Origin of the sequence: Thermoactinomyces sp. DSM 45892 (assembly GCF_900107305.1) — a bacterium.
GTDB lineage: Bacteria > Bacillota > Bacilli > Thermoactinomycetales > Thermoactinomycetaceae > Baia.
Genome location: NZ_FNPL01000016.1, coordinates 1 through 57671, shown reverse-complemented (window position 1 = coordinate 57671; position 57671 = coordinate 1). Strand labels below are relative to the sequence as shown.

Below are 57671 nucleotides of genomic sequence, written 5' to 3'. Positions count from 1 at the left end.
CTGAGATTTTAGTTAACTTCGGTGTGATTATCTTTGCCCTTTATCTGGCTTTATACGTCTGGTTACTGTGGAGACTGTGGAAACTGATCAGTTTAAAAAGATCTCCTCATCTCTCGATATATTTACGTTTCGGAGCAGTAGCTAGTTTAGCGGCGATGATTGGATATTTCTTCGGTGGTATGGCGATGAGTACTGCTATCCACTTTACTCCGATGTGGATTAGCTATGGTCTGGCTCTTGCTGTATTAGTATTAGGAGAACATGAAAATAAACAATTCAACCAAAGTTGATATCTGGATGGAAATGAGCGGAGGGAGCCCAGTTTGGTGATTCCTCCCTTTCTATATAGAGTAAGTTGCCAGAAGGAGCTGAACCTGTGAATGAAAAAAGTGATGATATTTAGTTCAGTTCATCCTTGTGATGACTCCCGAATTTTTCATAAACAAGCCGTTTCTTTATCAAAATCGGGATATGAAGTAGAGCTACATGCGATTTCGGATGTGGAAGAGAAAAGGGTGCAAGGTGTGCGGATTGTAGGAGTGAAACGAGCCCCGAATCGCTTTCGCAGGCTACTAAAGGGATATGAATTATATAAACGTGCACGAAAAAGTGGTGCAGATGTATTTCATTTTCATGATCCGGAACTGCTTCCGTGGGGAGTGCTCTTACGGCTGCGGACCGGGAAACCTGTGATCTATGACGTACATGAAGACTTACCTAAACAAATCTATACCAAAGTGTGGATTAACCCTAAGATTCGCCGGCCTCTATCTACCTGGGCCCACCGAATTGAAAAGGGATTAGCACGAAAGCTAACAGCAGTCATCGCAGCAACGGAGCCCATTGCCAGCCAATTTACCGGAGTGAAGCATCGAGAAGTCATAAAAAACTATCCACTCCCGATGCCGATGATGGAACGACAAGATGTTGGGAAAAATCAAATCCTATACGTGGGCGGAGTTTCTCGTCTGCGTGGGTATGATGAAATGATTCAAATGATGGATCACATTCCAGAGGAGTTACAAGCGGAATTACATATTATCGGTCCGCTTCAACATATCCAAGTGAGTGTGGAGGAAGCAGAGCGATTTAGTGAAAGACGGATCTACCTTCATGGAAGAATTCCTTTTACAGAGGTTCAGCAGAAATTAGCATCTGGAAAAGTTGGATTGGTTTGCTTGCATCCGATTGAAAACTATCGTGAGTCTTTACCCATTAAGATGTTTGAGTACATGTCAGCTGGTATTCCTGTACTTGCAACTGATTTCCCGTTATGGAAAGAGATTGTGGAGGGAAGCGACTGTGGTTTTACTGTAAATGCTCTAGACCCGAAGGAAATGGCAGAGAGGGCAACACAGATTTTGACTGATGCAGAACTAGCTAAATCGATGAGTGTTAATGGACGGAAAGCATACGAGGAAAACTACAATTGGCATATTGAAGAACAAAAATTACTGCGCTTGTACCAAGAAATTGGATCATGAGATGTCTATGTAGGAAAACAGAGGGGGTATCAGCATGAAAGTTCTTGTGACAGGAGGAGCTGGCTTCATCGGTTCCCATATCGTGGATCAACTGATTAACGAAGGGCATGAAGTGGTTGTCCTAGATAACCTGATAACAGGGCACGAAGAACAGATTCATCCAAAAGCGGCCTTTTATCGGATCGATGTGACGCATCCGGAAGTACATCAGATCTTTGAACAGGTGCGACCGGATACAGTGATTCATCAGGCGGCACAAACGCATGTCCCTACCTCGATTGAAAAACCTCTCTATGATGCAAATGTAAATATCATGGGAGTGATTAATTTATTAGAAGCAGCAAAAGATACAGGAGTAAGAAAATTCGTGTATGCTTCTTCTGCCGCTGTATATGGAGAACCTAAGTATTTGCCAATCGACGAATGCCACCCAACGCATCCGATCTCCCCTTACGGTATCTCGAAATACACAGTTGAACATTATCTAGATGTGTATTCCCGTTTGTTTGGGCTCCAGTACACAGCACTCCGCTATGCAAATGTATACGGCATTCGTCAGGACCCAAGGGGCGAAGGTGGCGTGGTATCCATCTTCACCGACAAAGTACTAAGTAAACAAACGCTAACGGTGTTTGGTGACGGGGAACATACACGAGACTATGTGTATGTAGAAGATGTAGCCAGAGCAAATGTACAAGCATTGTCAAAAGGCGCAGGGGAAATGTTCAATATCGGTACGGGTGTTCAGACTTCATTAAATGAATTAATCGAAGCGTTTCGGGTAGCCTCTGGAAAAGAAGTAGTTGTTACGTATGGACCAGAGCGTGCTGGAGATATTAAAGATAGTTATTTTAATGCGAAGAAAGCCGCGGACACCTTAGAGTGGGAAGCGAAAATCCCATTACTAGATGGCTTGAAGCAAACGTATCAATACTATTTAGAGAAGTACTAGCATACTCTTTTACATAGCAAACGTTGGACCAAGCAGAGCTTGTTATGTACCCAGATATAAATCGCTTAAGCTGTAACAAAACGTCTATTGTTATTTAAGCTCTCCTGAAGTATACTGTGTCATTATAGGCTTGAAACATTACTGTAATGTTACTGTTACTTTTGTAATCTAACTATGAGTATAAACTGTTGACAAACATAGATGATTTATGCGATCAGGAGTGAATAACAGATGCGTTTGAAGACGTTGGGTGAAAACGATGCAAGTGTTTTGACAGGAGAATTAGGAGCTGCTTCTATGATCTACTCAATCGTAAAACGGGCGTTTGAGATCGTCTTCTCGTTAGCCCTTCTCATCTTTACCTTACCTGTCCTTGTTCTATCAGCTATTGCGATTAAAATGGAGTCCTCTGGACCTGTTTTCTATAAGCAAGAGCGGGTGGGACTACAAGGGAAGAAATTCTGGATTTATAAGCTACGTTCCATGCGAACGGATGCGGAGAAAAACGGACCGCAATGGGCGGCTAAAAATGATCCCCGTGTTACGCAGGTAGGTAAATTCATTCGTAAAACAAGGATTGACGAACTTCCTCAGATCCTCAACGTATTAAATGGAGATATGAGCTTAATTGGGCCTCGGCCAGAGCGTGATTGTTTTACGGAGCAATTTGAAAAAGAGATTCCTGGGTTTAAGAAACGCTTGTTAGTGAAACCAGGTCTTACTGGATGGGCACAGGTAACAGGCGGTTATGAAGTGACCCCACGTGAAAAATGGGAACAAGATATGTACTACATTCAAAATCAATCGATTGCGATGGATGTACGTATTCTGCTACGTACGGTTTGGGTGGTCTTGTCCGGAAGCGGTGCAAGATAAAAAGAAAACACGGACACCATCTCATCATGATGATCCGTGCTTTCTTTTTATATGACTGTGACTCACATTAGAATATCAGACGAAGTCCTGCATACATCAGCAACCAAAACGGTACACTGATACCAGCGGCATTCATGACACCAATCCAAAATGATTTACCAACGACTGGATATTCCATGTGAGTCACCTCCGTTTTCGCTTTGTAAACTTATTATACGCCACGATATACTCCTTTAGTTACATTTGTCGAACTTGTTAACAAAATGTAATCTGCAAGTAACATAAGCTTGATAATGAAAAGAGTGAGGGGCTTGGTGGATACATTGTTGCTTCGAAAACATGATCGATTAGAAAAAATTTTCTACTACATGATTGCATTTGCATTGATCGGTCCGACCCTCGGAATAGGTACTGGGGAATTTCGGCTTACCTTTTTTCGGATCGCTTTTTTTGTTTTAGCTGTAGGGATTTTGATACGGTTTATCTGGAATAAAGAATACATAAACGGTAAGCAAAATAGGGAGTTTACAACTATTTATCAAGTTCGTTGGTTTGGAGCTTTCTTCTGTTTTTGGCTGCTTTATGCACTCATTTCACTCACTTGGGCTGTTAGTTTGAAAGACGGTATTCGGTATTTGATTTTCCTTGTTATGATGCTTGTACTCACTTTCTCTTTCCCGTTCTTTATCCGTACATATGAAAGTCTTTGGAAAACATCAAAAATACTGGTAATGGTATATGCAATAATCATTGGTTATGCTGTATTTGAATCGATGACCTTTATCCATTTACCCGTTTCTAGAGGCTATAATTCTGAACTTGTAAGTGTGGTTACTTCGGTTTTTACCAATCAAAATGACTTGGCTACTTTTATTACGTTGGCGCTGCCATTTTTGATTACGGCGATCTTTATGTTGCCATTACATAAAAAATATAAATGGTTCCTTTACATTGGATGTATTTTTAGTCTCTACACCCTTTTCGCAACGGGTTCGCGTAGTAATGTTATGTTTGCTCTACCTCTTGCGTGTGTGGTCCTCCTGTTAGGTGTTTTTTTCGTAGTGAAGCGTGAGAAATGGACGAAGCAAAACGTAGCCAAATCGATCATAGCTGTCTTAGCTGCGATTATCTTAGCAAATGCAGTAGGCTTTGTTCTTTTAACCGATAAGGCAAGGGCCGCCAATAATGCGAAATTAGCTTCCATCTTCGGTTTTCTAGGGGATTTCCAAAAAGGTGGCTGGGATGCAGAGGGAGAAGGTGTCATCGAAGGAGAAACGGGACGAAGTGCTACGGTTCGTAAGTTTCTCATTATCAACGGACTTCACTTTTTACATAATTCACATTACTTGGGAGTAGGACCGGGCAATGTAGAGCCGTTAATGGAAGGTGCACCTCATGTAGACAAAAAAAATATCCATAACTGGTGGCTAGAAGTCTTAGTTAATTTTGGGGTTTTGATCTTTGTGATGTATATGGCGCTCTATTTCTGGCTCTTGTGGCGTTTATGGAAGCTTGCTTCTTTAAAGCATGGAGCATCAACGAGTCCCGTGGTTCGTTGGGGTGCTTTTGCTACGTTGTCTAGCTTGATCGGCTTCTTTTTCGGCGGAATGGCGCCTAGTAGCTGCATTCACTATACCCCGATGTGGATTACGCTAGGGATCGGTTTAGCAGTGATTGGGTTTGGCGAATTAGAGAGAAAGAAACAGGCTATACGAGGAAGTGAATGAGTGGATGAAAAAAGTTCTAGTGGTTTCACACATGTACCCAAGTAAGGTAAATCCGCATTCTGGGATCTTCGTACATAATCAGACTAAGGCGCTACGCGATGCAGGATGCGAAGTGCAGGTAGTGGTACCGATTCCTAGCTTTCCACTGTACAAAAAGTGGAAAGGATACTCAGACCTACCGAGTCGAACCGATCTAGAGGGGATTCCTGTCCATTATGTGCCTACACGGATGTTTCCTGGCGGTTTCTTTTTCCATCGCTATGGTGCGTTTTATATACGATCTCTCAAACCGATTTTGCATCAAATCAAGCAAGATTTTCCTTATGAGCTACTCCATTGTCATACGATTTTTCCAGATGGATATGTAGGTGGGAAATTGAAAGAGGAACTGGGAGTCCCCGTTATTAGCACGATTCATGGCTCTGATATTATGCTTTATCCGAAGAAAAATAAAAAGATTTACGAACGAACGATCGAAGCATTAAAGGCTAATGATCATCTCATCACGGTAAGTGATCGGCTTCGTGATGAGGTGGATCAAATGGTCCCAGGGTTACCTGTATCTACGATCTATAATGGCTTTGATCCGAATCGATTTTACCCCATCGATCGCCAAGAGGCACGTCTTCGTCTGGGGATTCCGCCTGAGGGGAAGAAGATTGTATTTATCGGAAATTTACTGCCTGTAAAGGGAATTAGCTATTTGCTACAAGCTTTTCACCGTCTAGTTCAGGGTGATCAGCACGAAGGTCTAGATCTGTATGTAGTAGGAGCAGGACCACTTCAAAGTAGCATTGAGGAAGAGATCGCAGAGCTTAGCCTTGTAGGTCGGGTTCATTTGATGGGGAGAAGGCCATATGATGAAATTCCACTATGGATGAATAGTGCCGATGTGACTGCGTTAACCAGTCTCAGTGAGGGACTGCCCTCCATCCTACTCGAATCGATGGGGTGTGGACGTCCGATGGTGGCGACGGATGTTGGTGGGATAAAAGAAGTTCTACAAGATGGTGTGACCGGAAGACTGGCACGTCCAAAAGATGTAGAGCATATTGCGCAATGTTTACATGAAATGGTAACGAAGGACGATGTACGAGAAGAGCTGGGAAAACAAGCTTATGTAGCTTCGCGTGGCTTTTCGTTGGAGCAAAATGCAAATCAAGTGATCGAGCGCTATGAGAAAATAAAATCATTGACATATTAAATAAATTGATCTAGTATAGGCGTTAGTTCGTTACAATAGTGAATTGAAAAATGAATATCTTAGATTTTCTCTTATCCAGAGAGGTTGAGGGACAGGCCCTATGATACCTCGGCAACCAGTTTGTGTGATCAAGCATACAAACAAGGTGCCAATTCCTGCAGAGCTTTTTTGTTCTGGTAGATGAGAGGAAAGTGGATCTTTGTATATATACATATCCCCTTTCTGCAATCATCTGCAGAGGGGGATTTTTCATTTTGTAAATAAGGAAGGTGAGTAAATTGATTCAAATCGAGCAAGTTTCGAAACGATATCCAGCTAAAGGGCGAGAGCAGGAAGTGATTGCGTTAAAAGAGATTACTCTCCAGATCGCTCAGGGTGAAATCTTCGGAATCGTCGGTTACAGCGGTGCTGGTAAGAGTACCTTACTCCGCTTGCTAAACGGATTAGAAAAGCCAACAAGTGGTTCGATCCATGTGAATGGCAACGATATATCCTCCTTGTCCAATGGAGAGCTCAGGGTGCTCAGACAGAAGATCGGAATGATTTTTCAGCATTATCATCTACTATGGTCCCGTACCGTAAGAGAAAATGTAGCCTTTCCACTTGAAATAGCAGGAAAAGCAAAGCACGATATCGAGCAACGAACGGAAGAATTATTGCGTCGTGTAGGGCTATGGGAGCGGCGAGATGCGTATCCATCCGAATTGAGCGGTGGGCAAAAGCAACGTGTTGGGATTGCGCGTGCACTTGCTAACGATCCCTTTTTGCTACTATGCGACGAGGCTACTTCTGCACTTGATCCGGAGACGACGTCTTCCATTTTGCAATTAGTAAAAGAGATCAATCAAGAGATGGGGATTACCGTTGTCTTGATCACGCACGAGATGAGTGTAGTAGATGCGATTTGTAACAAAGTAGCAGTGATGGAGACGGGATCGATAGTGGAATTGGGTGAGGTACAACAAGTGTTTCGGGATCCACAACATGAAGTGACGAGGCGTTTTACAGAAGGTTTGGGAGGTGGTCACATTGCTTAATCAAGTAGACTGGGTGACTGTTTGGCAGGCCACATTGGATACATTGCAAATGGTAGGGATTTCAACGTTGTTTACGGTGTTATTGGGTTTACCGCTCGGTGTACTCCTCGTGATTACGAACCGTGGTCATCTTTGGGAGAACCAAGTGATTCACAAAAGCTTAGCCTTTGTGGTGAATGTATTTCGTGGGGTACCCTTTATTGTCCTTATTTTATTATTATTTCCGCTTTCTACGTTTCTCATCGGTACGAGTTTAGGACCGACTGCGGCTACGATCCCGCTAACCGTAGCGGCCGCACCTTTTTTTGCGCGGATGGTGGAGACATCCTTACTGGAAGTGGATCGTGGTACACTAGAAGTCGCACATGCGATGGGAGCGAATCGATTTACGATCATTCGTAAGGTTTTATTAGCCGAGTCGCTGCCGGCGATTATTTCAGGGATTACCGTAACGTGTGTCTCGTTAATCGGCTACTCTGCTTTCGCTGGGATCGTGGGAGGTGGCGGGCTGGGTGACGTTGCTCTACGAGTCGGTTTCCAATCGTTTAATAATGAGATGTTGCTTGTATGTAGTTTTATTTTGGTAGCTATTGTTCAAATCGTTCAGTGGATCGGTGATGCGATCAGTCGCAAAGTTGACCACCGTTAAGAAAAAATTACCCTATTACATTGGAGGAATAAGAGATGAGAAAAAGTTGGCTTGTTGCCTTAATTGCGATTGTATCTCTGCTTGCGGTAGCTTGCGGAGGAAAGAAAGAAGAATCTACGTTAACTGTAGGAGCTTCCCAAGTACCACATGCAGAGATTTTAGAGCATATTAAACCACAACTTGAAAGAGAAGGCGTAAAACTGAATGTAAAAGTATTTCAAGACTATGTATTGCCAAACAAAGCTGTTGAAGAAGGACAACTTGATGCAAACTATTTCCAACACGTTCCTTGGTTAGAGACAACGAATAAAGAAAAGGGATACCATATCGTAAAAGTGGTAGGCGTCCATATTGAACCAATGGGTGCATACTCAAAGAAATGGAAAGAGGGTTCCCAGATTCCAAATGGTGCAACGGTAACACTGCCGAATGATCCTTCTAATCTCAAACGAGCCCTTCAACTTTTAGAGACGAAAGGTTTGATCAAATTAGATAGCCCAGATGGCGAGAAGACTCTACAATCGATTAAAGAGAATCCGAAGAAACTGCAATTTAAGCAATTAGAAGCTGCGATGCTTCCTCGTACTATAGGTGAAGTTGATTTAGCGGTGATCAATACAAACTATGCATTACAAGCGAAACTAAATCCAATCAAAGATGCCCTTTTCATCGAAGATAAAAACTCACCTTATGTAAATATACTGGCGACAAAACAAGGAAACGAAAACAAAGAAGTCCTGAAGAAATTAGCAAAAGTATTGAACTCACCCGAAGTGAAAAAATTCATTGATGAGAAATACAAAGGTGCAGTAGTGGCCGCATTTTAATCGAATTCCCCCAGTATGGACCTATTAACGGGATAGGACGTGCTGGGGGGCTTTGTTTCCTTCCTATGTAACGGGAATAATTTGGTAAGAATGTAGATACAATGTATATACATGCATAATAGGGAGGGGTATAATGAAAGCAAAGGCTAGTAAGGGAGGAACCAGAATGACAGCATTAGTGTCTAAGTGGGGTAACAGCCTTGCCATCCGGATTCCGAATCATGTTGCGGAAATGTTATCGATTGAGAATGGATCGGAAATGGAAATGGTAGTAGAGGGTCAGGAGATTAAGTTAATCCCCATGAAGCAGAGACCGACACTTGAGGAGCTATTAGCAAAAGTGACTCCGGAAAACCGGCATCATGAAGTTGATTTTGGGGAAGCAGAAGGAGCTGAGCTTTTGTAATGGCCGCACCAGAGAGAGGTGATCTGGTATACCTCAGCTTCAACCCACAAGCAGGGCACGAACAGGCAGGGAGACGACCTGCGATTGTGTTATCGCCTAAAAGTTTTAATGAAACCACGAAATTTGCTGTTGTCTGCCCCATTACCAGCGTAGATAAAGGGTATCCGTTTGAAGTGAAGCTACCTGAAGGGCTCCCATTTAAAGGTGTGATTCTTGCCGACCAGGTGAAAAGCCTAGACTGGCATGCACGGAGCTTTGAAACAAAGGGGCAAGTGACGGATGAAGTGGTGGCTGATTGTTTAGAACTCATTCATACATTTTTATCGTAAGTGGGCGGATAGAGTAGCTCACTATTTTTGTGTTCATCATGAGAAATAAGAGGTGTGCAGGGTGGATTTAGGTTCGAGATGGACTTTAATCTGTCACTGTTCCCTCCTATTTCTCGTTTTTTTAGTTTCACAAGGGAAATAGAATCCCCTAGGGGAGGTGTCTTTTTGGAAGGAAGTAATGGGGAACTTCCTTCTACGAATTTAAGCAGAAAAGGATGATATCTCTTGAAGAAGGGGCAGAAGGAGCGAAGGCCGATTTTGGCGCCATCTGTCCAATAAATGGTAAAATGACTTGAGTTCTTGTATAGTTCTCAAGTCATTTTACGTTTACACAGGGAATTGAGGGATAACACGTTCATACTCATCTTGAGTGTCGGTAATAGCCAGTTTAGAGTATACTTCAAGCGATTTACGACTTGAATGACCAGAATAAGGTTGGATAAGTTTTATTGTTTAGATATATTGGTTCATCGATGTTACTGCAGAACCATATATTATTTACGAGTATATTGATTCACTAGACTTTCATAAAATTCATCACCTAATGGGTTGTTTTTTCCTGTTTTCATCAGTATATGATCTGTATAACTATTCTGTTGAATAACGTAGGCTACGGATTTCAGAGGTACTAGTTTGGTTATAACTCCATTCTTTTTAATCCATCCGTCACTATCTGTTTCTACATACTCGACGTCGAGTACAGAGTACTCTATAAATCGAGACACTTTAGTACTTTTATATGGATATGGTTTGTTGGGATCATCTTGCTTTATTCCTAAGAATTTACTGAATACAGCACTTGTATATCCAATATCAATTCCAGTAGTTGTATCTCCTAATTTGTTGCTAATCTTCCCAGAAATTTTGCTACCTATTTTTATGCTTCCCTCAGCAACAAACGGGATACCAGCTTTACCTCCAACTTCTCCACTAGCTTCAAGTGTTCCTTCTAATGTAATTCCTTTGGTTATAGCCTCTTTGTGTGTTATAGACGTAGCATTATTGATTTGATGAAATTCAACAGGTCCGTAACTAGTTAAATCATCTGACCACATGGCTACGACTTTATCTGTTTTTCCCCATCTACCATTCACTTGCCTCTTATCGATTTTAGTAATATAAATATTTTCATTCTCTATCTTCATTTCCGGCTTGAGAGCTCCATGGGAATGAAATATTGTCTCTACATCAGAGGCTTGGCTATATTGAGCATTAGCTTTCATAGGATGACTAACTACCCCCCATCCTATGACTGTAACAGCGAGAGCTCCACACGTAAATGCTTTTACAATTTGTTTCTTATACATCTTCAAACCCCTATCTATATTTATATCGAGATTAAATCTATAAAAATATTGATAAGGATGCAACCGGTTTAACCTCCAGAAAAGAGGGTCGAACAACCCTATTCGCAACTAAACGTAGAATATGTAATTTTTTCGTACAATTCTGCGGGATCAGACGAACATTCAATAATGGGTAATTATCAGTTTCTTTATGAAGAATGTCATATGGGTGAGATTCATACGTTTCTCGATGATTTTGGGGCCATCTGCCCCTAAGTGCGTATCATAATAATTTGAAACAGATCCGACTGACATATGTTGATTACATGTTTGGAGTATTTGTAGAAGGGAATCTATATTTTAAAATATTCAAGGAGATGTCTACTAGAATGAGAAAAGATAAGGCTATTGCATATATTCTACTTATTTTTATAGGAGGATTTATTGGGCTTCATCGCTTTTATTTAGGGAAAGTAGGAACTGGGATTTTATTTCTATTAACGTTTGGATTGTTCGGATTCGGATGGATTTATGATTTATTTACACTTGGACGCCAAGTCGATAATTATAATTACCGACTTGCGTATACTAAGTCTCACCGTATCTAATAAAAGAAAAAATACATACGAATCCATTCTTCCCTTTTGTGTCGTATTCATGAAAGTATTGATCTGCAAAAACAGCAAATCCTTCGTCTAATGCTGGGTTTTCATACGGATCATTTCCTATCATCCCATAAAACCACTGGTGAGCCAGTTCATGAACAAATGACAGTTTGGTTGTCTTATTCGAGTAGCCCCCATTTGGATGATGGTGGGGTATTCCATATTTACACCTGGGATGCGAGTCTCCATAATATCTAACAAACAACTTATTTAAGAGTTGTAAACCTCACTCGATACTCAAACTCTCCCAGTTCTACCTTTGCCTGACCATGGGTCCAGTCGATGATCTGGGCCTTTATCTGAGTCACTTCGTCCGTGGGAACCCATAGGGTCCAGCTTATATGCTCGGTAAATACGGGCTGGTCAAGGAAGTAGGCGGTTTGACGTAGTTCGTGTTCGAGCTTACCTATATGTGCGTAGTCAAAGGTGATGGTGATGGATTGATGGAGGACGGGCTGGACGATTCCTGCGGCTTCTAGGGCGGCGGACGTTCCTTGGCTGTAAGCTCTGACTAGGCCACCGGCTCCTAGCTTTGTTCCTCCGAAATATCGAGTAATGACAACTGCTGTGTATTGAACTTTCTTGGCATGTAGGACTTCGAGCATGGGCTTGCCTGCTGTTCCAGAAGGCTCACCATCGTCGGATGCTTTTTGGATGAGATCGGTGATGAGATAGGCGGAGCAGTTATGGGTGGCGTCCCAGTATTTTTTAGAGATGTCAGCGATAAATTTCTGGGCTGCTTCTTCCGTTTTGACAGGTGATGCTTGGCAGATAAAACGAGATTTCTGAATGATGATCTCCGTTTCGCCATATCCAGCAATGGTTCGATACGATAAGGGTGTTTTCATGATGCTAGGGCTCCTCTCCCAGAGAAAAGACGGCTAATAAGCGCCGTCTTTGAGGTGTTGTTCAATTTGTCTTTTTCATTTGAGGGACCTCGATTTTATTTTGATCGTAAGGTAGGTCCAACTCTTTTTTTAGTAGGTTGCTAACGCGATCACGCTCTTTTTGGCTAACTAAATCATACCAGATTCCGTTGATTCTTTCAGAAGGAGCTTGAACCGTGATGTGTTTTAAAGATTCTTTCGGAATGCTACGGTAGATGCTGGCTAAGGTAGGAATTTCAGAGGGATTGAAGCTATAGACAAAGTTGTTTCCTACGATTTCGGTGAGCGAAGTAAATTTGGTTAACACTTGAACTCCTGTTAATTTGTCTAATAGCTGATTGATTACTTCTTGTTGTCTGCGATTTCGACCGTGATCTCCTTCAGGGTCTTGCTTTCTCATGCGTACATAGGCTAATGCTTCTTCCCCATTTAAGTGCATGGGTCCAAGTCTGAAATGGATGATTTTATCGTTAAAGGAGTGGTAAGTGAACGCCCTCTTGACATCCACATCAACCCCATCCAGTTGATTCACTACGTCCATAAAGCCTTGGAAGTTAATCTTCGCATAGTAATCGATGGGGACGCCTTCTAGAAAGTTTTCAACCGTGAGCCTTACATTGGTAACGGGATCGACTCCTTTTTCTCTTCCCCATGTAGCGGCTGAGTTGATCTTATCTTTCCACCCATTGGTATGGGAGATGGTGGTCCGAGTATCACGGGGGATACTGACGATGGAGGCGGATTTCTTCTCTGGATTAATGGCAGCAATCATGAGTACATCGGGGCGCCACGATTCCTTTTCCCCTTTGGCAGTTCGGGAGTCGACACCCATGAGCAAGACGGTAAACGGCTCCTTCCCGATTTCTACTTGCTCCTGTCTAAGATCTGATTTTGTCGCATTGGAATCGTGTCCTTTTGCGAGAGCACTCCACATTTGATATATATAAAAGCTACCCACTAGAGCCATAATTGCCAAACATATGAGGAGTATTCGATTCCTCTTTTTCCTTCGTGCTGCTCGTTGCTTGGAGCGTTGATCCTTCACTAAAAGATTCCTCATTTCATTTAGAAGCTTGGGAAAACGAATTGCTCTTATACTATCATTTAGGAAATATTGGGAGCAAGTTTTGAGGATAGAAGAAAAAAATACCTGAATGGGATCAGGTATTTTTAAAAAAGGATATGGCGTTGAGGTAGTCGATTACCTTCCATTGCTAGTAGTAGAGCCGGAAGGTTGATTCGACTGGTTGGTGCCTGTGCTGTCAGAATTTCGATATGCTTTTTGGGGTACTTGTTTCGGGATTTGTTCGAGTGTTTTGGCCTCGAAGGGATCTAGCGTGTGATCATATGTGATGGCACGTTTGTCGTACTCTTTTCCTAGATGCTTGAGCAGTTCAGCGATGGCACGTTGACGCTCACCTTCCGGAACGATTTGGAACCATTTCTCATTCTGTTTAAGCGAGTAGTTGTGTAGAGCGATCGATTCTTTATTGTTTTGTGATTCACGATACACATTAAACATAGGAAGAATTTCACTCATATCAAAGCTATAACGGAAGTTCTTTCCGACCGCTTCGGTAATGTCACTAAACTGAGTCACACCAGTAAATCCAGTCATTTTGCCTAAAATGGCACTAAGCACTTCTTGTTGGCGACGGTTGCGATCATTATCGTTTTCCATTTCGGCAGGAACGATGGAACCAGTGCCTTTATGGTTTTTACGAGTTCTTACATACATCAGGGCCTGTTCCCCGTTTAGGTTGAGTTGCCCTTTTTCGTATTTCAGCATTTTCCCACCGTAGAAGGGAACTTGGAATTTATATTTATTGTCTACGGTAATGCCACCTACTGCATTTACCAGATCCATAAATCCTGAGAAATTAATCTGTGCTACGTAATTGATTTGGATTTTGTTATCCAAGAACTGTTCTACCTGTTTTACGATTTGCTGGTTTTTGGCTTTCGCATCCGAACCAGAGTGGAGAGCAGATAGGGTATCCGTAATCTTTCCTTTGCTAGTTGAATTATAGAATTTCACATACGTATCACGAGGGATACTCATAGTTCGTACAGACTTTTCCTTTGGATTTACTGTAGCTACCATTAAGACATCGGGACGCCCTCCGCTTTTCTTCTCGCTTTCAAGATCATATTGATCAATTCCTACTAAGAGCATGGTAAATGGCTCTTGTTTTATATCTACTTTCTTGGCATCTGTTTTCAGATTTTCATCATGAGAATTTGAAAGTGCACTCAGGAGATTAGTCGCATAGTAACCAGCTACACCGATGAAGAGAACTAGGATTGCACTAATAATAATGAGTCTCTTTTTCTTCTTCTTTTTACGCATTTCTACTCGTTCCAGTCGACTACGTTGGGAGTTCATCATTTCATTCTCCTTTCAGAAACCCTTAGTTTCCGGGCTTCTGTTTACGGTTAGGGTTCTTGAGATCTTGTTCAAAATCGTACGAGAGATCTGCCTCACTGTATGGTTTGTCCATTGCTTTTAGCAATTCTGCCACTACTCGTTTCCGTTCACCTTCTGTCGTGATCTGACAGTCTCCATGGCCGGAGAGGGTTTTAGAATACGTATTTAATTTTATGATGTGGTTATTTTCTTTTGGTATATCCGCATAAATACTCATTAGAGGTAATATATCCGAAACGTTAAAGCTGTACTGGAAGTTGTTTCCAATTACTTCCGTGATATCAGTGAACTGCGTTAAGCTCTGGAAGCTAAGCATTTTATCTAAAACTTGCCTTACGGCTTGTTGTTGGCGTTTGTTGCGTCCGAGGTCACCCTCGGGATCTAGCTTTCGTTGTCGTACAAATACGAGTGCTTCTTCCCCATTTAAATGCTGGTTCCCTTTTTTAAAGTGGAGATATTTCCCACCAAATGTCTGCATTTTAAAGTCGTATGGAACATCTACATCAATTCCACCTACTTGGTCGACAAGGCCGATAAAACCACTAAAATTGATTTTAGCATAATAGTCGATAGGGATTTGCCGATTCAGGAAATCTTGCGCGGTTTCCCGTACAGAGTTAATGGGGGTAAGCTTGTTTATACTTGTATATATGGAAGCGGCAGAAGCGTTGATTTTCGTTTGAGTCTTCGTCCCATGAATCTGGAAAAAGGTATCGCGAGGGATACTTATCATGTGGATATTCTTTCTTTCTGGATTGACGACAGCAAGCATCATCACATCAGGACGCCAGCCTTCTTTTGACTCTTTTTTGGAGTTGTATTGGTCTGCACCGATGAATAGGATAGTAAAGGGTTCTTTCTTTACATCTACTTGTTCTGTTCGTAGGGAAGATTTTCCGGCTGTAGAGTCTTGACTGTTGGCTACTGTCGTATAGAGATTATAGGCGTAAACACCAACTGTAACAAGAAGAGTTGAGAGAATAGCGGATGTCCAGATGACAATCTTTTTTTTCCTACTCTTTTTTGGAGTTGGTTGTTTACTTGAATCCGTGGGCCCGAAGCCATCTTGCATAACTAGCCCTCACTTATTTGTATAATTTTTTACTACATCCTATCACCTTTTCTACCCTTTTAACACATTACTATGTAAGGTACACAAAATCCTCAAAAATGAGTGGAGACGTTGAGATGCGTGTAGGGGGTGGTAGAATATTTATTTAATTACGAAATAAAACTATATGCATACAGAATGTTGCTTGTGTTTATGAGTATAATCTTGTATTCTTAGTGGTGATGTAGAGATTGATTGGAATGAAGTAGCCTCTTTTTTACTAGGTGTTCACACGAGAAGTTTGTCATCAAGCTGAAGAGTAGAAACACCTTTCCAAGAGAGGAGAGGTTTTTTTATTTACATATAATGGTTATTTAGGAGGAGTTAATCTATGTCTGAAAAGAAGCGTACGTTGTTTACTTCTGAATCCGTAACAGCGGGTCATCCAGATAAGATTTGTGACCAGATTTCGGATGCTATTTTGGATGCTATTTTAGAAAAAGATCCGAATGCCCGTGTTGCTGCAGAAACCTCTGTGACAACTGGCTTGGTTTTAGTTGCGGGTGAAATCACAACCAATTGCTATGTTGATATCCCAAAAATCGTACGTAAAACAGTAAGTGATATCGGATACACTCGTGCAAAATTTGGTTTTGACGCTCAAACTTGTGCTGTTTTGACATCGATTGATGAGCAGTCTGCTGATATTGCTCAAGGTGTAGATCAAGCATTAGAAGCTCGTGAAGGCTCTATGACGGAAGAAGAGATTGAAGCGATTGGTGCGGGAGACCAAGGATTGATGTTTGGCTTTGCTTGTAACGAGACTCCAGAATTGATGCCGCTCCCGATCTCGCTAGCACATAAACTAGCTAGAAGGCTTCATGAAGTACGTGTCGATGGAACGCTCAAGTATCTACGTCCCGATGGTAAAATTCAAGTGACGGTAGAGTATGAAGACGACAAGCCAGTTCGAATTGATGCACTTGTATGCTCTACTCAACACGCTGAGGATGCTACACTTGAGCAGATTCAGAGCGATATAAGGAAGCATGTTTTTGGCCCAATCGTTCCAAAAGATATGATTGATGAAAATACAAAGTACTTTATTAATCCAACAGGTCGATTCGTAATCGGTGGACCTCTTGGGGATGCCGGGCTAACAGGTCGTAAGATCATCGTAGATACTTACGGTGGATATGCTCGTCATGGTGGTGGAGCATTCTCTGGTAAAGATCCGACGAAAGTAGACCGCTCTGCTGCCTATGCGGCACGTTATGTAGCGAAAAATCTAGTTGCTGCAGGTCTTGCTGAGAAGTGTGAAGTGCAATTGGCTTACGCGATCGGAGTGGCTCGCCCTATGTCTGTTCGCGTTGAGACGTTTGGTACGGGTAAGGTAGATGAATCCGTTCTAGTTGAATTAGTAAATAAACACTTCGATCTTCGCCCAGCCGGAATCATCCGTCAGCTAGACCTACGTCGTCCGCTCTATCGCCAAACGGCTGCTTACGGTCACTTCGGTCGTACCGATATCGACCTGCCGTGGGAGCGCACAGATAAAGTAGAAGCATTGAAGACAGACGCAGGCTTATAAGTTCATTACGAAGAGTCATCCAACAAAGGGTGGCTCTTTTTGTTTAAACAAAAAAGGATTCATGATAGAATAAAAAGAGATATCAGGCGATTTTGGATATTCATCAAGGGAGTGAGGTGAACGTTTTGCTTGAGAGTCCGTTTCTTCATCAACCAAATGCCAAATTCAGTGAGCCTTCCAATATATCCCCCATCCGTATCTTAGTAGCAGATTCCAGTGACATTTGTCTGAATAGATATAAAAATATATTTTCTTATTATCCTGAGTTGCAAATTGTAGCATCTTGTATAGATGGATCAGAAGTAGCACATGTATGTGAAACTCTAATTCCGCAAGTTGTTTTGATGGATCTATATTTACCTAGAATGGATGCAGTAGAGGTAACGCACTACATCAATCGAGTGACTCCTCAAACAAAAGTTCTCATTCTAACGGATCAAGCGGATCAGTATGCAGTAGAAGCCATCCGTAATGGAGCGACTGGCTATCTCCTAAAGGGAATGGAGCCGCAGCAACTCATCGAAGCCTTAAAAGTAGTCGTTTGTGGCGGAACCTATATACATCCAGCATTGGTGAGCAAGATGGCAAGCGAACTTCGTCGATTGAGTCGGCAAGAGGGTGCTTTTAGTCGAATTCATACATCGTATCATATAGTAAATTGGCAAGAGATTCTCACTAATCGGGAGATGGAGGTCTTGCGTTTACTGTCACAAGGGAAAAATAACAGGGCGATTGGAGAACATTTATTTATTAGTGAGAAGACCGTTAAAAATCATGTAAGTAAGATTTTATATAAATTAGACGTCCAAGATCGTACACAAGCTGTATTGCTTGCTATCAAATACGGGTGGGTCCAATTAATATAGAAATCCAGTTTAGATAGGAAAAGGGGGTTTGTATGATGATGGTGGGAGTTGGTTTAGCAGGGATCGCTATCTATTTTGTAATCTGGATGTTCGTAAAGAGGTCAAATTGGCTCTACGGAAGTTATTATCATAATAAAGCATCACACTTGGTCGTCATTGCAGATAATACAGAACAGCAACTAGAATGGTGGATTCGGTCTTATTATACGAATCGTCGTATTTCGGGGAGTCATGGGAAGGTTAGTTGTCTGCTAATTGGCCACACAGAAGAGGCAGACCGATTACTGGAGAAGCTACACCGCAGATATGTAGAGTTAGAGTTTATTCATATGACGTCTGATGAGGGTGCTGTCGAGCGATGGATGAAAGCCAATCAGAAGGTCGGCGAGCGATTTATTGTGATGGACTTACGAGTTTCGTATGAAGAAGATACAGTGAAAGGCAAGTGGTCAGCATCGTAATATCACCAGACTCCGTGTGCGCGTCTGGTTTTTTTATTGGTTTGTGGGGTGACGTGATAAGTGGAAATCAAACAAGAAAGCGAGTGCACCTATTCATTTTGGGAAGGACGTCTACTACTAGATCAAGAAGTACAGCGATTTCGAGCACTTCATTTTCCAAGACAATCGGAGGATGAATGGATTGAAATGATTCGTCAGTGGAGGGGAAAGAATTGGCTTGCTGTGTTTCCTGCCATTGTGAGTCGGGATGGGAGATGGAAGTGTCTTCGTTGCGGTGCAGATCAAGAGTTTATCTTCTTCACTCCTTGTGGGAGGTGTGAACGAGATCGTTGTGCCAGTTGTAAACATTGCCTTCTACTTGGACGAGCAAGAAGCTGCCAATATCTGTATCGGTTTGTACGGGAAGGACACGATAGGGTGCAGATCGCACGGACGGTAAAGCCGTCTTCGATCCAATTAACAGCGCGGCAGTCGGTCACTGCGCAGAAGTTATCTACGTATGTGAAACAAAAAATGCCCACTGTCTTGTTTTGGGCTGTTACGGGGGCGGGTAAGACAGAGACGATGATCCCGGTGATCGAACCATTGATTCGTCAAGGGATGTCGGTACTCTGGTGTACACCTAGGCAAGATGTGGTAAAGGAATTAGCCCCGCGGTTAAAACGATTTTTTCCAGATGAGATTGTCACGGAACATTATGCGGGAAGCCCAGACAAATGGATGTTAAGCCCATTGGTGATTGCTACAGCACATCAGACGATTCGAATGGCCCATCTATTTGATTTAGTCATAGTGGATGAGGCGGACGCCTTTCCGCTCGAGGGGAATCCAGCGTTAGAATATTCCATCCAAAGGTCAAAAAGAACAGGTGGCACGATCATTCTCTTAACCGCGACGCCTACGGATTTATGGATTCATCGGATGCGAAAAGGCATATTACCTACTGTATTGTTGCCATGTAGATTTCATGGCAAACCGATGCCCTGCCCGATTTGGAAAAGAGAGCCGGTCCTGTGGGATCAGATCAAGTCTCATAAGATGAATCGAACGGTGCAACGAATCATAAATGAGATTACGAGTACAGATGGACAAGCATTGTGGTTCGTGCCCCGTATCGAGGATGCAAGGATAGTAGCGGAGTGGTTAAAAAGAGAATCCTCTTTTGACGAGGGACAAGTGGATTTTGTATCTAGTACGGATGAAAATCGAACAGAGAAAATGTTGCGATTTAGGGATAGAAATATTCTTCATCTCGTAACTACTACTATTTTAGAACGTGGCATTACCATTCCACAATGTCATGCAGTTGTGCTACGTGCAGATCATCCTGTATATGATCGGGCTTCTTTGGTCCAAATTGCAGGTAGGGTTGGAAGAAGTTTGCAATACCAAGCAGGAAAAGTGTGGTTTTTATCCAATCATAAAACAGAACCTATTTGCCAAGCGATTCGGGAGATACAACTCTTAAATCGAGAGGCTTGCAAGGAGTTTGGTGGATGAGGAGTTGGTGGTCGAAAATATTTGGTGATTCGTCTGCATTATGTTGGTTTTGTCAGTCCCCTCGTCCTAAGGTGATAGGCAATCCGATTTGGGAACAGTTATGTGCAGGTTGTACGGAAAAACGCAAGATGTTAGCATACCCACAGTGCAGAGTTTGTGGGAAGCCGAATTCGATCGATGATTCCTTTTGCTACGATTGCCAGCGGACTCCCGAGTCTGACCGAGTTGTAAACATTAGTTGTGTCGAGTATAACCATTGGGCTCGTTTAGTTGTTCAGCAATGGAAGTATCGGGGTGATGAGCGATTATCAAGGCCGATGGGACTGTGGATGGCTTCGTTGATTAAGCAGCGTTTTTTACATATGGATCGCTTTATGATTACATATGTTCCTTGCCATCGCAAGAGAGTATATGAACGAGGGTTTGATCAAGCAAAACAGCTAGCTCATATTATCGGCGCACAATTACATGTTCCTGTAGTAGATTTGTTAGTTCGACAGAGTTATCAAGATCAGCCACAAAGTAAGCGAAGTCGAGATCAAAGACTCCAAGCACTCGTAGGAACTTTTTCTTACCAAGGAAAACAGATGGATTCATCCGGTCAATCGGTTCTTTTAGTCGATGATGTATATACCACTGGATCAACTGTAAGGGAGTGCGCCAAACTCTTACGAAAGGCTAACTTTCAGCCTGTTGCGTGTACATTTGCAAGGACGAATTCTGAATATGTATAAAGCGAGTGAGTTTTGGAAAGACAGATGAATAAGAAAAAATGAGGAGAGTGTCATGTATGAATAAATCAGAATTAGTGGAACGTGTAGCAGAATCTACTGGAAAATCAAAAAAGGAAGCAAGTACTGTGGTGGATTCTGTGCTACAAGCGATTGCGGAGGCCCTTGTAAGTGGAGATAAAGTAACGTTAGTAGGCTTCGGAAACTTTGAGGTAAAAGAACGTGCCGCTCGTATGGGGCGCAATCCACAGACAGGCGAAGAAATTCAGATTGAAGCGAGCAAAGTTCCTGCTTTTAAACCTGGTAAACAGTTAAAAGATGCAGTAAATGTATAGTTTGATCCATAGGACACTTCTCTCGCGGAGGTGTCTTATTTTTTACAGCTTGGACTCATCCTTCGTATCAGGTTATCCCGAATGACAGGCTTTGACAGTAGTTTATAGAAAATTTATCGTGGATTGGACTTACATATCGGTTCGGCTCTTCTGTGTCCATGTGGATAACGAAAGCTATCGCAGACTTTGGACAAATTATGGTAGTGAGTATATACTCATGTTAACTTGACATGATGAAAGTTCTGGTGATATAGTTTAATCGCAAAGATGTAACTCTTCTGCAATATTTTTTAACCAAGAAGGAAGTGTTTCCATGCAAGGCAAAGTAAAATGGTTTAACGCTGATAAAGGCTACGGCTTCATCGAGCGCGAAGGCGGAGACGACGTATTCGTACATTTCACCGCAATTCAAACCGACGGATTCAAAACCCTTGAAGAAGGTCAAACAGTAGAATTCGAAATCGTTGATGGCCCACGTGGTCCACAAGCGGCAAACGTAGTAAGAGCTTAATTGGCTTTTTCGAGGACTTCTTCAAGTCTAATACTAAGCTAGTCCACTCCCTATGCCTATTTGGCTAGGGAGTTTTCTACTATCTAAGAAGGCGTAGCAAATGATACTTACATGGAAAAAAGCTTCTGAATGATCAATCGTTCCACTTCTTCAAGTCGGGAATTTCGTTGGTTATCATACATTCGTTTTTTCAAGTGCGATTGGGATAATTTAACTTCCTTTTTTCGTAAAGATTTAGGAGGAATTTTTTCAGTAAAAGGGTAATAGATAGTATAAAGCGGAAGGAGGATTCAATTTATGGATTATATCGTCCGTGGCAATAATGTTGTGGTGACAGATGCACTAAGAGAGTACGTCGAAAAGCGTTTAGCAAAACTGGAGCGTTACCTCATAAGTAATGATACTTCTGAGGCGCATGTATCGTTAACTGTACAAGGCAATAAAGATCAACACAAGGTGGAAGTAACGATTCCGTTTCCAGGATTACTTCTTCGAGCCGAAGATCAAGGTGAGGATATGTATGCATCCATTGATCTTGTGGTAGAGAAGCTAGAACGTCAAGTTCGTAAGTACAAGACCCGAATTCATCGCAAAGCCCGTCAGGAAGGTAGTCTCCGTTCGCAATATATGGAAGAAGCTTTAGCAGCCTACTCAAGTGTAGCAGCAACTGCAGTGGAAGAAGAGTGGGATTCTAGTTCGCTCGCAGATGTTGAGATTGTTCGCACGAAGCGTTTTCAATTCAAACCAATGGGTATGGATGAAGCCGTGTTACAAATGGACATGCTAAGTCACAACTTCTTTGTCTTTGAAAATGCTGAGACAGATGAGGTAAATGTGGTTTATCGCAGAAAAGATGGTAAGTATGGACTCATTGCTCCAGAGTAAGGTGCTGGATCATGAATGGATGATATAAAGAATGAAGCGAAAACAGACTAAAGGCGAGAGGGATACACTCACTCGCCTTTAGTCTGTTTTATGTCAGATGAGTCTGGATGGTTTAGAGTGGAACCAGTTCTGTGTTAAGATAGGCATCATATACTATGCTCTAGGTCGTTGGAGGAATGATGATGAAGGTAGTAACAGTGGTAGGGGCTCGTCCGCAATTTGTAAAAGCAGCTCCTGTATCACGAGCAATCCGCTCCCGTGGACAAGAAGTTCTGGTGCACACTGGACAACATTATGATCAATCGATGTCGGATATTTTCTTCGAAGAACTGCAAATTCCTCATCCTGAATATCATTTACATGTCGGTTCTAAATCGCACGGTGCTCAAACAGGAGAGATGTTAACAAAAGTAGAAGAAGTGTTGATGAAAGAGAAGCCTGACGCACTTCTCGTATACGGGGATACGAATTCCACTCTGGCGGGGGCTCTTGCTGCGGCAAAGCTACATATCCCAGTCGCACATGTGGAGGCTGGACTTAGGAGTTTTAACCGTCGCATGCCGGAAGAAGTAAACCGTGTATTAACGGATCACGTCTCCCGCTGGCTATTTTGTCCGACGGAGACGGCTGTGAGGCATTTATCCTCGGAAGGAGTAACGGCAGGAGTGTCACTTGTCGGGGATGTGATGCTAGATGTGGTGAATTTTAATCGTACCTTAGCAGATGAACAATCCCGCATACTAGATGAATTAAAGATTATGCCGAAAGCGTATCTTTTGGTTACCTTGCATCGTGCAGAAAATACGGATGATCCAGCTCGTTTGAGTGCGATTGTATCGGCACTAAATGAGCTTTCGATGACTGCTATTCTCCCTCTACATCCGCGTACCGTTGGGAAGTTAGAGCAATTCGGCTTACAGATTACTAATTCGAACGTGAAGGTCATTTCGCCTGTGGGTTACTTGGATATGTTGCAGTTAGAGGTTCATGCAAGTAAGATTCTAACCGACTCGGGTGGCGTGCAGAAGGAAGCATTTTTTGCTCAAGTTCCTTGCATTACAATGCGTGATGAAACCGAATGGACGGAAACGGTAGAACTCGGGACCAATGTATTAGTTGGAGCGGATTCTGCACAGATTTTAGAGATGGTGGAGCGATTTACAGTAGATTTCTCTCAGGTGCCTGCCGCGTTTGGAGATGGGACAACCGCTACACAAATCGTGGACATATTAGAAAAAGAACTGTGATGAGAAGAATGATTCGTTATTACAAGGAAGTGTGAAGAGCAATGAAGATTTGGTTGGCTAATCACTATGCTGTTCCCCCTAATATTGCGGGGATTACAAGGCACTATGAGCTAGCGAAAGAGTGGGCCGAAGAGGAGGGAGCAGAGGTGGATCTGTGGATGTCTCGCTTCGTCCACCCGCGCCGTAGCTGGTTAACAGAAGAAGAGAAGCAAGCGATTCCTCCTGTAAAAGGCTTGCGCTTAAACTGGTTGTGGTCGTTTCCGCATAAGGTAAACGATTTCCGCAGAATGATTAACATGGCAAGCTTTGCGGTCGTTTTTTTCTTGCAGGGTTTGTTTAAGAAGCGTCCAGATGTGCTGATCGCTTCCTCTCCGCATCTCTTTTTAGCCTTTTCGGGCTGGATGTTAGCGGCAATCAAGCGTGTTCCGTTTGTGTTTGAGGTCCGTGATCTGTGGCCAGATTCTCTGATCAAGATGGGTGGGCTTACAAATAAACATATTATTCGAATCCTGACTTGGATGGAAAATCATCTGTATCGAAATGCGGATCAGATTATTGTTCTTACCGATCATCAACGTACTTTTATCACAGAACGGGGAATTGATCCAAGCAAGATTGAACTGATTCCTAACGGGGTTGTACTGGGTTCGTGGGAGCCTACGCCGGAGACAAGAGATGAGTTTCGTAAGCGGATGGGAATCCCAGAAGATGAATTTTTAGCGGTTTATACGGGGGCACATGGGCCAGCAAACGCTCTAGAGTATGTAGTGCGCGCAGGACAATACCTAGAACCAGGGACGTCGATTGTACTGATCGGGGATGGGCCTGAAAAAGAGAAGTTGGTCCGCCTTCATGAGGAATTAGGATTAACCAATGTTCATCTACTGGACCCGGTTGCGAAGTCAGAGATCTTTGATTACACGTATGCGGCTGATTGTGGAATTATTTCCTTGGCTGATAACGAAGTGTTTCGCGGTGCGCGCCCGAATAAATTATTTGACTATACTTTCTTAGGGAAACCCATTGTATCGACGGTAGATGGGGAAGTTCGCGAGATTGTGGAGAAGAATGAAGTAGGGATTTTTGCTGGTGCGGAGAATCCGAAAGGGTTAGCGGATGCGATTGGTCAAGTGCGCCAGTATTCGGAGGAGCAAAAAGAACAGATTGCCCTAAACGGCCTCCATTATATCGACCGCGAAGGAGATCGTAAGAAGCTTGCACATGCGTTTTACTTGCGTTTGAAAAAATTGGTATCGAAAGAGAAGTAGTAGTTGCCTGTGTATAGGCCATGGTGGGAGATTCATAGAGAGAAAGGGGAGTTTGGCATATTTATCATCTGTTCTCTCTATCGAATCGACTGGATGGTTTTCTTCTGTTTCTGTTTTGTTAAAGGATTAAAGTGAAAAACGGTATATTATTTGATAGAATAAAAATAGTATGTTGAAAACGGTATGAGACTACCTCTTGGAGGGTGTTTACATGATTAAAGCGCTAAAGAAGTTTTTAGATCCGACGGAACGACAATTGAAAAAGTATTTTCAGCTTGCTAAGCAGGTTGATGCCTTGGAAGAACAAATGATTGCGTTAAGTGATGAAGCATTACAAGCAAAGACGGGAGAATTCCAAAAACGTTATCAGGACGGGGAAACGCTAGATGACCTTTTGATAGAAGCGTTTGCTGTGATGCGTGAAGCGGGGAAACGTGTGCTGGGCATGCGTCACTTTGAGGTGCAATTAATCGGTGGGATGGTAATTCACAACGGCGATATCGCGGAGATGAAGACGGGGGAAGGGAAAACCTTAGTGTCTACTCTACCTGCGTACCTCAATGCGATTTCAGGCAAAGGCGTTCATATCATTACTGTGAACGATTACTTGGCCCAGCGTGACAAAGAGTGGATGGGGCAAGTGTTTGAGTTCCTAGGGTTAACAGTTGGGCTCAATTTGCCATTTATGTCTCCGGAAGAGAAGCGGGAAGCGTATGCCGCTGATATCACATTTGGTACGAATAATGAATTTGGTTTTGACTACCTGCGTGATAACATGGTTACGGATGTGGATAGTTTATCGCAACGCGAACTAAATTTCGCCATTGTCGATGAGGTTGACAGTATTTTAGTTGACGAAGCGCGTACTCCACTCATTATTAGTGGGCAAGCGGCGAAAGCGACTGATCTGTACTATACTGCGGACCAGATTATCAAACGCCTTCGTGATGAAGAAGATTATTCGATCGATATTAAGACGAAGCAAGTGGCATTAACGGATGATGGGGTTAAGAAGGTAGAGTCTTTCTTAGGTGTTGATAATTTATTTGACATGAAGCATATTACCCTAAATCACCATGTGCAACAGGCGTTAAAAGCCCATGTGATTATGAAACGTGACCAAGATTATGTCGTTACCGAAGAGGGCGAAGTGGTGATCGTTGACGAATTCACAGGACGTTTGATGCAGGGTCGTCGTTATAGTGATGGCTTACATCAAGCGATCGAGGCGAAAGAGGGTCTTGAAGTACAGAGAGAGAGCATGACCTTAGCAACGATTACTCTGCAAAACTATTTCCGGATGTACGAAAAGTTGGGTGGCATGACGGGTACGGCGAAGACGGAGGAAGAGGAGTTCCGTAAGATTTATAACATGGACGTTATCCAAATTCCTACCAACCGTCCGATGATCCGTGAAGATAAAAATGATGTACTCTATAAGACAGAAGAGGCAAAATTCCGTGCTGTTGTAGAGGAAATCGCACTCAGTCACCAAACAGGACGACCTGTATTAGTGGGAACGGTATCGATTGAAAACTCAGAGAAGCTTTCCCGTTTACTAAAAAAACGTGGTATCGCTCATCAAGTCCTCAACGCGAAAAACCATGCTCAAGAGGCTGAGATTGTAGCACAGGCAGGTCAGATGGGTGCTGTTACGATTGCGACCAATATGGCGGGCCGTGGTACCGATATCAAGCTGGGCGAAGGTGTGGCTGAATTAGGTGGACTCCATATTATCGGGACAGAACGTCATGAGAGCCGTAGAATTGATAACCAGCTCCGTGGTCGTTCGGGACGACAAGGGGATCCGGGTACCTCTCAATTTTTCCTCTCTTTCTCTGATGACTTAATGCGCCGTTTCGGTTCGGAGCGAATCGAAGGCTTGATGAATCGTCTGGGCATGGATGAAGACCAGCCGATTGAAGGTGGTATGTTTACCCGTGCTGTAGAGAATGCACAGAAAAAGGTGGAAGGAAATAACTTTGATACACGTCGTTGGGTTCTTCAATACGATGATGTGATGAACCAACAACGGGGGATTATCTACGCACAGCGGAAAGAGATATTAACTTCTACCGATCTACACGATGTTGTATTTAACATGATTAAGGCTGATATTGAGCGAGTTGTGAGTATTCATACAGCTGATAGTGATGAGGAAGAATGGGATCTAGATGCTATCGTTGATTATGCGCATAGTAACTTGCTTCCAGATGACACGCTAGATGATGACGATCTTGAACATAAAACGGCAGAAGAAATGATCGACATTCTCTCTGAAGAGGTTGAGAAGTTCTATAAGCAACGTGTGGAAGAAATCGGCCATGATCGTTTCCAAGAGTTTGCAAAGGTGGTTATCTTACGTACAGTAGACCGCAAATGGATGGATCATATTGATGCGATGGAACAATTGCGTCAAGGGATTCACCTTCGCGCCTACGGTCAAGATAACCCGCTTCGTAGCTATCAAATGGAAGGCTTTGCTATGTTTGAGGCTCTCACGGCTGAGATCCAAGAAGAAGTGGCGAAGTATTTGATGAAAACCGTCATCGAAGAAGATGAAGCCATTGAAGTAGAGCCAAACGAAATTGTGGTAAATGCGCAAGCAGTCTCTGGCGACGACACCCAGCGCTCTGAGCAACCCAAAAAGAAACGCCCTGTCCGCAATATGGAAAAAACAGGACGTAATGACCTTTGCCCATGTGGTAGCGGTAAGAAGTATAAACAGTGCTGTATGAAAAAGACACAGTAACTTATAGTGAACAAAGGGGAAGGTAGCCACTGCGCTACCTTTTCTCCATCCTACTGGCATCATGTGTTTTCTTGCTCGTATACGTTATAATGGACATACATGTTGCAAAGAAAGCTACTACTTGAAACCAGTACAGAATGGATTAGGAGCAGTGTATCCCCTTGTAACAAACTAAACGAACCAACCATAAGAGGTGAGAGCTTTGGATTTATCAGAAATCAGACACGAGCTCCAGAATACAGCCAAACGACTGGCGGACATTCGGGGGTCTCTTTGACCTAGATCAAAAAAAAGAACGGCTACAAGAACTAGAAACCCAAATGACAGACGCGGCTTTTTGGAATGACCAGCAGGCTGCACAAAAAGTAATCGATGAGATGAAATCACTGAAGGAACAAGTGGAGCAAATCACATCCCTTGATGAAGCGCTTGAAGAGCAAAACATGATGTTAGAATTAATTGTAGAAGAACAAGATGAAGATTTGTTAGAAGAACAGAAGAAGGCCATTCGGCAACTTGTCAAAGATGTTGATGCCTTTGAACTTCACATGATGCTGAGTGAGCCATATGATCGAAATTCGGCCATCTTAGAACTTCATCCGGGAGCGGGTGGGACAGAGTCTCAGGATTGGGCTGAGATGTTGTTGCGCATGTACACCCGATGGTCCGAACGAAATGGATATAAAGTGGAAACCCTCGATTATTTGCCTGGAGATGAGGCTGGGGTGAAAAGTGTTACCTTACTCATCAAAGGGGTAAACGCATACGGCTATCTAAAAGCAGAAAAAGGGGTCCATCGCTTAGTGCGGATTAGTCCATTCGACTCTTCTGGACGTCGTCATACATCTTTTGCTTCTTGTAACGTTATGCCTGAGGTAGATAATGATATTGAAATCGAGATTCGTACAGAAGATCTCAAGATCGACACCTATCGATCTAGCGGAGCAGGGGGTCAGCATGTAAATACAACGGACTCTGCTGTTCGGATCACTCATGTTCCTACCAATGTGGTGGTAACTTGTCAATCGGAGCGCTCGCAAATTAAGAACCGTGAACGAGCGATGAAGATCCTGAAAGCACGTTTATATGAAAGACAGCTAGAAGAGCAACAAAAAGAGATGAATGCCATAAAAGGGGAGCAAGCAGAGATTGGATGGGGAAGCCAAATTCGTTCGTATGTATTCCACCCCTATAGTATGGTAAAAGATCACCGCACCTCGGTGGAGATGGGGAATGTTCAAGCGGTTATGGACGGAGACATCACCTCTTTTATCGAAGGATATCTTCGTAGCAAAATGAAATAATGTTAACTTGATCGAAGCGGCCAGTTTACAATTGGGTCGCTTTGATTTCATTTCCCCCAGCTAAATGTTACAATATAGGAGGCTTGTAGCAGGTGGCCTAGATAGATGAAAACATTTTCCAATTTTTATATTTTTATGAATGAAACGTTCGTTTTGTATAATCAAGGAGGAGAATATTTCTCTTTCTTGAACTAATGGAAAGACCCCTTGTTTGAAAGCGATGAATGAAGCATGATAGGGAAAGATGGAGAAGGGTGGATTTATATGGTGGAGACATATAAACATTTATTGGTAGAGCAATCAGATGGAACGGTAATGGTCACCTTAAATCGTCCGAAAGTATTAAATGCACTTAACGTAGAGTTGTTAGAGGAATTGGATCAGGTTATCACTTGGATTCAGGAAGAAGAGTCCGTTCGCGCGGTTATTATAACTGGTGCGGGTGGGAAGGCATTTGTAGCAGGTGCGGATATTACAGAGCTGCGTCAGATCGAAACATCGATTGAAGCAGAGCAGAAAGCATTACGGGGGCAAGCTATTTTCCAAAAAATAGAGGACCTAACCAAGCCGGTTATTATGGCAATTAATGGTTTTGCTCTAGGTGGAGGTTGCGAACTTGCTATGTGTGGAGATATGATACTAGCATCAGATCAAGCTTCATTTGGCCAACCTGAGATTAATCTAGGTGTAATTCCCGGTTATGGAGGTACACAACGCCTTGCTCGCGCGATTGGGCGGAATCATGCGAAGTATCTCTGCATGACAGGAGACCGTATTTCTGCGCAAGAAGCTTATCAACTCGGACTTGTACAGAAAGTGGTGCCTGCTGACCAACTAATGGATGAAGCGAAAAGTCTAGCTGACCAGCTATCAAAACAGGCTCCACTAGCACTTCATTTTATAAAGAAAGCCATTCATAATGGTGTGGATGTAGACCTCAAGAGTGGTTTGCGTATGGAGGCCTCCTATTTCGGACTCACTTTCCACTCCCAGGACCGGATGGAAGGGATGGATGCGTTTATCGAAAAACGTCGTCCTCATTTTAAAGGAAATTAATGATCAATGGAGGTTTCGTTATGTCTTTTTTTAGCGGACCAATGCTTTGGATTGGTCTTGGCGTAATCATCATTATTATGATTGCTGGAATTAGTATCATCATCGGGAAAAAGCGTGCCAAGGAATTGGAAGAGCTGAATCAATTCTTTCCAGAAGATGAGCAATACGAAACTTCCAGTATATCAGTAGAAAAAGTGCGTCGGAGCACTCGTAGACGTGAACGAAAACGCCAACAAGCACAGTACTTATCAGAGACAGACCAAGTGGATGAGGATCAGGAAGAATTTGTAAATAAAGAGCATGTAGCATCCTCATTAATTGAACATAAACTAGTAAGGAAAAAAGAAGTAGAAAAAGCAGAATTTGGTCAACCATCGTCATGGAGAAGTCGAAGAGAGCAACATGCGCAGAGCACTCTTCTGGAAGATGACAAGAAAGAAAATGAACAGAATGATCATCATGAAGATGAGTTTTTAACACACACTCAACCATTTGCCCGCCGTCGTTTTGCAAGGAAGGAACCTACTGCCTCCCATTCTGTTGTGAAACCTGAGTCAGAGCTAGAACAGGATCAAGATGTATCGTCTTCTACTCATTCTAAAGCGATTACGAGACGATTGTATAAACAAAACCTACTAGGAGTAGATTCTACTGAGGAAACGGATTCCTCTATGCAGGCTCCGGTGGTAGAAGCGATGGAGACAGTGAAGATGGCTCCGGTCACTCCAGATCGTCGTCAAAGCAAGGAATTTCAAGAGCCTAGTGCTACTCGGGAAAAAGTGAATCCCGAAGGGTTTCAAGATCGAAAAAGGGTTAATAAGAAAAAACGGTTGTACTAATAGAATTTCGTGTTATCTTTTACAAGAAATACTCATTGACAGCATTTTGATTCCTCGATTATGATGGAAGTAACAAATGCCATATATGTACGTTTAAAGGGGAGTAGCTGTTACAACAAAGTCGTCATTACGGGAGAATTCCCCGGCTTTGTTGGCAACGTAATCGTTGTTAGCAAGACCTTTATCCTATTTGGATTTTTCCTTTTAGGGTAAAGGTCTTTTCTTGTGGTTACGTAATTTCGAACAAAAAAGGAGAAGGTTTACATGGATTTATTTACAACAGAGTTTTTAACAGCACTTATATCAATTGTGATCATCGATCTCGTATTAGCAGGGGATAACGCAATTGTCATTGGATTAGCAGCAAGAAACCTTCCAAAAGAGCAACAAAAAACGGTTATATTTTGGGGGACTGTAGGCGCGATTGTCATGAGGGTTATAGCGACATCAGCGGTAGTATGGTTGCTCAAAATCCCGGGTCTATTATTGATCGGTGGTGTTTTATTGTTATGGATTGCATACAAGTTATTAGTGGATGGAAAAGGTCATGAGATTGAAGCTAAGAGAACAGTATTCCAAGCGATTCAAACGATTGTGATCGCAGATACGGTGATGGGATTAGATAACGTATTGGCAGTAGCGGGTGTGGCTCACGGTAATTATCTGTTAGTTATCTTAGGTTTGGTTATTAGTATTCCGATTATTGTATGGGGAAGCACCCTATTTCTTCGCCTAATGGATCGCTTTCCATGGATCTTATATGTGGGATCTGGTGTAGTAGCTTGGACAGCTGGAGGCATGCTTACAGGAGAGAAATTTATGAAACCGTACTTCCCGGAAGGCTCTCTACTTAGCTACGGAGTTCAAGTATTAGCTGTACTCGGTGTTTTGGCTTTAGGATATCTGCAGAATCAGAAGAGTAAAAAAGCATCAGACGGGGTACAAACCTCATAGTAAATGCTTAGTAATAGTGGATTCGATACGTAAGTATTATAGGGGGGATGGGATGAAAAGCAGAACAGCCAAATTAATAGGTCTGTTTTTTGCTTCTGTGGCCATGGTCCCGCTTTCGGGATGTAGTAGTGGAAGCGATGTGGAATTTTGTGAAGACCTAGACTCAGATAAATTTTGTGATGATGATGGGAGTACGTATAATCCTAACTCTTACCTCATTAAGGATGGAAAAAAAGTGGGGTATGTAAAATATGACGATAGCTCTGTTTCATCTAGTTCGGGGGGTTAGGGTGGAACGATAGATTATGAGCAAATATAATCAAACTCGAGAACAAATGTACACGCCTATTCGTGAACAAGGTATATTTAATTGGGACCTCACGCAAGGACAAGAGTATGCATTAGGACAATGTGTGGCTATAACAGAGTCATTTGTCGATGAGATTCGCGTGGCAACTCAGCGCATTGGGGATCTCTACGGACGGCTGACCCGCTTTCTTCAACAAGGTTTTGATCCATTACTCAGTGAACTAGGGATTCCTCGTGAGGCTCTTCCATTTTGTCATACGACTTTACCACTTTCGTTTGTCACTACGATTGGTAGGTTTGATTTTGCATGTACCCCTCAAGGTATTAAGATGATGGAGTTTAATAGCGATACACCAACGAGTGTGGTAGAGGCTTACTATGTGAATGAACAAGTTTGCCGTTTTTTTGGAATGGAGAATCCGAATCACGGCATGGAAGCTCATATTAAAAAAGCTTTTCAGCAAACGGTAACAGCCTATCAGGAATCCGGATATGACATCGATACAAAGGTGTTTACCTCGATTGGCGGTCATGCAGAGGATGAGGGAACAGCTAAGTTCCTCATGAGACACGGTGGGATTGGCGGCCGCTTTATCCCGCTTTCGCAATTAGGAATTTCACTTGATGATCATACGTTATGTTACATGGATGAAGGAAATTGGATTCCTGTTGATGTTTTGTATCGATTACATGCAGGTGAATTTTTTGCGAAAGATCAGACGGAACAGGGCTATCCGATTGGGGAACATATTCTTCAATTAGTAGCGGGAAAGCGATTGGCGATGATTAACCCACCATCTGCCTTTGTAGCTCAGACAAAGGCGATCCAGGCACTTATATGGTCATTACATGAGCAAAATCAATTTTTTACCCCTGAAGAGCATGAAGTGATTGAAACTTATTTTTTACCTACTTATTTAGATAATGAATTTAGCGGTGAAAGACCGTACGTAAAAAAACCGATCCTAGGCCGGGAAGGTGGAGCAGTCACCTTATATTCGGCTGAGGATAAGATTATAGCTAAAGATGGAGAAGGCGAGTATAAGGACCAAATGATGGTTTATCAGGAGTTGGCAGAACTACCTACTATGGATGTAGAGACACTGAAAGGCCCTTATCGTGGGAAGTTGTTATGGGGCTGCTTTTATGTGGGAGGGCAAGCTTCTGCCTTGGTGACTCGCTTGGATCGGGAGATTACAGGTAATTTAGCTTACTATCTTCCATTTGGCTATAAATAAGGAGGCTAATGGTTATGACGCAGTGGGATGCATTTATTAATTTTTTTACTTATTTAGGGATTTCCATCCCTATTTTAGTATTAGGAGTAGTTGTTTTTGCCGTAACAACACCGTACCCAGAATTTCAGATGCTGAAAGAAGCTTCCCAGATGGATGATGCAAGTAAAGTCGCGGCGGGTAAAGCGGCAGCCTATGATTTGAGTGGCAAGATTTTGGGATTGACCATTGTATTAGCTTCAGCAATTTTAAGTGCCCAAAATATAGTTGATTTCATAATCTGGGGTGTGATTGGGGTTGTCTTTCAGGTATTGGTTTTCTATCTTTTTCATCTCATCACTCCTTTCAGCGTGATTAAAGAGATTCCGAAGGGAAATGTTTCGATAGCGATCTTTTCTTCGCGAATCAGTCTCATTAGTAGCTTAATTTTAGCGGCTTCGATCTACTATTAAGGAGAGCTTTCTCGTGCATTATTTGCAATATATATTAGATGATCCTGATAAAAAGTATCCTGTCATTGCCCACTATCCGAGAATCGCCAAAGAGGAGATCCTCCTCCGTTTTGCTTGTGATTACTGGGTGAAGGACCATAAGGTATACGAGCAGACATCGACGGAGATCGACGGGATGATTTATTCAATCTATGTACAACACAATCCGGAGGAACAGGTGGTTGAGAAGGGGATTATATTTGAGCCCAAATGGCAAGGGGTAAAATTGGAATTTCGGCACTTTCACCCCAATTGGACTCAATATCCGATTGTACAAGAACAGAAGCATTCCTCAGCACAAGATGTATTGCTATCTTTGCTAGCAGAATTACATTTGATTCAAGGGCGTTTTTGGCAAAAGCAGTCGACAGAAGTGGATGAAAATCAAAAAAAATATGTGATCTATGTTACCCCTTATGAAGGTTGAGTAGGGATATATGGGTCCATTTTTACAAAGCGATATCCTTGGTCTTTTAGAAGAGGAATCGCTTCTTTTATGCCTTCTGCGGTATCCCCTCTTGGTTGGTTCATATGTAGGAGAATGATGGATCCGGGCTTCGCTTGTAACATCGCATTTTTAACTTGAGCTTGATTAAAGGTGGCGCCTGCATCTCCTGTAATCTGGAATCCAGCGATCTGTTCACCTAATCGTTTAGCTACTTGAATAGCGACATCATCGTAATACGCAGTGCCTGCACGGAAGAATCGGGGTGCTCTTCCAGTCGTTTTTTCAATGAGACGATGATTGACGATTACTTCTTGGATGACTCCTTCCAGGTTCTGGGTTCCCTTAATTCCATAAACAGAACGTCCATTTATAGAAAGCGGACGATGTTCGGAGCCATGATTTTCAATCTCAAATAGTGGATTGTTCGCGAGTTGTTTCGTCAGCTCCGGGTGGGAATGAATCCAACGAGCATTTAAGAAGAGAGTTGCTGGGATTTGATTTTCTTGTAAATATTGAATCAGTTCTGCATCATAGCCATCTCCGTGTTTACCCCCACACGCATCGAAAGTGAGAGCGATTACTTTTTCGTTTGTCGGAAGCTTGGAGATGATGCCGGGCATTTTCTCTCCCCACTGGGTCGGGGTGGCGTTTTGAAACTGGGCTCGGATTGCTTGGATTTGATTTTCATCAGAAGTGGCCTTCTCGTTTTGACTTGTTTCAGCCGTTGCTTTCTTTGGTTCTGATGGCTCTGTGGGACTTGTCGGCTTTGACTGACAAGATGTTATGATTATAGATGAGCAAACAGTGAAGGTCATGACAAGGGTTGCTATTTTTTTAGATTTATTCATCAAACCATCCTTTTTTCTTAAATAGTAGATACATCGTAAAACCTAGAATGGCCATTACACCCAGAACTATAAAATAACCATACTGCCATTTTAGCTCAGGCATGTTATGAAAGTTCATTCCGTAGATTCCAGCAATAAAGGTTAAGGGCATAAAGATGGTTGTAATAACCGTGAGGGTCATCATTACGGTGTTCATACGGTTGGAGTTAACCGAGAGATAGTTATCCCGAATGTCGGATGTGATTTCCCTACTGGCCTCGATCATACCGGCGAGCTTCACTAGATGATCGTGGACATCTTGGTAATGTCTCCGCTCTTCGTCATTATGGTTTTGTTTTTCGGAGTGAATCATACGATCTACTAATTCTCGCATCGGAATAGCAAAGTGGCGGATATGAGATAGTTTTCTTCGTATCACAAATAATTCATCCATTAATGTTTGAATTTGATAGGAACGAGAGGACTTACTTTCTAAGCGATTTAATTGTTCTTCTATATTTTCAAGATGAGGAAAACTAGCGTCTACCATTTTATCGATAATCTTATATAAAATCCATTTTGGATCTTTCGATGGCGCTTCTTGATTAGAAGAGAGGTAGCCCCATATTTCATCCATCTCAACATGAGCTAAGGCATGGTATGTTACCAGCATAGTCGGACTTAAGAAGGCACCTATTTCATGAGATTTTAATGTTTTGTGATAGAGACCATTTATTACATAGAATTGATAGTTATGATAATAGTCTACTTTTGGGCGCTGATTTACATGTAGGCAATCCTCTACGGCTAAAGGATGAAAACCGAATGAGTGTAGGGAATCACGCTCCTCTATAGTAGGTTTTGAGAAGTCAATCCAGTACCATTTTAAATCCCTTCTCACTAAAATCTCATGGATCGGCTCATCTAAAATGAGTCTGTCTTCCTTAGTGAGAACCATCGTTCGGATCAATATTTCTCACCCTTTCTTGTCTGGAAGTGGTAATAATATCTACATTTTTGTCATTGATTCATAAGAAAATGTATGTAAAGATAGATGATAACTTAATGAAGAGAGATAGAAAAAGAGAGAGTGATAGTTGATAGACAAACCAAGTATGGATTAAAGGTTATTCCATATATTGGTAGAATTATTACCTAAATACTAGTTTTAGAGAGGTTCTTGGAGTGTATTTTCTCCATTCGGTACCGTATTTATGTAATCTTGAGCGTCTGATCTATCATGATTTTGAAAAATGTTATCTGAGAAATCAAGTAGATGAATGCTATAATAGGAGTGTTATTGATCAAAAATCCTATTATTTTAGTAGGGATACATACGTGATCATTGTAGAGAAGTGGAATTCAAATAAAGTGATTAATGTAAGAAGGTGACTCTGTGATTGAAATGCATGATGTGTGGAAGGTATATCCAAATGGAATCGAAGCTCTTCGTGGTGTGAATATCACGATTGATACGGGCGAGTTTGTTTATGTGGTGGGTCCGAGTGGAGCGGGTAAGAGTTCTTTTATCAAGTTGATGTATCGGGAAGAAAAGCCTACTTCTGGTGTTGTTTTGATTAACGGAGTAAATGTAAAGCGTGTTCGTGACTGGAAAATTCCTCATTTACGCAGAAAAATCGGAGTTGTATTCCAAGACTATAAGTTATTACCACATATGTCCGCTTATGATAATGTGGCTTTTGCACTGGAAGCGGTTGAAGTTCCAACGAAACAGATTCAGCCTAGGGTAGAGGAAGCGCTTGAGCTTGTCGGTTTATCTGATCGAATGAAGGCTCTCCCTTCTCAACTATCAGGTGGGGAACAACAACGTGTATCGATTGCTAGAGCGATTGTCAACAATCCAGGATTTATTATTGCGGACGAGCCTACTGGTAATTTAGATCCAGAAAACTCATGGGATATCATGTACCTATTGGAAGAGATTAATATGCGTGGAACGACTGTTGTCATGGCTACTCACAACAAGGAAATTGTGAACACGATGCGTCAACGCGTCATTGCGATCGAACAAGGTATAGTGGTTCGTGATGAAATAGGAGGCGAATACGGTTATGAAGATTGACACCATACGTCGCCATTTTCGTGAAGCGTACCGAGGGATTGTAAAGAACTCTTGGATGAGCTTTGCAGCTGTGGGTGCTGTGGCTGTAACGTTGATGATCTTTGGTGTGTTTGTAATCTTTGCGGTTAACTTAGGGAGCATTACCGATGAAGTTGGGGACAACGTATCGATGAATGTGGTCTTAAAGGACGAAGTGACGAAAGAGCAGGCTACTGCGTTAACGACGAAAATCAAAGGATTACCGAATGTAAATGATGCTCGCTTTATCTCAAAAGATGAAGGGGTAGATGAGGTTAAGAAAAACTTAAAAGATGCTGACTTTACACGTGTTCTCCAAAAAGGAGAAAATAACTTCTTGCCTAACCTGATTAAGGTGACACCGAAAAATGTCTCTGTATCAAAGGGTGTAGAGCAAGCTGTGAAAGGCCTTGAGGGAATTGAAAGTGTAAAGAATAGCAACACAGCAAAGGAACTTCTTGATTCTGTTTTGCTGTTTAAAAATATTATTTTGGTATTTGGGGTTGGACTAGCTGTATTAGCGGCCTTTTTGATCTCCAATACGATTAAGCTTACCATTATTGCACGGAGACGCGAAATTGAAGTGCAACGTTTGGTGGGAGCTAGTAACTGGTTTATTCGTTGGCCGTTTTTTATAGAAGGAGGCTTTATCGGATTTGTCGGTTCAGTTCTCCCCATCGGGGTTTTGCTCCTCGTCTATCAAGGTTTTGTAAAGATGATAAGTGGTGGCTCTCAAAATACAAACCTGCTACAAATGGTAGGTTTTGCTGATATGGCGATGTACTTAACGGTTTCGATACTCGGAATTGGGATTTTCATCGGAGTATTTGGTTCGGTCCTATCTATCCGTCGCTTCTTGAAAATCTAAGGGAGGGGAATAGAACATTTTGGACAATAAACGTTTAGTAGCAATAGCTGTTGTTTGTGTTTCTGTCATGAGTGCGTTAAGTAGCCCTGTACTTGCAGAGAAGTCAAAACAAGAGTCCAAAAATGAGCAGACCAAACTAGAAAATGAGAAGAAGACATTAGAAGAAGAGGCACGAAAGCAAGATCAGGAAGTACAGCAATTGGAACAAAAGCTCGGTGAACATTACAAAGAGATGAACGAGCAAGCGTCGCTATTAGCTGGCACGGAGTACAAGTTAGAGCTTCAAGAGAAAAAAGTGAAAAATCTCCTGCGCTCTATGTATACGGAAAACTATCTATACCCACTGACACAACTCTTTGATGCTAACAATGTAAATGATTTCATAGAGCGGTATGATTTTACGATGTTCGTCTTAAATGAGCAACAACGGGCTGTAACAGAGCTCAAAGAGATAAAACAGACGGCTTACGATAAGAAGAAAAAGCTGGCTGATTTAGGTGAGAAGCAGGACCTGGTATTAAAAGAAATGAAGCAAAAGCAAGACGAGCTAGAGAAGAAGATCGCACAACTGGGTAAAGATATCCGTGCGGCGAAAGAGACAGAGGATCAGACGGATCTGAGTGAGCGGGATCGTACGATGATCGCTCCTCATGATAAGGTTGCGAAAGGCTCAGGGCGCTATATATGGCCTGTTAGTGGCGGTGGAATCATTACCGATACGTTTGGGACTCGTGGTGGCAGTCATAAGGGATTAGATATTGCTGCACCTCCTAAAACCCCGATCTTGGCCGCAGATAGCGGGGTGGTCTCGATGGTTTCAAGCGGTGGCGGGTACGGTAACTGTATTATCATCAGTCATGGTGGGGGGATACAAACCCGTTACGCCCATATTTCCTCCGGAACGATTCTCGTGAAGCCAGGGCAAAGAGTTTCCAGGGGCCAACAGATTGCAGGCGTTGGAAATACGGGAAATGTACGAGGAGCACGTGGTGGCTATCACTTACATTTTGAAGTGATGATAAATGGTGTTGCAACAAACCCATCGAAGTATGTATCGAGATAGAATTTAGTGGGTTAAGAAGTTTTGGTATTGGTTTTCGTAGATTCTCCTTTTATCGATATGGGAGGGACATCTCTTTTGAAGAAACGATCATGGGTCGCTTTGTCTTCCGCTTCTGTTCTCGTCGCATCGATTCTACTTACTGTTCAGGTATCTGCTGAGAGTTCTAGTCAGATACAAGAAAAATTTAAAGATGCTCAAGATGAAAAAAATAAGCTTCAATCTCAAATTGATGCGAAGGATACCCAGTTAAAAGAGTTTGAACAAAAGATGGAGCAAATCAAGGAAAAAATTGATGAGATTCAAAATGAAATCAACCCGATTGAGGACAAGCTGAGTCGGGAAACAACTGCGTTAAACAAGATGGAATCCCAGTATGCTGATTTGGTATCTAACATGTATGAAGAAGGGGTTTTTTCACCGCTTGCTATGCTTCTACAATCAAAAGGTTTTGACGATTTTGTCGTGAATCTTGACACGGTTCAATTGATTGCAGACCGTAAGTTTGACTTGGTTAACAAGATAAAAGAGACTCGAAACCAGATCAAGAAGCAAAGAGATGATCTCATTGCTAGGCAAGACCTTCAACAACAGGAAGTAGATAAAGCGAAACAGCTATATCTAGAACTAGTAGAAGCGAAAAAGAAAGATAATAGTGCTTTGATAGAAGCAAATAAAGTCATTGAACAGTATTCAGAAGAAATGATCGATGTAAACAAAGCCCTAATTGCGAGCGGTAAATTAAACTTTTCTTATATAGGTCCGCTAAAAAAACCGATCAATGCGAGTATGACTTCTCCATTTGGATTACGAAAGCATCCGATCTACGGTAGATATATCATGCACCAAGGAATCGATTATCCGAGTCCGACGGGAACGCCGATCTATGCAGCTGCAGACGGCGTTGTCGTTTCAAGTAGAGCATCGGGTGGTTATGGTTGGTTGTTAACGATCTATCACGGCCATAAGGGTGGGGTTCCGATTTACACTCGTTATGCCCATAGTTACCCAAATCAAATTAAAGTAAGAGTGGGAGAACAGGTAACAAAGGGTCAGCAGGTTACCTCAGTCGGTGCAAACGGCCAAGTAACAGGTGCCCATCTTCACTTCGAAGTATATGCGGGTGAAAATCATGCAGTAAATCCAACGGGTTATCTTCAATAATGAAGAACCATTCCCCTTTTCTTCAGAGAGATAGAATAGAAAAGAAACATGAAAGGGAGAGGAGCTAGAATGAAAAAACAGATCATGATTGGTATGTTTTCACTAAGTCTTGTCTTTTCGACGTTTGCTGTCCAGGATATATATGCAACAAAGCCTGATCCTTCTGTAAAGTTAGATAAGATTCAAAAAGAAAAAGATAAGGCAACAAATGAATTGAAGGATGCTTCCAAAGATATGGACGAGAAAAAAAAGAAATTGGAAGCTCTAGAGAAAGATATTGTAAAACTAGATACCGACCTAAATGATTTAAATAAGAGCATTCAATTAGAAGAAAAGAAAATGAATGACTCGAAAGCTTCATTAGAAGGACAGGTTCGTCAGATGTACGAATCAGGCGAATATAGCTTCTTTAAACAACTACTCTCCTCGGTAGATTTTGGTAATTTCTTTGAGAAGCTAGATCAGACTCGTTTTGTACTTGATGCACAAAACGATCAGGTTAAACGCTACCTCTCTTCGAAGAAAAAACTAGAGAGCCAGCAGGCAGAGATGAAAACCAAACTTGAGGCACAAAAACCGTTAGTCGAAGAAGCAAAGAAGAAATATGAAGAGTTGGTCAAGGAACAAGAGAAGTTAAAGAAAGACGTAGAGAAGTTAAAAGAAGATGAACAGATTGCGAAGGAAGAAATCGCAGAGAAGAATAAACAGGTTCAACAAGCCACTCAATTTTATGATGGCCCAGCTGGTTCAGGTCAACTTGGTTGGCCGATGAAAACCCGTAGTGTAAGTTCGGGATTTGGTCCGCGTAGTGGTCGTATGCACGAAGGGATTGACTTTCGCACTCCAATAGGAACGCCGATTTATGCAGCTGATTCAGGAAGAGTGGTATTAGTCAAATCAAATCCGGGTGGATACGGAAACTATGTAGTCATTGCTCACGGAAACAATATATCAACTTTATATGCACATATGAAGCGCTCTGGCATTACGGTAAGCGTGGGTCAAAGTGTACAAAAGGGTCAATTGATCGCTTACTCGGGTAATGAAGGACGTTCATCAGGTCCACATTTACACTTTGAAGTTCATAGAGGCTCTACTCCTGTGAATCCAATAAGTTACTTAAAATAAGAGATGGATTGCTAGGGATATAAAATTTGAACCATCTTGTTATCGGATGAAAATAGTAGATTCACTAACAAGATGGTTCAAACTTTTTACTTTCAGTAGATTAGTCATTTCATTTCATATACCTAAACGTTAGGAGATCCAACATCTATGCGTATGTGGAAGCGTTTATTCGTCGCAATGCTAGTGCTGCAAGTAAGTACCATATCGGCTGTTACGGCTTATGCAGGGCCACCAGCGGACACGAAAAAGAAAGTAGATGACCTTACCAATAAGAAAAGGGAAGAACAGGGCAAGTTAAATGATATAAATGGACAAATCACGCAGCTTGAGTCCGAAATTGCGGGATATCAGAAAAGGATGGATGAACTAGGCCAGACATTTCAAGCCGCTGAGCAGGAGTTAGTGAAAGCCAGAGAGCAAGAAGCTGTGGCTATGAAGAAAGTAGTAACCGCTACGAAAGGCTTATATGAAGAAGGATATTTAGATAGTCCATTGGCGAACTTGTTGCAATCAGATGGGGTTCGTGAGTTCACAGAGCAATTTGACCTATTGAAGTCCGTGATGGGCTTTATGGTTGAGGACTTTCAACATTACAAAAAAGCAACAGATCAAGTGAAGCAAAAGAAAAAAGAGCTTCAGGGGATTCAGGATGAATTAGGGGGAGAAATGAAGAAGATTGGTCTGGCCAAAGATCAATTGCGTGAGAAACAAAAAGTGAGTCAAGATAAGGTCGATGGATATGATCAGGAATTAGAGCACTATGAAGATGAGATCATTGAAATTAATCAAGATTTGTTAAAGAGTGGCAAGTTGAATTTCCCTTTTACAGGTCCTATGAGTTTACCATGTGATGGTTGTACCAAGGTGAATTCTGAATTTGGAGTACGAATCCATCCAGTTACAAAGAAACGGAGTAGACACGATGGATTAGATTTAGATGCCCCTTTTGGAAAGCCAATCAATGCAGTGGCAGACGGAGTGGTAGTAGCTAGTAGACCTTCTAGTGGATATGGCTGGCTTATTGTCGTTTATCATGGACACAAAGATGGAAGAGCGATCTATAGCGCATATGCCCATAGTTTTTCCCAGCAAGTTATCACGAAGCTGATCGGGGACCCTGTTAAGAGAGGAGAGCGTATTTCCTCAGTAGGGAATAACGGTGTGGGGACTGGCCCTCACCTTCATTTTGAAGTAAGAGTAGGGAATGTAAATAAGGAAGGCGCTGTTAATCCACGCTCATGGTTACCGCCTCTCCAGTAAGCTAGAACGACTATTACAGATGAATTGTAGTAGTCGTTTTTTCTAGGAACGGTTAGAAGGGGTAAGGTCTCAAACCTTTTCCTAACTCGAAGACTATTTTGTTTTTTGATAACATATGTTTTATGAGACAAGTTTAGCGGCAACGCAGATGAATGAGGGTGAAGCGAACGTGGAGTTTAGAAAAAAGACAGTCGCACTTTTAATGGCTGGCTCGATGTTAGTAGGTGGGGTTGTTACGTCAGCAGTTATGATGACTCCATGGGGGAAGGAATCGCTTGTTCAGACCAGCGGGAAAAACAGTACCCCATACCAAGCTAAAATGGATGAAGCATATCGTATCATTAAAGAACGGTATGTGCGTGATGTAGCAGATGATAAGTTGATTGATGGTGCTTTGAAAGGAATGGTTCAAGCTCTAGGCGATCCTTACTCCGATTATATGAATCAAACGGAGGCAAAAGAGTTTCTACAAGACTTGGACTCTTCTTTTTCCGGAATAGGTGCAGAGGTTACGATTAAAAATGGTCGGTTAACAGTCGTGTCACCTATTAAGGGATCTCCTGCCGAGCGTGCGGGTATTCGCCCGGATGATCAGATTCTACGTGTAAATGAGACCAGTATGGAAGGCTTAAGTGTGAAAGAGGCTGTTTCGAAAATACGAGGCCCGAAAGGATCGAAGGTAGCTATCGAAATTCTTCGTCCAGGTGTCTCAACTGTTCAAAAAATAAATGTGGTACGTGATGAGATTCCTTTGATCACTGTACACGGGAAAATGTTACCCGACCAAGTTGGATATGTTCAAGTTACACAGTTCTCGAAAGATACAGCAGACGAGTTTTTAAAGAGTATAGCGAGCTTGGAGAAAGAGGGTATGAAAGGGCTTATAATCGATGTACGTCAAAACCCAGGTGGATTACTTCCTGCTGTTCAGCAGATGGCAGAACAACTCGTTCCTGGTAAAAAAGCGATCTTGCAAGTAGAAGCAAAAGATGGATCGAAAAAGAAATTTACGTCCAAAGTATCAGAAGGAAAGCCATACCCTATTGCCATGTTGATCAATAAGGGGAGCGCAAGTGCTTCTGAGATTTTAGCAGGTGCCTTAAAAGAGAGTGCAGGGGTTCCGTTAATCGGGGAAACGACTTTTGGCAAAGGTACTGTACAGACAGCAATCGATTTAGAAGATGCTAGCAATCTGAAAATCACAGTTGCGAAATGGCTTACACCAAATGGAAACTGGGTGGACCAGCACGGAGGAACAAAAGGAATTAAGCCAGATATCGAAGTAAAACCTCCTGCATACACAGCGGCAGGTCCGATTAATGCGGAGACACCATGGAAAAAGGATTCCAATGATCTTCAAGTGAAAAATGCTCAATTGATGCTGGATGCCCTCGGCTTTGCGCCTGGAAGGGTAGATGGTTACTTTGATAGTAAAACTGAGACCTCAGTCACAGCATTCCAAAAGGCGAATAGTTTATCTGCTTCGGGTGTGGTTGATAAAAATACGGCAGAGAAGCTGCTGAGTAAGTTTCGTGAGCATTTACAAGATCCAAAGCAAGATGCTCAGCTACAAGTTGCCGTTCAAACAGTAAAAAAGAATATGAAGTGATGTCATAAAAAGGATTTTCTGGAAATCTCGTCGAAATTACCCCCTTAGCTATATTTTTTGGGGGTAATTTTTTTGAGGTTGGGGGGCGGAGTCTCATGGATTGGTCGGTCTGGTTACAATACGGAATGGATGTTTTAAAGTCGGTTGGGGACGTTGGATGGGTTTGGGTTCAGATGTGGGAACAGCCGTGGTGGATGATTACATTTGTATTACCATTTATTCACATCTTCTCCCTTGTGTGGCGTGAATATCGCTTATATGGAAGAACGATTGAATCCCCAATCCGTTTGTTATTGCGAACTTGCTTAATCGGGATTGGCTGGGGCTTAGTAATTTCCCTTGCTTGGATGTCATTTTCTTTTGAAATTACAGCCCAGCAGATTGTGTATGTGTGGTGCGTATGTTTTGCTGTTTCGTTATTTCGCCTTCGTTTTGCAGGCTTTTCTTATGCAGTTGGTTTATTATCAGTGGTAAGCCTTGTTCTCGCGGCAAATCCGGAGTTCCGATTGGCGACTGAATACGAATTATGGTTAGAGCCGATTCGGACTTTTGCTATCTTAGATTGGATCATGATTGTAGCAAGTGCTCAACTAATTGAGTGGGTACTTATTCGGTTAGAAGGGGATCGAGGCATGCTTCCCATCGAGATTAAGCAGAATCATGGACAAGTGGTAAGCGGATACCTCTTAAGTCGTGTGTGGACTCTATTTTCCATCATTCAAACCTCAAGTGGTTGGTTACCATTACCGATTTCCCTTGGGTTCTCTAGTAATAATTGTACAAAATCGTTAGCTCGTCAGCAAAGGTTAACGTCTACATATGTCTTGATACTTTCTGCCTTGATATTTGTAAGTAGTTGGATCTCCCTACAGTGGCAACCTTTTATCTGGATCGCATCGATGTTAACGTTGGCGGGTCGTGAATGTATCTATTTAAGTGAAAAATATAGAGAGAAACGAAAAGAGCCTGTATTTGTATCGGATGAGCGGGGAGTGAAGGTGCTAGCTGTCGTACCAGAGACCCCTGCTGCGGAGATGGGAATCCGTCCTGGATATACGATTCAAAAGGTAAACGGAATTTGTGTAAATACGATGGATGATATGGAAAGTGCATTGGCGACCTCTGCGTATAGTAAGTTTGAATTACTAGATGAACGAAATGATTTTCAAATCCTGCATACAGCGATTTATGAGGATACGCCGAAGCATCTAGGTATGATTGGAGCTATACCGGCATCGGTTGAGAAGAGCCAAGAGATCGTTCAGGAAGTGGAGGAGCAGATGAGTACAGGAGCCTAAGAGTTCCTTTTATCGGTTACGTTAGGAGTAGTGCGCTCCTAGCGTTTTTTACTTCTTTCGGTATGAAATGATATAGATTAGAGAATGATTGTAAAGAATCAAAAGAACTTATGTTCGTATAGAGATAAGTTATGATATAATTTTTTCTATGAGATTTGGAAACGGAGGTGACTACCATGCAAAAGAATGTATTCCAACTTATGTCAGAATATAAACCGCAAGGAGATCAGCCTCGTGCGATTGAGCAGTTGACAGAAGGGATTCAATCTGGCAAGAAGTTTCAAACGCTATTAGGAGCGACCGGAACGGGGAAGACGTTTACGATTGCTCAGACCATTGCTCGTGTGAATAAACCAACACTGGTAATCGCCCATAATAAGACACTCGCGGCCCAGCTATGTGGAGAACTAAAAGAGTTCTTTCCGAATAATGCTGTCGAGTATTTTGTAAGTTATTACGATTATTATCAGCCTGAAGCATATGTTCCCTCGACGGATACCTTTATCGAGAAGGATTCTTCTATTAATGATGAGATAGATAAATTACGCCACTCTGCTACGAGTGCTTTATTTGAGCGCCAAGATGTCATTATCGTGGCAAGTGTTTCCTGTATTTATGGCTTGGGGTCCCCTAAGGAATACGGCGATTTAGTGTTGTCGCTTCGAGTGGGGATGGAGCGGGAACGTAACGAGATTTTGCGTAAACTCGTAGACATCCAATACGAACGAAATGATATCAATTTTACACGGGGAAGCTTTCGTGTCCGGGGCGATGTGATTGAGATTTTCCCAGTTTCCAAGAGTGAACAAGCAGTTCGAGTCGAATTCTTTGGTGATGAGATTGAGCGTATTCGTGAAATCGATGTGCTTACAGGAGAAATCATAGGAGATCGTGAGCATGTAGCGATCTTTCCGGCTTCTCACTATGTAACGAGTGCTGAAGTGATGGAACGAGCGATTCAAACGATAAAAGAAGAGTTGGAGATCAGGTTAGAAGAATTCCGAGCTGATAACAAACTATTAGAAGCACAGAGACTGGAACAACGTACCCGTTACGATATTGAGATGATGAGAGAGATTGGCTTCTGTTCAGGGATTGAAAACTACTCCCGTCATTTGATAGGCAATCAGCCAGGAGAAGCGCCGTATACGTTAATCGACTTTTTTCCAGATGATTTTTTAATTGTGGTGGACGAGTCCCATGTGACGATTCCACAAATTAATGCGATGTACAACGGTGACCAAGCACGAAAGGGTGTATTGGTAGAGCATGGATTCCGCTTACCATCTGCTAAAGATAATCGACCTTTGAAGTTTGCAGAGTTTGAGCAGAAGATCCATCAGTTGATTTTCGTCTCCGCTACTCCAGGAGGATATGAACTTGAGAAGGCTCCTGAAGTAATCGAACAGATCATTCGCCCGACAGGCTTACTCGATCCTGTGATTCACATTCAACCGATTAAGGGACAGATTGATCACTTGATTGGTGAGATTCACAAGCGGATTAAACGAAATGAACGTGTGTTGGTTACGACACTTACAAAGAAGATGTCTGAGGACCTAACGGATTATCTAAAAGAGATCGGGATTAAAGTGCGATATCTTCATTCCGATATTAAGACGATTGAACGGATGGCGATTTTACGGGATCTTCGCGTTGGAGTGTTTGATGTATTGATTGGGATTAATTTATTACGGGAAGGCTTAGATTTACCAGAGGTTTCGCTAGTCGCCATTCTTGATGCAGATAAAGAGGGATTCCTTCGTGCGGAGAAGTCCCTCATTCAGACGATCGGCCGAGCAGCGCGTAATGCAAATGGCGAAGTGATCATGTATGCAGACAAAATAACCCGATCGATGGACGTTGCGATTCGAGAAACCGAGCGTCGCCGTTCCATTCAGATGGCTTATAACGAAAAGCATGGCATTACACCGACGACGATTCAGAAGAAGATTCGTAATGTCATTGAAGCGACGAAAGTGGCAGAGAGTGAAGAAACATATGCTACCAGTAAAACGGGCAAAAAGCTATCGAAAGCGGAGCGAGTGAAACTGATTGAACAGACAGAGCATGAGATGAAGAAGGCGGCAAAGGAACTGCAATTCGAACGAGCAGCAGAATTACGTGACTTGCTGATTGAATTAAAAGCAGAGGGAGTATAACACGCATATGGCTCAAGATTCTATCGTAATCCGTGGGGCGAAGGTGCATAACCTCAAAAATATCGATGTTACTATCCCACGTGATCAATTTGTAGTTTTAACGGGTTTAAGTGGTTCAGGAAAGTCATCGTTGGCATTTGATACGATTTATGCAGAAGGACAGCGTCGTTATGTAGAGTCGTTGTCGGCTTATGCTCGCCAATTTCTCGGACAGATGGATAAACCTGATGTAGAGGCGATCGAAGGTCTCTCTCCAGCTATCTCGATTGATCAGAAAACGACAAGCCGCAACCCCCGCTCTACAGTAGGGACTGTGACAGAGATTTACGACTATCTACGTCTTCTCTTTGCTCGTGTTGGGAATCCTCATTGTCCCGAGCATGGTATTGAGATTGCATCACAAACCGTACCGATGATGGTGGACCGAATCATGGAATTGACTGAGCGTACACGGATTCAAATTTTGGCACCGATTGTAAAAGGGCGTAAAGGTGAGCATGTCAAACTCCTGAAAGAGATAGGACGTCAGGGATTTGTGCGGGTACGGGTGAATGGTGAACTGGTGGAGATTTCCGAGGAAATTCAACTGGAGAAGAATAAAAAGCACTCGATTGAAGTGGTTGTGGATCGGATTGTGATCAAAGAAGGTATTGAGACAAGATTAACGGATTCTATTGAGACCGCACTCCAATTATCAGATGGGGAAGTACTCATTGATGTGATCGATGGCGAGGAATTAATGTTTAGTCAGAATCTGGCTTGCCCGATCTGTGGATTTAGTATGGATGAGTTATCGCCGAGAATGTTTTCTTTTAACAGTCCTTTTGGTGCTTGTGCTACTTGTGATGGTCTGGGGAATCGAATGGAGATTGATCCTGATCTTATGATTCCAGATCGTTCTTTGTCCCTGCGCGAGGGGGCGATTGAACCTTGGTTCTCCTCTCCTAACTCTTACTATGAGAAGTTGTTGACCGCGGCCTGTGAGGCATTTGGAATCGATATGGATACTTCTTTTGAGAAATTGAGTAAAAAGCATCAAGACATAGTCTTATACGGATCAAAAGAGAAGTTTCGCTTCCTCTATCAAAATGATATGGGCATGTCCCGGGAAATGGATGCTCGTTTTGAAGGTGTTATCACCAATATGCAGCGCCGTTATCGAGAGACGAGCTCTGAGATGGTAAGAGAGCAGTTAGAGTCTTATATGACAGCGAAGCCTTGTCCAACCTGTAAGGGTGCACGTCTTCGTCAGGAGATTCTTCATGTAACGGTTGGTGGAGAGAATATTCATTTTGTGGGCTCTTTATCGATCGCTGATGCGTGGGAGTTCTTTGATCAACTGCAATTATCAGAGAAGGATACACAGATAGCTCGTCAGGTAATGAAAGAAATTAAGGACCGTCTTGGTTTCTTGGTTAATGTGGGATTAAATTATTTAACCTTGAATCGTGCGGCGGGAACCTTATCAGGTGGAGAAGCCCAACGGATTCGGCTGGCTACCCAGATCGGCTCTAGTTTAATGGGAGTCCTCTATATTCTCGATGAGCCTAGCATCGGACTGCATCAACGAGACAATACTCGCTTGATTGAAACCTTAAAAAGGATGCGTGATCTAGGTAATACGCTGATTGTGGTGGAGCATGACGAAGATACAATGCTAGCCGCTGATTATATCCTTGATATTGGACCGGGTGCAGGTGTTCATGGGGGTGTGGTAACCGCTGAAGGGACTCCTCAAGAAGTGATGGAGAATCCTGAGTCTTTGACTGGTGCTTATTTAAGTGGCCGCAAGTTTATCCCCTTGCCAGAAGAGCGTAGAGAAACGAGTGAGAAGTGGCTAGAGATAAAGGGAGCAAGTGAAAATAACTTGCGTAATGTTTCGGTGAAGATCCCACTTGGTGTGTTTACTGCAGTTACAGGGGTATCCGGTTCTGGAAAAAGTACCTTAATCAATGAGATCTTGCTAAAATCGTTGTCACGCGAGTTACATCGTTCTAGGGTTGTTCCGGGTCAGTATAAACAAATTATTGGTTTAAAGCAGTTGGATAAAGTAATTAATATCGACCAATCGCCTATCGGTCGTACCCCGCGGAGCAATCCAGCTACGTACACTGGCGTGTTTGATGACGTACGTGATGTCTTTTCGGCCACACAAGAGGCGAAAGTGCGTGGTTATCAGAAAGGACGATTTAGTTTTAATGTGAAAGGTGGACGTTGTGAAGCTTGTCGTGGGGATGGGATTATTAAAATAGAGATGCATTTCCTGCCTGATGTCTACGTCCCGTGTGAAGAGTGTAAAGGAAAACGCTATAATCGCGATACGCTAGAGATCAAATATAAAGGGAAAAATGTATCCGATGTCCTTGATATGACCATCGAAGATGCGCTTGCTTTCTTTGAAAATATCCCCCGTATCAAGAGAAAGCTACAAACGTTGTTTGATGTGGGCTTAGGTTATATGAAGCTGGGTCAGCCAGCTACCACTTTATCGGGTGGGGAAGCCCAACGGGTGAAGCTCGCTTCTGAACTGTACAAACGGAGCACAGGACGCACCTTATATATCTTAGATGAGCCTACAACGGGCCTTCATATCGATGATATAGCTCGCTTGCTGGTGGTGCTACAACGACTCTGTCAAAATGGGGATTCCGTGCTGGTTATCGAGCACAATCTGGATGTGATTAAAACAGCTGACTATATTATTGATCTCGGTCCAGAAGGAGGAAGCGGAGGCGGGAAGATTATCGCCAAAGGGACTCCTGAGGAAGTCGTGAAGGTGAAGGGGTCTTACACTGGACAGTATCTAGAGCCGATATTGAGACGGGATCGGGAGCGGATGGAGCAGGCTACCCAAGATGAGACTGCGGTTGCGTTGTCGTGAGAGTACTTGATTGAGTTAGTCCGGAGCATGTATCTGCCCACAGCTCAAATAGTGATTCTGTGAAGATGTGGTTGCTTTGAAATTTGAACAAACATACCCCTATGATCAATCTTGATCGTAGGGGTATAGTATTAGATTCATCTACTTTTTGACTACTGCATGACCACCGAACTCGTTACGTAGGGCGGCGACTACTTTTCCGTGGAAGGTGTCATCTTCTAGTGAGCGGAAGCGCATGAACATGGATAGGGCGATGACAGGGGCGTTTGCTTTCAGATCAAGGGCGGTTTCGACGGTCCATTGCCCTTCACCAGAAGAATTCATCACCCCTCGGATTTGCTCTAGTTTCGGATCTTTGGAGAAGGCGTTTTCCATGAGGTCCATCAGCCATCCACGAATGACGGAACCATTGGCCCATACTCGTGATACTTCTTCAAAGTTATAATCAAACTGGCTTTTATCTAGAATCTCAAATCCTTCTGCGATGGCTTGCATCATGCCATATTCAATTCCATTATGTATCATCTTAAGGAAGTGACCACTACCTACCTTCCCAGTATATAAGCATCCTTTCTCAACCGACAAATCATGAAACATATCTTTCACATGATCCCATGCCTCTGGAGAACCCCCAACCATGAAACAGCCACCTTCTAGAGCGCCAGAAGTGCCCCCAGAAGTACCCGCATCCATATAGTGAATACCTTGGGTCTGGAGTCGTTCTCCTCGTGAAAGGGTATCTTTATAGTGGGAGTTTCCGCCATCGATCACGATATCACCGGGTTCTAGATAGGGAATCACTTGATCAATTACCTGATCCACAATTTTGCCTGCAGGCACCATCATCCAGACCGTGCGTGGTTTGTGAAGTTTGCCTACCAGCTCTTCAATGGTAGTAGCTGGGATGGCTCCGTAGCTTGCTAACTCCTTTGCAGGCTCTGGCGATACATCGTACGCAATCACTTCATGACGATGACTTAACATATTTCGTACTAAATTGAAACCCATCTTACCGAGACCAATCATTCCTAATTGCATAATCGTTCACCTCATAATCAACTTTAGGTATGGAAACATGTATTATTAGAGAGTAACATAAAAGTAGGAAAAAGAAGAAGCATACTTCCATATAGAGTCTGCTTTTTCCTTAAAACTATACCTTATAAGCGTCTTTTGCTTCAGAAAGGGTATAAGAAAGATAAAGTATTTACGAAATGGGGTATGTACCATGACTTGGATTTTCCGGCTTTTGTTAAATGCCGTTGTAATCTTCCTTATTGCTCACTTTGTGCCTGGTATCAGCGTTGGTGGAGCTGGAACCGCATTAGCGGTGGCTTTGGTTTTGGGACTGGTTAATCTCTTTATCCGTCCTATTATCTCATTCTTATCGTTACCCATACAAATCCTAACATTAGGCTTGTTTACCTTGCTAATAAATGTAGGAATGCTATACCTAACCGCATTTATAGTCGATGGATTTGAGATTCAAAACTTTATTTCTGCGATCATTGCATCGTTGATTATCAGTGTAACGTCTTGGATCATTGGCCTCATACTAGATTGAAATAAAACAGGATTCCTCACTCAACTAGGGAATCCTGTTTTTCCATTTGTGACTAAGATTATTTTTGTTTACGACGACGTGCAACAAAGAAGAGACCTGCTCCTACCATGAGGACAGCCGCGCCTGCAACGGTAGCGATTGGATAGCTAGTAGCAGTTTTCGGTAGTGTCCCCCCTTGGCCGTTTGTAGCTGCTTTTTTGGTTTCTTTTTGCTCAGTGGCGGCTTTTTCTGGAGTAGCTTCTTTCTTAGATGGTGCTTTTTTAACCGTAGCTTTGCTTTCTACTGGTTTTGTAGCTCCGCCTTTTCTTGTATCGATTTCTAGTACAACGAAGTCTTCATCGTTACCTACTTCTAAATCGTCTATGGTTCCAATAAAGCCTACAGCCACATGATAGACACCCGGTTTTACATTTTTAAAGGTGAAGGTTTGAGTGAATCTGTTTTGACTTTGTTTTTCATCTGTAAATGATACTTTTTCCGAACCTGGTTTATATCCATCTGCGTACCAAAGGCCTTTAATATGTTTTGCATTCGTTATAGAGGCAGTTATAGTAAGAGTACCATCTTTAAATGAAGCTTTTGCATACAGTGAAGGACCTTTCGCTTCATCTTCTTTTTTATCAGCTGGTTTACTTGTTCCAGGTGTGGACGGATTGGTATTAGGTGTTTCACCTGGTGTACCATCCGTCTTCCCATCGGTTTTGTCGTTAGCTTTGTCGCCTGTTTTTTCTTCTGTCTTATTGCTCGTTTCGGCAGCTTTTTTGTCTTCTGGTTTTACTTCTGCTTTCTTATCTGCTTCCGTCCCTTTTGTATCTTCCACTTTCACTTCTACTTTGGTTTCCGGAGCTGTTTCTTTTTGCTCAGTAGGTGGGGTGGCAGGTGCTGGTTTAGTTTCCTCTGCTGCTACAACGTCTTGAAAAGCGGTAACAGAAAGGGCTAGTGTTGCAAGTACTGCATATGGTTTTGTCATACGTGCCATAAATAGTCATCTCCTAGAATAATGTATAAAATGAGTTCTACATATTTTATATCGAAATACTTTTCTTTTTTGTGTCATAAAAAGTGGTTATTTAATTGATTTCACATTTTGTTCATATTTAGTTGGATAATTTATTACATGTAGGAGTTGGGTATTATATAAAAAGAATCCCTCATGCTAAGGTAAGGAATTCTTTTTGTATAATATGATAACAGGTGTCTTTAATGACGAGTTACAGAATGCAGCTGTTCTCTTCGTGCTATTTATTTCGAATTTCAATTAACTCAGATTCGATAATATATCGATTAGGTGCACTACCTAACATATTAAATGGATGACAAGTAACTAAGGTAAGAATCGGTTTATCTTTTGTGACGATAACCGTCCGATCTTCCTTGGATGTAACCCGCATTTTCCGTACCTGGTAGATAAAGAGGTGATTGTTATAATCAATAATTAATGGATCTCCTACTTTTAATTCGCCCATTCCTCTGAACTTGGTATCACGATGACCAGATAGAACAACATGTCCAGTTTCACCTGGCTTTACTGTTTTATCATCCGTCTTCGGATCGTTATCTTCTATATAGCTTCCAACCCCTTTTTCAAGTGAATTGGAGTCTGCCCCATATACAACTTCTAGCGTCTTTTTTAGACGGGGAATGCTTAGTTTAGCGATCATATCTCCTCTATTATGTTTGAGATCAGATGGGATCCCTTTTGCAAGAGCAGGTTGTGGAGAAGTATCGTTTCCTTGTTTATCAATCTTACTCATGACAGCCTCCTCATAGGGTACAGAAGAAGTACTTTCACTCCACCAATTATATGCGTTCCATCCAAGAACCGCCGTTCCCGCTATGATTAATAACCAAGATAGTATTCGAATGATGACCACTCCTTCATTTCAATGGTATGTAGTTTTATGTTGATTGTCTAGTGTAGGAAAAGGCAATTTTCTTGATTCACATTTATAGAAAAAGCATACCCACAATAGGTATGCTTTCTTTCTACTTACCAATAACCAAGATTATTGTTGTTTTTGTTTACGACGACGTGCTACGAAGAAGAGACCTGCACCCACCATTAGAACTGCTGCACCCGCAACAGTAGCGATTGGATAGCTAGTAGCGGTTTTTGGTAGTTTACCACCTTTGGCATCTTCAATGGCTTTTTTCGTTTCTTGTTTTGTCGCTTCTTTTGTAACAGGCTTTTTGACTGGAGTAACTTCTACAGCATCTTTATCTGAACCAGTGCTACCTGCTTTTTTTACTACAACTTTCATAACATCAAATGTAGATTCTTCTTTGCCATCAACAGTACCTTCAAAAGCCAACATTACATAGTAAGTACCAGGTTTTAGATCTTTGAAGGTAAACTTGCTTGAGAGGCCACCGTTTTCAATTATTTGACTATCAACGATGGTTTTATTAGGTTCTCCATTTTTAAAGAACTCAGTATTGGTGTTTACTATAGCGACCCAGTCGCCTTTTGCCTTCTTAGCACCATTAAGTTTACCAGTTACAGTGAGAGTGCCATTTTTTACTGCTACTGTTGTAGCAAGAGACTTAACCAAATCATCCCTAACGAGTCCTTTGATAGGAGTTCCATTAGAAGTTCCTTCAAATTGGATTAGAACATAGTCAGCACCTGGTTCAGCAGCAGCTTCAAGAATTTTCTTTGCGAAATCTTGGTTTGAGTAGTTAAATTCGACAGAAGATCCACCTTGTGCAGAGAAGACCTCTTTTTTACCAATAAACAACTTCCAAGTGCCTTTTGCTTCTTTAATGCCCTTAAGTTCTGCCTTTAGAATTGTTGCGGTTTCAGTTATGGAAATCTCCACTTGTTTAACTTCTTTTTTCTTATCAGCTACTTTATCTTTTTCAGCGGCTGGAGTAGTGGATGTTTTACCTTCGGTTGCTTTTTTATCTTCAGCCTTAGCATCGGTTTTGCCTTCAGCTTTTTTGTCTTCAACCGTAGTGCTTGTTTTACCTTCCACTTTGGTATCAACTGGTGTTTGCTCTGTAGTAGCAGGAGCAGTCGGGGGATTAGCTGGTTTGGTATCTTCAGCTGCTACGACTCCTTGGAAAGCAGTTACAGAAAGTGCTAGTGTCGCAAGTACTGCGAATGGCTTTGTCATACGTTTCATGAATGGTCATCTCCTATATTATAAAAAGTAAATAGTTCCTCATAATATATATCGTAATCATCTTCATTTTTGTGTCCTGATTTAGCTCGATATTAACAATTTCACATTTTGTCCAATAAATAACTTGGAGACAAAGAAAGGTATAAGTTTCGTGTACGAAGCTTATACCTTCAAACTGTATTGCTTTAGAATTAGCTGGTGATTGTTAGCCTAACTATTTAACACCTTCACAAGTGACTGTGCCGGACGAGCCTTCAGTTGACAGTAACAATAATTTATATTTGTTTCCAGAAGAAGCTTTTACAACGGTTGAAACTGTACCAGTGTCACTACCAAAATTGCCTTTGTCAACCTGTTTGTGTGTGTCGGACGACTTATGCTCATTTAGAAGGAAAGTCCCTTTGCCTGAATCAGTTTTAATCGTAAATTTTATTTTCGGATAAGAAGTGGAACATTCAGTATGCCATGTTTTGATGGGCGGCACCGGGATGTTCCAACCACCACCATCACCACTACCACTAGGCTTTTCAATGTTAAAGGACCAACTGGTAGCAGCGTAAGCGCTTGATACGCCTGCTCCTAAGAATAGGGTGCATGCTAATGATGTGGTTGCAACAAATTTCGTTAGTTTCTTCACTTTTGCAGTTTTCATCTTAAAATAATTCCTCCATATGTGTCTATTTTATAATTCACTTAAATATAATAGATGTATATTTTTATATTTTCAACATCTTTTTTATAATTACGACTTTAACTCTATTTTGGTCCAATCCTTTACTCCTAAATTTCTTGCGTCCTTACTCTCTTCAAATTTGGAGAATGGAACTTTTGGAAGTTTATCTAATCCACCTATATCTCCAGAATAGAGCCACCTTTCTCCTTTTTTCTCCACATAAATACCTTTTATAATTTCGTTTTTGGTTGCCTTTGGTGAGAAGTATACATACACTTTCTTCTTATTAGGATCATTCGTATCTGTTGAACCAATCCAAGCAGTGCTCGGAATTGTAAGATAGGCCTCTATATCTTTTAGACCCTCCTTGGTAATCTTTTTCCCTGTTAATTGCATTAGCTTTGTTAAGTCTCGATCTTTTTTAGCATACATTTCGGTTACGTAATCTAAAGCAACTTGTTCTTCTTTAGAGATACCGGAAAAGAGAAGATATACCATTAATGACAGAACAGAAACGATACCAAATAATACGATTATTATTTTGTACATAATTAGTAATTTTACAAATGACTAAGTATTATTATGATATTTGGGCATTTGTAATATTCGAAATGGAAGGTGTGTGTAATAATTGAGATTTGTAACGAAAGTGTTTTTTGTGTTATTACATGTATTATGTTTGTTAGTAACATCAGTTTCATTCTTTTATCTTATTGAAGTGGTGACAGGGGATTTTAGCTCGATGCCCTATAGTTTTATAATCTTAGCACTAAGTCTGTATATAGGTGGATGGTTGATGCAAAGAGTGAGCGTAAGTGAGTGGATTCTCACAGATTGGATTGGTCTTTTTGTATCTTTTGTTGAAATTGGTTATATTTATTTTTACATAACAATTAATTTTATAATTTCTAAAATTAAAGGTTACAGAGGGACTTACCGTGAGTATGTAGATAAGTATTATCGTAATTATGTAGATAAGTATTTTACAAGTAAAAAGAAATGAACTAAGTAGTGCCTGAAATAGGGGGGAGACGAACACTGTATTTTCACTGGGGAGGGTTTGGTGCTGACAGTAGTAAGCATCGTCCACTCTTTGGTCTACCATGGTCTTGGTTGTCTTGGTGGTAAAGATCAAACGAAATAGGGAGTGCCACAGGCGCTTCCTATTTTATAAAAAATATCTACTCTAAAGGTGATGAATTTGTCTTTTATAGAAAAAAGAGATTTTAGAGAGTCTCACTATCCTTTTGTATTCCTTACAAATCCTGGATAGGCTACAGTAAGTTAGACAGAAAAAATAAGGTCAGGTAAACTTGTTTCAACAGGAGAAACGAGGGAACGATTATGACCAGAAAACCAA

The 57671-nt window shown here is 42.1% G+C and carries 56 protein-coding genes, 1 pseudogene and 1 riboswitch (1 of these 58 running past the window's edge); of the genes and pseudogenes, 43 read left to right on the top strand and 14 right to left on the bottom strand.

The annotated features are described in order from the left end of the window. From BLU58_RS13145 to BLU58_RS13095, 11 genes and pseudogenes are all read left to right on the top strand, one after another. A protein-coding gene (locus BLU58_RS13145; RefSeq protein WP_093292809.1) for an O-antigen ligase family protein crosses the window boundary here: on the top strand, positions 1-290 show its 3' end. 1138 nt of this gene lie to the left of the window's left edge; only the last 290 of its 1428 coding nucleotides appear in the window; its start codon lies beyond the left edge, outside the window; the stop codon is at positions 288-290. A gap of 90 nt (positions 291-380) precedes the next feature. Further along, positions 381-1484 (top strand): glycosyltransferase family 4 protein, encoded by a 1104-nt coding sequence (locus BLU58_RS13140; RefSeq protein WP_093292807.1) that lies wholly within the window; start codon positions 381-383, stop codon positions 1482-1484. Between the two features lie 34 nt (positions 1485-1518). Beyond that, a complete protein-coding gene (locus BLU58_RS13135; protein ID WP_093292805.1) occupies positions 1519-2436 on the top strand; it encodes an NAD-dependent epimerase/dehydratase family protein in 918 nt (305 codons plus the stop codon). A gap of 231 nt (positions 2437-2667) precedes the next feature. Continuing rightward, complete coding sequence (locus tag BLU58_RS13130) at positions 2668-3312, top strand: sugar transferase (protein ID WP_093292803.1); 645 nt, start codon at positions 2668-2670, stop codon at positions 3310-3312. A gap of 326 nt (positions 3313-3638) precedes the next feature. Next, positions 3639-5039 carry an O-antigen ligase family protein gene (locus BLU58_RS13125; RefSeq protein WP_176786676.1) on the top strand — a complete coding sequence of 467 codons (1401 nt, stop codon included), beginning with the start codon at positions 3639-3641 and terminating at the stop codon, positions 5037-5039. Between the two features lie 4 nt (positions 5040-5043). After that, positions 5044-6243, top strand: coding sequence for a glycosyltransferase family 4 protein (locus BLU58_RS13120; protein ID WP_093292799.1), 1200 nt, complete (start codon positions 5044-5046; stop codon positions 6241-6243). Between the two features lie 68 nt (positions 6244-6311). After that, positions 6312-6430: riboswitch (SAM riboswitch) on the top strand. 91 nt (positions 6431-6521) lie between these two features. Next, a pseudogene (locus BLU58_RS13115) lies at positions 6522-7259 on the top strand (methionine ABC transporter ATP-binding protein); the annotation flags it as partial. A gap of 13 nt (positions 7260-7272) precedes the next feature. After that, the gene (locus tag BLU58_RS13110) at positions 7273-7929 is read left to right on the top strand and encodes a methionine ABC transporter permease (RefSeq protein ID WP_369813784.1); all 657 of its coding nucleotides are present in this window, start codon (positions 7273-7275) and stop codon (positions 7927-7929) included. Between the two features lie 35 nt (positions 7930-7964). After that, the gene (locus BLU58_RS13105) at positions 7965-8756 is read left to right on the top strand and encodes a MetQ/NlpA family ABC transporter substrate-binding protein (protein WP_093292795.1); all 792 of its coding nucleotides are present in this window, start codon (positions 7965-7967) and stop codon (positions 8754-8756) included. Positions 8757-8922: 166 nt separating this feature from the next. Beyond that, positions 8923-9162: an AbrB/MazE/SpoVT family DNA-binding domain-containing protein gene (locus tag BLU58_RS13100; protein WP_093292864.1), complete on the top strand. Its 240-nt coding sequence runs from the start codon at positions 8923-8925 to the stop codon at positions 9160-9162. Continuing rightward, entirely contained in the window at positions 9162-9491 is a 330-nt protein-coding gene (locus tag BLU58_RS13095; protein ID WP_093292793.1) for a type II toxin-antitoxin system PemK/MazF family toxin, read from the top strand. Before BLU58_RS13100 ends, BLU58_RS13095 begins: the two co-directional genes overlap by 1 nt. Positions 9492-9985: 494 nt before the next feature. Here BLU58_RS13095 and BLU58_RS13085 read toward each other — a convergent pair whose 3' ends face one another. Continuing rightward, complete coding sequence (locus BLU58_RS13085; protein WP_093292790.1) at positions 9986-10861, bottom strand: hypothetical protein; 876 nt, start codon at positions 10859-10861, stop codon at positions 9986-9988. Positions 10862-11166: 305 nt separating this feature from the next. Here BLU58_RS13085 and BLU58_RS13080 point away from each other — a divergent pair, with 305 nt between their 5' ends. Further along, complete coding sequence (locus BLU58_RS13080) at positions 11167-11385, top strand: TM2 domain-containing protein (protein WP_176786675.1); 219 nt, start codon at positions 11167-11169, stop codon at positions 11383-11385. Here the strand turns inward: BLU58_RS13080 and BLU58_RS17315 are convergent. From BLU58_RS17315 to BLU58_RS13060, 5 genes are all read right to left on the bottom strand, one after another. Further along, on the bottom strand, positions 11366-11647 hold the full coding sequence (locus BLU58_RS17315; protein ID WP_143123789.1) for a M1 family aminopeptidase: 282 nt from the start codon (positions 11645-11647) through the stop codon (positions 11366-11368). The genes BLU58_RS13080 and BLU58_RS17315 overlap by 20 nt on opposite strands. A gap of 1 nt (position 11648) precedes the next feature. After that, positions 11649-12290 (bottom strand): YigZ family protein, encoded by a 642-nt coding sequence (locus BLU58_RS13075; protein WP_093292788.1) that lies wholly within the window; start codon positions 12288-12290, stop codon positions 11649-11651. 61 nt (positions 12291-12351) lie between these two features. Continuing rightward, positions 12352-13374: an LCP family protein gene (locus BLU58_RS13070; RefSeq protein WP_176786673.1), complete on the bottom strand. Its 1023-nt coding sequence runs from the start codon at positions 13372-13374 to the stop codon at positions 12352-12354. Between the two features lie 156 nt (positions 13375-13530). After that, positions 13531-14715: an LCP family protein gene (locus BLU58_RS13065; RefSeq protein ID WP_176786672.1), complete on the bottom strand. Its 1185-nt coding sequence runs from the start codon at positions 14713-14715 to the stop codon at positions 13531-13533. A 25-nt stretch (positions 14716-14740) separates the two neighbouring features. Next, positions 14741-15829: an LCP family protein gene (locus BLU58_RS13060; protein WP_093292781.1), complete on the bottom strand. Its 1089-nt coding sequence runs from the start codon at positions 15827-15829 to the stop codon at positions 14741-14743. A 370-nt stretch (positions 15830-16199) separates the two neighbouring features. Between BLU58_RS13060 and metK the strand changes: the two genes are divergently transcribed. The 19 genes from metK to BLU58_RS12965 all read left to right on the top strand — a co-directional run bounded on the left by metK (position 16200) and on the right by BLU58_RS12965 (position 34570). Continuing rightward, positions 16200-17399: a methionine adenosyltransferase gene (gene metK / locus BLU58_RS13055; RefSeq protein ID WP_093292779.1), complete on the top strand. Its 1200-nt coding sequence runs from the start codon at positions 16200-16202 to the stop codon at positions 17397-17399. Between the two features lie 92 nt (positions 17400-17491). Further along, the gene (locus BLU58_RS13050; RefSeq protein WP_093292777.1) at positions 17492-18265 is read left to right on the top strand and encodes a LuxR C-terminal-related transcriptional regulator; all 774 of its coding nucleotides are present in this window, start codon (positions 17492-17494) and stop codon (positions 18263-18265) included. 35 nt (positions 18266-18300) lie between these two features. Next, positions 18301-18726: a hypothetical protein gene (locus tag BLU58_RS13045; protein ID WP_093292775.1), complete on the top strand. Its 426-nt coding sequence runs from the start codon at positions 18301-18303 to the stop codon at positions 18724-18726. A 60-nt stretch (positions 18727-18786) separates the two neighbouring features. Further along, positions 18787-20226, top strand: coding sequence for a helicase-related protein (locus BLU58_RS13040; protein ID WP_093292773.1), 1440 nt, complete (start codon positions 18787-18789; stop codon positions 20224-20226). Next, the gene (locus BLU58_RS13035; RefSeq protein ID WP_093292772.1) at positions 20223-20960 is read left to right on the top strand and encodes a ComF family protein; all 738 of its coding nucleotides are present in this window, start codon (positions 20223-20225) and stop codon (positions 20958-20960) included. Before BLU58_RS13040 ends, BLU58_RS13035 begins: the two co-directional genes overlap by 4 nt. Before the next feature lie 56 nt (positions 20961-21016). Further along, positions 21017-21292 carry an HU family DNA-binding protein gene (locus BLU58_RS13030; protein WP_093292770.1) on the top strand — a complete coding sequence of 92 codons (276 nt, stop codon included), beginning with the start codon at positions 21017-21019 and terminating at the stop codon, positions 21290-21292. Between the two features lie 313 nt (positions 21293-21605). Next, positions 21606-21803, top strand: a complete 198-nt coding sequence (locus tag BLU58_RS13025; RefSeq protein WP_072331382.1) for a cold shock domain-containing protein — start codon at positions 21606-21608, stop codon at positions 21801-21803. A 297-nt stretch (positions 21804-22100) separates the two neighbouring features. Continuing rightward, positions 22101-22688 (top strand): ribosome hibernation-promoting factor, HPF/YfiA family, encoded by a 588-nt coding sequence (gene hpf / locus BLU58_RS13020; RefSeq protein WP_093292768.1) that lies wholly within the window; start codon positions 22101-22103, stop codon positions 22686-22688. A gap of 182 nt (positions 22689-22870) precedes the next feature. Next, complete coding sequence (gene wecB, locus BLU58_RS13015) at positions 22871-23935, top strand: non-hydrolyzing UDP-N-acetylglucosamine 2-epimerase (RefSeq protein WP_093292766.1); 1065 nt, start codon at positions 22871-22873, stop codon at positions 23933-23935. A 41-nt stretch (positions 23936-23976) separates the two neighbouring features. Next, a complete protein-coding gene (locus BLU58_RS13010; protein WP_093292764.1) occupies positions 23977-25203 on the top strand; it encodes a glycosyltransferase family 4 protein in 1227 nt (408 codons plus the stop codon). Positions 25204-25414: 211 nt separating this feature from the next. Continuing rightward, entirely contained in the window at positions 25415-27955 is a 2541-nt protein-coding gene (secA, locus tag BLU58_RS13005; protein ID WP_093292762.1) for a preprotein translocase subunit SecA, read from the top strand. 202 nt (positions 27956-28157) lie between these two features. Beyond that, positions 28158-29259 (top strand): peptide chain release factor 2 gene (prfB, locus tag BLU58_RS13000; protein WP_143123788.1). Its coding sequence is split into 2 segments (ribosomal slippage): positions 28158-28229 and positions 28231-29259, totalling 1101 coding nucleotides; the frame shifts between segments, so codons are not numbered across the junction. Between the two features lie 264 nt (positions 29260-29523). Then, positions 29524-30315 (top strand): enoyl-CoA hydratase/isomerase family protein, encoded by a 792-nt coding sequence (locus BLU58_RS12995; RefSeq protein WP_176786671.1) that lies wholly within the window; start codon positions 29524-29526, stop codon positions 30313-30315. A 20-nt stretch (positions 30316-30335) separates the two neighbouring features. Next, entirely contained in the window at positions 30336-31154 is an 819-nt protein-coding gene (locus BLU58_RS12990) for a hypothetical protein (protein ID WP_093292758.1), read from the top strand. Between the two features lie 264 nt (positions 31155-31418). Continuing rightward, positions 31419-32108, top strand: a complete 690-nt coding sequence (locus tag BLU58_RS12985; RefSeq protein WP_093292756.1) for a TerC family protein — start codon at positions 31419-31421, stop codon at positions 32106-32108. Between the two features lie 52 nt (positions 32109-32160). Beyond that, positions 32161-32397: a hypothetical protein gene (locus BLU58_RS12980; RefSeq protein WP_093292754.1), complete on the top strand. Its 237-nt coding sequence runs from the start codon at positions 32161-32163 to the stop codon at positions 32395-32397. A 16-nt stretch (positions 32398-32413) separates the two neighbouring features. Continuing rightward, a complete protein-coding gene (locus BLU58_RS12975) occupies positions 32414-33655 on the top strand; it encodes a glutathionylspermidine synthase family protein (protein ID WP_093292752.1) in 1242 nt (413 codons plus the stop codon). A gap of 14 nt (positions 33656-33669) precedes the next feature. Further along, positions 33670-34104: a DUF350 domain-containing protein gene (locus tag BLU58_RS12970; RefSeq protein ID WP_093292750.1), complete on the top strand. Its 435-nt coding sequence runs from the start codon at positions 33670-33672 to the stop codon at positions 34102-34104. Between the two features lie 13 nt (positions 34105-34117). After that, positions 34118-34570 carry a hypothetical protein gene (locus BLU58_RS12965; protein ID WP_093292748.1) on the top strand — a complete coding sequence of 151 codons (453 nt, stop codon included), beginning with the start codon at positions 34118-34120 and terminating at the stop codon, positions 34568-34570. Here BLU58_RS12965 and BLU58_RS12960 read toward each other — a convergent pair. Together BLU58_RS12960 and corA are read right to left on the bottom strand one after the other, a co-directional pair. Continuing rightward, positions 34558-35439 (bottom strand): polysaccharide deacetylase family protein, encoded by an 882-nt coding sequence (locus BLU58_RS12960; RefSeq protein WP_093292746.1) that lies wholly within the window; start codon positions 35437-35439, stop codon positions 34558-34560. The two genes, BLU58_RS12965 and BLU58_RS12960, sit on opposite strands and share 13 nt — an antisense overlap. Further along, positions 35432-36388 (bottom strand): magnesium/cobalt transporter CorA, encoded by a 957-nt coding sequence (corA, locus tag BLU58_RS12955; RefSeq protein ID WP_093292744.1) that lies wholly within the window; start codon positions 36386-36388, stop codon positions 35432-35434. The genes BLU58_RS12960 and corA overlap by 8 nt, the downstream gene beginning before the upstream one ends. Positions 36389-36814: 426 nt before the next feature. On the opposite strand from corA, the gene ftsE reads away from it, so the two are divergent. The 10 genes from ftsE to uvrA all read left to right on the top strand — a co-directional run bounded on the left by ftsE (position 36815) and on the right by uvrA (position 50949). Then, complete coding sequence (ftsE, locus tag BLU58_RS12945; protein WP_093292740.1) at positions 36815-37501, top strand: cell division ATP-binding protein FtsE; 687 nt, start codon at positions 36815-36817, stop codon at positions 37499-37501. After that, positions 37491-38387, top strand: coding sequence for a permease-like cell division protein FtsX (gene ftsX / locus BLU58_RS12940; protein WP_093292738.1), 897 nt, complete (start codon positions 37491-37493; stop codon positions 38385-38387). The genes ftsE and ftsX overlap by 11 nt, the downstream gene beginning before the upstream one ends. Positions 38388-38406: 19 nt before the next feature. Continuing rightward, complete coding sequence (locus BLU58_RS12935; protein WP_093292736.1) at positions 38407-39450, top strand: murein hydrolase activator EnvC family protein; 1044 nt, start codon at positions 38407-38409, stop codon at positions 39448-39450. A 75-nt stretch (positions 39451-39525) separates the two neighbouring features. Further along, the gene (locus BLU58_RS12930; RefSeq protein WP_176786670.1) at positions 39526-40611 is read left to right on the top strand and encodes a murein hydrolase activator EnvC family protein; all 1086 of its coding nucleotides are present in this window, start codon (positions 39526-39528) and stop codon (positions 40609-40611) included. 69 nt (positions 40612-40680) lie between these two features. After that, entirely contained in the window at positions 40681-41739 is a 1059-nt protein-coding gene (locus tag BLU58_RS12925) for a murein hydrolase activator EnvC family protein (RefSeq protein WP_176786669.1), read from the top strand. A 147-nt stretch (positions 41740-41886) separates the two neighbouring features. Beyond that, positions 41887-42999, top strand: a complete 1113-nt coding sequence (locus tag BLU58_RS12920; protein ID WP_093292730.1) for a M23 family metallopeptidase — start codon at positions 41887-41889, stop codon at positions 42997-42999. A 169-nt stretch (positions 43000-43168) separates the two neighbouring features. Beyond that, positions 43169-44608, top strand: a complete 1440-nt coding sequence (locus tag BLU58_RS12915) for a S41 family peptidase (RefSeq protein WP_255404714.1) — start codon at positions 43169-43171, stop codon at positions 44606-44608. Positions 44609-44703: 95 nt separating this feature from the next. Next, the gene (locus tag BLU58_RS12910; protein WP_093292726.1) at positions 44704-45906 is read left to right on the top strand and encodes a PDZ domain-containing protein; all 1203 of its coding nucleotides are present in this window, start codon (positions 44704-44706) and stop codon (positions 45904-45906) included. Between the two features lie 176 nt (positions 45907-46082). After that, on the top strand, positions 46083-48068 hold the full coding sequence (uvrB, locus tag BLU58_RS12905; protein ID WP_093292724.1) for an excinuclease ABC subunit UvrB: 1986 nt from the start codon (positions 46083-46085) through the stop codon (positions 48066-48068). Between the two features lie 7 nt (positions 48069-48075). After that, the gene (uvrA, locus tag BLU58_RS12900) at positions 48076-50949 is read left to right on the top strand and encodes an excinuclease ABC subunit UvrA (protein ID WP_093292722.1); all 2874 of its coding nucleotides are present in this window, start codon (positions 48076-48078) and stop codon (positions 50947-50949) included. A 141-nt stretch (positions 50950-51090) separates the two neighbouring features. Here the strand turns inward: uvrA and gnd are convergent, their stop codons facing one another. After that, positions 51091-51987 carry a phosphogluconate dehydrogenase (NAD(+)-dependent, decarboxylating) gene (gene gnd, locus BLU58_RS12895; RefSeq protein WP_093292720.1) on the bottom strand — a complete coding sequence of 299 codons (897 nt, stop codon included), beginning with the start codon at positions 51985-51987 and terminating at the stop codon, positions 51091-51093. Positions 51988-52177: 190 nt separating this feature from the next. Between gnd and BLU58_RS12890 the strand changes: the two genes are divergently transcribed. Continuing rightward, a complete protein-coding gene (locus BLU58_RS12890; RefSeq protein WP_093292718.1) occupies positions 52178-52513 on the top strand; it encodes a phage holin family protein in 336 nt (111 codons plus the stop codon). 58 nt (positions 52514-52571) lie between these two features. On the opposite strand, the gene BLU58_RS12885 is transcribed toward BLU58_RS12890, so the two are convergent. The 5 genes from BLU58_RS12885 to BLU58_RS12865 all read right to left on the bottom strand — a co-directional run bounded on the left by BLU58_RS12885 (position 52572) and on the right by BLU58_RS12865 (position 56860). Next, positions 52572-53492 carry an LPXTG cell wall anchor domain-containing protein gene (locus tag BLU58_RS12885; protein ID WP_093292717.1) on the bottom strand — a complete coding sequence of 307 codons (921 nt, stop codon included), beginning with the start codon at positions 53490-53492 and terminating at the stop codon, positions 52572-52574. A 259-nt stretch (positions 53493-53751) separates the two neighbouring features. After that, entirely contained in the window at positions 53752-54267 is a 516-nt protein-coding gene (locus BLU58_RS12880; RefSeq protein ID WP_093292714.1) for a sortase, read from the bottom strand. Positions 54268-54519: 252 nt separating this feature from the next. Then, positions 54520-55638: an LPXTG cell wall anchor domain-containing protein gene (locus BLU58_RS12875; RefSeq protein ID WP_093292711.1), complete on the bottom strand. Its 1119-nt coding sequence runs from the start codon at positions 55636-55638 to the stop codon at positions 54520-54522. Between the two features lie 214 nt (positions 55639-55852). After that, entirely contained in the window at positions 55853-56290 is a 438-nt protein-coding gene (locus BLU58_RS12870; RefSeq protein ID WP_093292709.1) for a hypothetical protein, read from the bottom strand. Between the two features lie 90 nt (positions 56291-56380). Then, entirely contained in the window at positions 56381-56860 is a 480-nt protein-coding gene (locus BLU58_RS12865; protein WP_093292707.1) for a hypothetical protein, read from the bottom strand. Positions 56861-57107: 247 nt separating this feature from the next. Here BLU58_RS12865 and BLU58_RS16135 point away from each other — a divergent pair, with 247 nt between their 5' ends. Further along, positions 57108-57314 (top strand): hypothetical protein, encoded by a 207-nt coding sequence (locus tag BLU58_RS16135; RefSeq protein WP_143123786.1) that lies wholly within the window; start codon positions 57108-57110, stop codon positions 57312-57314. Positions 57315-57671 lie beyond the last annotated feature (357 nt).

Coding starts and splice junctions, on each gene's coding strand:
- BLU58_RS13140 (WP_093292807.1), top strand. CDS start 381: ATGAAAAAAGTGATGATATTTAGTTCAGTTCATCCTTGTGATGACTCC.
- BLU58_RS13135 (WP_093292805.1), top strand. CDS start 1,519: ATGAAAGTTCTTGTGACAGGAGGAGCTGGCTTCATCGGTTCCCATATC.
- BLU58_RS13130 (WP_093292803.1), top strand. CDS start 2,668: ATGCGTTTGAAGACGTTGGGTGAAAACGATGCAAGTGTTTTGACAGGA.
- BLU58_RS13120 (WP_093292799.1), top strand. CDS start 5,044: ATGAAAAAAGTTCTAGTGGTTTCACACATGTACCCAAGTAAGGTAAAT.
- BLU58_RS13105 (WP_093292795.1), top strand. CDS start 7,965: ATGAGAAAAAGTTGGCTTGTTGCCTTAATTGCGATTGTATCTCTGCTT.
- BLU58_RS13100 (WP_093292864.1), top strand. CDS start 8,923: ATGACAGCATTAGTGTCTAAGTGGGGTAACAGCCTTGCCATCCGGATT.
- BLU58_RS13095 (WP_093292793.1), top strand. CDS start 9,162: ATGGCCGCACCAGAGAGAGGTGATCTGGTATACCTCAGCTTCAACCCA.
- BLU58_RS13080 (WP_176786675.1), top strand. CDS start 11,167: ATGAGAAAAGATAAGGCTATTGCATATATTCTACTTATTTTTATAGGA.
- BLU58_RS13075 (WP_093292788.1), bottom strand. CDS start 12,290: ATGAAAACACCCTTATCGTATCGAACCATTGCTGGATATGGCGAAACG.
- BLU58_RS13065 (WP_176786672.1), bottom strand. CDS start 14,715: ATGAACTCCCAACGTAGTCGACTGGAACGAGTAGAAATGCGTAAAAAG.
- BLU58_RS13060 (WP_093292781.1), bottom strand. CDS start 15,829: ATGCAAGATGGCTTCGGGCCCACGGATTCAAGTAAACAACCAACTCCA.
- metK (WP_093292779.1), top strand. CDS start 16,200: ATGTCTGAAAAGAAGCGTACGTTGTTTACTTCTGAATCCGTAACAGCG.
- BLU58_RS13045 (WP_093292775.1), top strand. CDS start 18,301: ATGATGGTGGGAGTTGGTTTAGCAGGGATCGCTATCTATTTTGTAATC.
- BLU58_RS13035 (WP_093292772.1), top strand. CDS start 20,223: ATGAGGAGTTGGTGGTCGAAAATATTTGGTGATTCGTCTGCATTATGT.
- BLU58_RS13030 (WP_093292770.1), top strand. CDS start 21,017: ATGAATAAATCAGAATTAGTGGAACGTGTAGCAGAATCTACTGGAAAA.
- BLU58_RS13025 (WP_072331382.1), top strand. CDS start 21,606: ATGCAAGGCAAAGTAAAATGGTTTAACGCTGATAAAGGCTACGGCTTC.
- hpf (WP_093292768.1), top strand. CDS start 22,101: ATGGATTATATCGTCCGTGGCAATAATGTTGTGGTGACAGATGCACTA.
- wecB (WP_093292766.1), top strand. CDS start 22,871: ATGAAGGTAGTAACAGTGGTAGGGGCTCGTCCGCAATTTGTAAAAGCA.
- BLU58_RS13010 (WP_093292764.1), top strand. CDS start 23,977: ATGAAGATTTGGTTGGCTAATCACTATGCTGTTCCCCCTAATATTGCG.
- secA (WP_093292762.1), top strand. CDS start 25,415: ATGATTAAAGCGCTAAAGAAGTTTTTAGATCCGACGGAACGACAATTG.
- BLU58_RS12995 (WP_176786671.1), top strand. CDS start 29,524: ATGGTGGAGACATATAAACATTTATTGGTAGAGCAATCAGATGGAACG.
- BLU58_RS12990 (WP_093292758.1), top strand. CDS start 30,336: ATGTCTTTTTTTAGCGGACCAATGCTTTGGATTGGTCTTGGCGTAATC.
- BLU58_RS12985 (WP_093292756.1), top strand. CDS start 31,419: ATGGATTTATTTACAACAGAGTTTTTAACAGCACTTATATCAATTGTG.
- BLU58_RS12980 (WP_093292754.1), top strand. CDS start 32,161: ATGAAAAGCAGAACAGCCAAATTAATAGGTCTGTTTTTTGCTTCTGTG.
- BLU58_RS12975 (WP_093292752.1), top strand. CDS start 32,414: ATGAGCAAATATAATCAAACTCGAGAACAAATGTACACGCCTATTCGT.
- BLU58_RS12970 (WP_093292750.1), top strand. CDS start 33,670: ATGACGCAGTGGGATGCATTTATTAATTTTTTTACTTATTTAGGGATT.
- BLU58_RS12960 (WP_093292746.1), bottom strand. CDS start 35,439: ATGAATAAATCTAAAAAAATAGCAACCCTTGTCATGACCTTCACTGTT.
- ftsX (WP_093292738.1), top strand. CDS start 37,491: ATGAAGATTGACACCATACGTCGCCATTTTCGTGAAGCGTACCGAGGG.
- BLU58_RS12925 (WP_176786669.1), top strand. CDS start 40,681: ATGAAAAAACAGATCATGATTGGTATGTTTTCACTAAGTCTTGTCTTT.
- BLU58_RS12920 (WP_093292730.1), top strand. CDS start 41,887: ATGCGTATGTGGAAGCGTTTATTCGTCGCAATGCTAGTGCTGCAAGTA.
- BLU58_RS12910 (WP_093292726.1), top strand. CDS start 44,704: ATGGATTGGTCGGTCTGGTTACAATACGGAATGGATGTTTTAAAGTCG.
- uvrB (WP_093292724.1), top strand. CDS start 46,083: ATGCAAAAGAATGTATTCCAACTTATGTCAGAATATAAACCGCAAGGA.
- uvrA (WP_093292722.1), top strand. CDS start 48,076: ATGGCTCAAGATTCTATCGTAATCCGTGGGGCGAAGGTGCATAACCTC.
- gnd (WP_093292720.1), bottom strand. CDS start 51,987: ATGCAATTAGGAATGATTGGTCTCGGTAAGATGGGTTTCAATTTAGTA.
- BLU58_RS12890 (WP_093292718.1), top strand. CDS start 52,178: ATGACTTGGATTTTCCGGCTTTTGTTAAATGCCGTTGTAATCTTCCTT.
- BLU58_RS12885 (WP_093292717.1), bottom strand. CDS start 53,492: ATGGCACGTATGACAAAACCATATGCAGTACTTGCAACACTAGCCCTT.
- BLU58_RS12880 (WP_093292714.1), bottom strand. CDS start 54,267: ATGAGTAAGATTGATAAACAAGGAAACGATACTTCTCCACAACCTGCT.
- BLU58_RS12875 (WP_093292711.1), bottom strand. CDS start 55,638: ATGAAACGTATGACAAAGCCATTCGCAGTACTTGCGACACTAGCACTT.
- BLU58_RS12870 (WP_093292709.1), bottom strand. CDS start 56,290: ATGAAAACTGCAAAAGTGAAGAAACTAACGAAATTTGTTGCAACCACA.
- BLU58_RS12865 (WP_093292707.1), bottom strand. CDS start 56,860: ATGTACAAAATAATAATCGTATTATTTGGTATCGTTTCTGTTCTGTCA.
- BLU58_RS16135 (WP_143123786.1), top strand. CDS start 57,108: ATGCAAAGAGTGAGCGTAAGTGAGTGGATTCTCACAGATTGGATTGGT.